Source organism: Nonomuraea monospora, from assembly GCF_039531895.1.
Classification (GTDB): domain Bacteria; phylum Actinomycetota; class Actinomycetes; order Streptosporangiales; family Streptosporangiaceae; genus Nonomuraea; species Nonomuraea monospora.
The window spans coordinates 1-56,561 of record NZ_BAAAQX010000003.1; the positions used below are offsets into that span (position 1 = coordinate 1).

Genomic DNA, 56,561 nt, shown 5'->3' on the forward strand with positions numbered 1-56,561 from the left:
CGAAGGCGAACCGATCCACCGCCTCCCGATCCGACAACCCCTCCAGACGTTGCAGCACCATCACCACCGCCACGATCATCGGCGGCACCGACCTGCGGCCGTCCTCGGCGAACAGGTCGGCGAACATCTCATCCGGGAACAGGTTCCGGCATTCACGGTGCAGCACCGCGTAGATCGAGTTCGGCGCGATGCGCCCTTCGACGAAACTCACCGTGGAGGACAGCAACCCCGGCTGCATCGGAGTCTGGCCCACTGCCATCGCTTGATCTCTCCCCACGCCCGGTGACCAACACCGATCACCCTGGCACAAGAGGACAGACCAGCGCGAGAGAGATCAAAAAACACCAGTCACCTAGGAGAGGCGTGGAGCCGCGATGCTCCGCAGCTTCTGACCTATCCGCCCTACCCTAGAGACGATGTGCCTCGGCGAGGGAGCGCGATGAGCAAGGCGACGGATAGCCCCACCTACGTACGGATAGCCGAGGACATCCGCCGCCGCATCCGTGAAGGAGATCCGCCCGCCGGCGGCATGCTGGCCTCTGAAGCAGACCTTGCGCGTACATACGGCGTATCACCTTGCAGAACGATCACTGACAACTGTCGGGCCTTGCCTGTAGCGTCACATCGCAGGCAGTCCGAACGGTTCGAAGGTGATGGATTGCATTCCGTGCGCGATCCACGAAGTGGAAGTCGAAAGGCTGGAGACTGACTTGCTCATTGATCACGGCGCTCAGCAATTTGATGCAGGTGGGGTTGATGGTGCTGGAGGGCTTGATGTGTCGCTGCTGCTCCGCCCTTGCCTACAGGGGCTGCTCGTTGATCACGAAGCAGGATATCGAAAACGGAAGAGACAAGCTGCCGCCGCAGGGCGGGACATTCGTCGTTATCTGATCTACTATCCGAGAGTGCCTCCTAGGTCCGCAAGCGGGAGAGTTGCTCGTGCTCATATCGTCGCGCCTGCTCAACCAAGTCTGTTCGATACTCCCGCCGAACGACTGGAGCGCGCTATGCAATCGGGGACGCGAACTACCTGGTATAGGCGGATGTGGCGGCTGGGTGGAATCGAGGTGACGGATGGATTCTTGCGTGGTCGCCTCGGGTGTGACACGGAAGTGGGAGCGGATAACTGGAGTGAAGAGGAGTTGGACTTTATTCCAACACGGCTTGCCGGTGGCGTAGCGTCACCCTTTGTGATCCGCTTATCTGATTTTGCAATGGTGTTCCAGGTTCGCTCTCCCGTCATCAGAGTAACGTCATTCATCGGAGCTCTCAAGTCGATACTGCGCGAGCAAATGGATCAAAATTGGGACATCGAAACTATCTCTCGAAATCGGTCTTTTCCTGAATGGCGAAGATCGGTGGCTAGAGTAACTCGGCTGCATATTCGCCTTGAACGCCCAAACCCCAATTATGAGGGACGTCCCGATGTCGAGCGCCTGATAGAGCAGATGCGACTATCCTCTGCGACATTGGAGCTTCGGTCGGAGGATGGGATTGAGACAGATACAGATCTTGCTCAACAGCTGTTGGATCATGTGGCTCGCGGGTATGGTCAGGCGTCTGCAGCGGGCACTCGCGGCGCTGGCGATCTTGCTGTGGAGACCGTATGGGAGAGTCAGTTGCACGGAGAGACCTTGATCACCGGGATCAATATTGATCCTGACACAGGTGAAGCAACCTTTGAGGAGTTGTTCGAGGAGGTTGAATCCGTGGAAGTCGGCGAGGAACCCGTGTGACCTTAGGCTGGAGTTATGATGAGCGACGCCAAGATGCGTGTTTCGCTACGAACGCCCAGGCCGGCGCGCTTCGGAAAAGTTGGAAGCATACTGTTGTCTGCGGATTTCATAATTGCGCTTCCCGCTGGTGTCGCAGGTGGCTTGCTCGTTTCGCTCAGCAAGGCCGTTGCTGCACAGGCTTCGACGTTCCTCTTCGGAGCCGCAGCGCTCTTGGGTACGTTGGCCGGAATCGTCATTGCTGCGCACACTATCCTTATCAGTCTGATGAGCCCGGAGTATGTGCTCGTCCTGGAGCGTGCTCAGGGTGGTGTCCGCGCTGTATCGAGGCCATACAAAATCGTCATATGGGCATGCGCCATCGGTGTTCTGCTTGCGCTGTTCGCGGGTCTCGCATGGCCGGCGATTCCCCAGGTCTCCGAGTTGGGCTGGCATCTCGTTCGGGGGGTTGTGTTCGGCGCGCCGACCGCTCTGGGCGTTTACGGCTTGATCGGCGCGGCTCAGCTGGCAGGCCTGAGTGCATTCCACCTTGAGCAGCGAGCGAAGCTCCTCCATACTCTCCGGGAAGCCCGGGTTGGGCTCGGTCGGGATCGCAAAGGCGCGTGAAGATCCGTCGTCTCCCGAAGGCGCGCAGCGGTACCTGAGGTGGGATCGGCGACGCACGCTGAAGGCGATTCTGGAGCAGCGGATCAGGGAGATGCTGAAGTTCGGTGAACCGGCTGGCGGGCATCGGCGCGGAATGGAACATGACGACATGACGGCCACGGCCGACGATTCACGCGCCGATGGGTCGGGCTGCTTCAGCCCATCGGCGGATGAGGCATGCACGGCATGATCCGAGGACTTGTCGCGTTGCCTGGCCGTTCGGTGAGCAGGCGTTCGCTAGGAGGTGACGCAAGCAACTTTCTGTGCTCTCCTGGCCCCTGGCTACTGCGATAGGAAGGGGACCCACTCATGAGTCGGAGCGTGAAACCGAAGTGCACGGGGTGCCTGCGGGATGATCAGATGATCTGGACGAGGTACATCCCGCCGAGCGTCAGGCAGCGTGAGATCCGCAGCGCTCAGGGGCTGTACCCGGCGGGTATGCATCGGTCCACAATCGAGGCGGGCATGGAGTTTTTCTGCAAGTGCGGGGTGTCCGGCACCACAGCCGCACCAGAGGGCTGGGGACCTGACGATCAGGGCGCCTAGCCCACGGCGACAAGGCGATCATGGTCCACAACTGGTCCACAGCCAGCGAGCGTCAACGAGAACGGGCGGGACTCCGTGAGACTGGAGGCCCGCCCGTACCTACGATGTTCGCCCTGGTCAGCGGCCGAAACCGCTGATCAAGATCGAGTGCCCCCTGTAGGATTCGAACCTACGCACCCGGCTCCGGAGGCCGGTGCTCTATCCCCTGAGCTAAGGGGGCTCAACGAGTGATAAGGCTATCAGCTCCCGACCACCACTCGGCACCAGATAAAGCCTCGCGAACACTTCCAGCGAAAACCCGGCGTGACCAGCCCGCTACACGTTAACTTTGCGCCCGTGGGCGAGGTTCTTGGGAAAGTACTGGTCGTAGACGATGACGAGGTCATCCGGCAGCTCATCGCGGTCAACCTGAACCTGGAAGGGTTCGAGGTCGTGACCGCCACAGATGGGCGGGATTGTCTCGAGCGCGTGCGCGACGTCATGCCCGATGTCATCACGCTTGACGTGATGATGCCGTTCCTGGACGGGTGGACGACCGCGCAGCGATTGCGGGCGGAGGAGGACACCAGCCATATCAAGGTCGTGCTGATCACGGCCAGGGCGCAGGACGACGACAAGATCCGAGGGTGGGGGATCGGGGTGGATGCGTATCTCACCAAGCCGTTCGATCCGGCGGAGTTGATTCAGGTCGTGCGGGATCTGGCCGCTGGGGCGCGGGGTTGAGCGCTGAGCGGGCGGCGGGTTAGCTGAAGGGCGGCTCAAGGGGGCGGCCAGGGGTGCGGGCTGGGCTCGCGGCTTCTGGTCGTCCCCTTGCTGGTTTTCTCCGGCGGTCTGGGGCGAGGGGTTTGGTTCGGTCCCGGGATTGGGGAGGCGGAGCGGGAGTTTCCGCTGGGTTGAGGTGAGGGTGCCGGCTTGAGGCGAGGGCGCTGGCTGGTGGTGGGGGCGCTGGCTGGTGGGGGTGTTGGCTGGCGGTGGGGTGTCGGCTGGAGGAGTTCGTACGGCTGCGCAGGCTGATCGGGTTTCTGGCGGGGTTGGTGGACAACCTGGTTGGATTGGCTCATATCGCTCCCGACGCAGGGCGGCGTGACGCTGCTCGACGAGGTGGGGGCGGTGGCTCGGGACGTTCATTGGATGCAGGGTGGGCGGCCGGTGACGGGAGCCAGGAACGGTCAGGAAGGGTACGAAAAGTGCGTAGCTCGATATTTCGGAATCTCGACCCGCAGCAGTTGCCTCCGGGGTTCGCCCTGGAGAACGGCAAGATGTTGCGCGTTCAGCTTCCCCACGAGGTGCTGGCGAAGCAGGGCTCCATGGTCGCCTTCCAGGGGCAGATGGACTTCGACTACGAGGGCTCGGGCGGCCTCGGGAAGATGTTCAAGAAGGCCATGACGGGTGAGGGTGCCTCGTTGATGCGGGTGCGCGGGGAGGGCCTGCTCTACCTGGCGGACAACGCCGACGACATCCACCTGTTCTATCTGGAGAACGAGGGGATCACGGTCAACGGGCGCAATCTGCTGGCCTTTCAGCCGCAGCTCGGCTGGGACATCAATCGGGTGCAGGGGGCCGGGGTGGCGGCGGGCGGGCTGTTCAACACCACGGTGACGGGCACCGGGTGGGTGGCGGTGACCACGCATGGCACGCCGGTGCTGCTGGATGCGGCGCGGATGCCGACGTTCGCCGACGGGCAGTCGGCTGTGTGCTGGAGTTCGGGGTTGCAGGTGGGGGTCAACCGGACGATGAAGGTGGGGGCGTTGATCGGGCGGGGGAGTGGGGAGGCCATGCAGTTGGCGTTCAGGGGGCAGGGGTTCGTGCTGGTGCAGGCCAGTGAGGGTGCTCCCGTGGTGCAGGCCGCCCGCTGATCAGAGGGCGCCGAGGGTGCTCCTGTGGTGCGGGAGTCTCGCTGGTCAGAGGGCGGCGAGGGAGTTGGGCGTTCAGGTGATCAAATGGAAGTAGACAGGTAATTAGCTAATTGCCATAATGCCTATGTGCTGGACGTCGACCTGGTCAAGGCGCTGGCCAATGACAAGAGGCTGCTGATCCTGCAGTGGCTGCGTGATCCTGAGCGCCACTTCCCGCCGCAACGCGACGGCGACCTCGTACGTGACGGCGTCTGCTCGCTCTTCATCGCCGAGAAGCTGAACGTGAGCCAGCCGACCTGCGGCGAGCATCTCAAGGTGCTCGCCAAGGCGGGCCTGATCCGCGGCACCAAGATCAAGCAGTGGGTGTTCTACCAGCGCGACGAGGACCGGATCGCCGCCGCGAAGGAGTTGTTGAGCAGTGACTGGTGAGGAGCCGTACGCCGCCTACGAGCGCCTGATCGCCGACATGGACGCCGCGGGAGCGCGCTACCGGGTGATCGACCACGCCCCCGAAGGCCGGACGGAGCTGGTCAGCGCGTTGCGCGGGAACGACGTGTCGCAGGCCGCCAAGTGCCTGATCGTGATGGTCAAGATCGGTAAGAAGCAGACGCGGCACGTGCTGGCCGTCGTTCCCGGTGACGCGCGGCTCGATCTGCAGGCGGTCAAGGCGCTGCTCGACGGCACGTACGTGGCCTTCGCCAGTACGGAGAAGGCCGAGGAACTGGCGGGCAGCGTGAGCGGGACGGTGCTGCCGTTCAGCTACGATCCCCGGCTTGAGCTGGTGGCGGATCCGTCCCTGCTGGAGCAGCCTGAGCTGTACTTCAATGCGGGCAGGCTCGACCGTTCCGTGGCGCTCGCCACCGACGACTACGTGAAGCTGGCGGCGCCCCGCCTGGCGCCCATCACGAGCAGCAGCAGCAACTAGGCCGCGTCACGAGCGAGCGAACCGAGGTCCCCCCGGGGGCGCGCTGCCAGCACCGCGCCATACGCCGTTCGGCATGAGCAGCATCACGCCCTGAGCAGGCCGGTCGGGATGGGCTTGGACGGCGTCGCCGGGTCGCCCGAGGGGGCGAGCTTGGGGAAGACGAGGTGAGCGCTCATCACCGCGTCCACCCCCGGTGGCACTTGGGCGGCGCGTCGATGCGCTCCCGCCGCCGGCGAGCAAGGAACCAAGCGAGTAAGGAAACCGAGGCCCCGCCGCGACCGACGGGGCCAAGGGCTCACGAGCAAGTGGGCGTAGGAGCGGTGTTGACGCCGTTCCAAGACCCCAGGAACCCGAACGTGGTGGAGGCCCCAGGCGCAAGCACCCCGTTCCACGAAGCGTTGCGCACAGTCACAGCAGCCCCGCTGGCACTGAGCGTGCCACCCCAAAGCTGCGTAACCTGCTGCCCGTTGGCGAAAGTCCAACCCACCACCCAAGCCGACCGAGACACACTCCCGGTGTTCTGAACGGTGACCTCCCCCTGGAACCCTCCCTGCCACTGCCCAGTCATCTTGTACGTAGCCGTGCACCCCCCAGGAGGCGGCGTGACGGTAGAGGTGACGGTCGGCGTAGCAGTGCCACCACCGGCCAGCGCATCGACGACCGCTGGGTACCACTTGTCGGACATCTTCTGGTCGCCGGCGGCGTTCGGGTGCACGCCGTCATAGGTGTCGGTGCTGGTGCTGAAGCCGGTCCACTGGTCCACGACGGTGACGGGCGACTGCGCGGTGGAGGTGGCGGCGGCCCAGGCGGGGATGGCGTTGTTGAAGTTCACGGTGCGCTGAGCACATTCGGCACAGCTCGACGGATTCATCGGAATGATCTTGGCGACGAGGATCTTCATGGTCGGCTTGCTGGCCCGCATCTGGTTGACCAGCGTGGTGAACGCGCTGAGGATCGTCGCCGGCGCGATGTTGCTCCACACGTCGTTGGTGCCGAGGTGCATGATCACGATGTCGGGCTGGGTGGCGGAGAGCCAGCCGGGCAGCAGGTTCTGGTTGGCGATGTTGGTGGCGAGGTAGCCGCCGTGTCCTTCGTTGTCGCCGTCGTGGGCGACCCCGCAGCCCTGCGGCGGGAGGGTGCCGACGAAGTCGATGTTGGTCTGGCCGGCGCTCTGGAGGCGGTTCCACAGCAGGGCCCGCCAGCAGCCGGGGGATCCGGTGATCGAGTCGCCGAGGGGCATGATCCTGATCGGGGCGGCGCTGGCCGTGGCCGTGGTGGCGAATAACACCGCCGCGGCCAGCGCCACCAGCGCGGCCAGCACGGAGCCGGTCTTGCTGCGCATCGTGTGCTCTCCCGTCGTAGGCCTGCGCAGATCGTAGGAGCGGCCGCTCGGAGCGGGAAAGCGTGACGATCATGGCGAGGCTCTGACCTGGGAGGACGGATGTAAGTTTCAGCCGCCGCGGACCACCGCCAGCGGGCAGGGGGCGTGGTGCAGGAGGGCCTGGCTGATCGAGCCGATGAGCATGCCCGCGAGCTGTCCGTGGCCGCGCGAGCCCACGACGAGCAGGTCGGCGCGCCGGGCGGCCTCCTTGAGCACCTCGACGGGGTGCCCGTGCACGACCTCGGCCACGACGTGCACGGTGGGGTGCCGCTCCCGGTGCCCGTTGAGCGACTCCTTCAGGGTGCGCAGGGTGTCCTGCTCGCTCTCGCGGGAGGCGGGCTCGAAGCCGCCGGCGTGCGGCCAGGCCCAGGCCCGCACGGCACGCAGCCTGGCGCCGCGCAGCTCGGCCTCGGTGAAGGCGAACTCGAGCGCGTCGGCGGCGCCGGGCGAGCCGTCCGTCCCTGCCACGACCTCGCCGCGCGGGGAGGCGGGCGGCTCGTGGATGAGGACGACGTCCGTACGCGCGTGCGCCGCGACCCCGTACGCGACGGAGCCGACCAGCAGGCCCCGCACCCCGCCGATGCCGCGGCTGCCGACGACCAGCAGCTCGGCCCCCTCAGAGGCCTTGACCAGCGCGGAGCGCGGGTCGCCGGGGAGCAGCACGCCTTCCAGCGACACCTTTGGCCACACGTGTCGCGCGCGTTCGCAGGCGGCGTTGAGCACGGTCTCGGCGCCGTCGCGCATCCACTGGGCCACCTCGGCGTAGCGGACGGCGCCCTCGCACACCCACTTCGGCACGGCGTGCGCCACGGTCAGCGGCTCCTGCCGCAGCTCGGCCTCGGCGGCGGCCCAGCCGGCGGCCTCCAGCCCGGTACGGGAGCCATCCACCCCTACGACGATCATGACAGCGCGTAACACTCGACCTCGGCGCGGCGGAACGGCACCCCCTGCGCCTCGGAGTCGCGGGCACACCTGCGCTCGGACTTGCTGAGCCGCAGCGTGCCGCAGACGGTGACGCCGGAGTACGTGCGGCAGTCGAGCGCCGGGTCGATCCGGCCGATGCGGTACATGCGCTTGACGGCCGCGCGGCACTTCGCCTTCCCCGTGTCGGCGTAGCGGCACTGGGCGATCAGAGTGTCGTACTGTTCCTGGCTGACTTCGTGCTGACTCATGCCGTCCCCGGCGGCGGCGGTGGCGCCGGACGCGGCCAGCACGACAAGTAGTCCTGCGACAGCGGCGAATCTCTTCATGTTTCCCCTGATGGGGACCGTACCGCTCACGGCGATCGCCAAACCTCCCCGCGCGGGTTTCGGGCGGGGCGGCGCGTGGGTACGATCACCGCCGACCAACGCGGGAGCCCGGTGGAGACCGGGCTGAGAGGACGGCTGACAGCCGCCGACCGCCAGAACCTGCTCCGGATAATGCCGGCGAAGGGAGTTTGCGCGATGTCGAGCGCGCGTTTTTCCAAGGTTTACAGCGGTGAGCTGCGGGTGCCGATGCGTCAGGTGCACCTGTCCAACGGCTCGTCGGTGACGCTGTACGACACTTCGGGCCCGTACACCGACCCCGCCTACGCGCCTGACCTGCGGCGCGGGCTGCCGCACCGGCGCGAGCGGTGGATCCGCGAGCGCGCGGAGCAGGGGCACCCGGTCACGCAGGTCGGGTGCGCCCGGCGCGGGCTGGTGACCAGGGAGATGGAGTTCGTGGCGGTGCGCGAGGGCGTCACCCCCGAGTTCGTACGTCAGGAGGTCGCGGCGGGCCGGGCCATCATCCCCGCGAACGTCAACCACCCCGAGACCGAGCCGATGATCATCGGCCGCGCGTTCCTGGTGAAGATCAACGCCAACCTCGGCAACTCCGCCGTCACCTCCTCCATCGAGGAGGAGGTCGAGAAGATGACCTGGGCGACCCGCTGGGGCGCCGACACGATCATGGACCTGTCCACCGGCGCCGACATCCACGAGACCCGCGAGTGGATCCTGCGCAACTCGCCGGTCCCGGTCGGCACCGTGCCCATCTACCAGGCGCTGGAGAAGGTCAAGGGCCGGCCGGAGCTGCTGTCGTGGGAGGTCTACCGCGACACGCTGATCGAGCAGTGCGAGCAGGGCGTCGACTACGTGACGGTGCACGCGGGAGTGCGGCTGGCGCACGTGCCGCTCACCGCGGGGCGCAAGACGGGGATCGTCTCGCGCGGCGGCTCGATCATGGCCGCCTGGTGCCTGGCGCACCACCGCGAGAGCTTCCTGTACGAGAACTTCGCCGAGATGTGCGAGATCCTGGCCCGCTACGACGTGTCGTACTCGCTCGGCGACGGCCTGCGCCCCGGCTCGATCGCGGACGCCAACGACGAGGCCCAGTTCGCCGAGCTGCGCACGCTGGGCGAGCTGACGGGGATCGCCAGGCAGCACGACGTCCAGGTGATGATCGAAGGGCCGGGACACGTCCCGATGCACAAGATCAAGGAGAACGTCGACCTGCAGCGCGAGCTCTGCGACGACGCCCCCTTCTACACGCTCGGCCCGCTCGTGACGGACATCGCGCCCGGCTACGATCACATCACCTCGGGCATCGGGGCCGCCATGATCGGCTGGTTCGGCACGGCGATGCTCTGCTACGTCACCCCCAAGGAGCACCTCGGCCTGCCCGACAGGGACGACGTCAAGACCGGCGTGATCACGTACAAGATCGCCGCGCACGCCGCCGACCTGGCCAAGGGCCATCCGCAGGCGCAGGCGTGGGACGACGCGCTGTCCGACGCGCGCTTCGAGTTCCGCTGGGAGGACCAGTTCGACCTGTCGCTGGACCCCGGGACGGCCCGCACGTTCCACGACGAGACGCTGCCGGCCGCGCCCGCCAAGACCGCGCACTTCTGCTCGATGTGCGGCCCGAAGTTCTGCTCGATGCGGATCAGCCACGAGATCAGGGACGCCGGGTACGCGGAGAAGGCGGCCGAGTTCCGGCGGCTCGGGGGCACGCTCTACGTGGAGTGACGCATTGTCCAATGTCCAAAGCCGCAGGTCTGGACATAGATGACGTGGTTTCCCGCTCTTGCGGTGGCAACGTGACAGTGAGCCCGGCGCGGCAGGGGCGCCGGGTCTCCCACGACCACAGGAAGAGAGGATCTCTCGTGTCGATCAGCACTCGTGTGGCGGCCGTCGCCGCGGCGTCCGTCGTCGTCGCAGGGCTCGCCGCCACCCCGGCCTCCGCGGACGTGCACCGGGGGGTGGCCGGGTGCTTCGCCTGGTCCTGGGGTGACGGGAACACCTCGGTGACCGTGTACTGGCACAACCGCTGCAGGACCAAGCACAAGATCACCATCAAGTACAGCCTGAGCTGGACCTACAAGACGTACACGGCCACCGTCGGCGGCGGCGGCAAGGGGCACAAGAAGTTCCAGACCGCCTCGATCGTGTCCATCAAGGACTCGGGCCGGGCCTAACCCGGCAGCGTCTCGCCGCCGATCGGGGCCAGGACCTCGCCCGTGTAGTACGACGACAGCCGGTTCGAGGCGAAGAACACGTACGAAGGGGCGATCTCGTCCGGATCGGCCGCCCGCCCCATCGGCACCTGCTTGCCGAAGCTCTCCACCTTCTCCTGCGGCATGGTGGCCGGGATCAGCGGCGTCCACACCGGCCCTGGGGCGACGGCGTTGACCCTGATACCGCGCTCCACCAGGTTCTGCGCCATGGAGTAGGTGAAGGCGTTGATCGCGCCCTTGGTGGCGGCGTAGTCGATGAGCGACTTGTTGCCGCGCAGGCCGTTGATCGACGAGGTGTTCACGATGGCCGCGCCCTCGCGCAGATGCGGGAGCGCGGCCTTCGTGACGCGGTAGTAGCTGTGGATGTTGACGGCGAACGTGTGCTCCCACTGCTCGTCGTCCAGCTCCTCAAGGCCGCTCACCGGCGCCTGGTAGGCCACGTTGTTCACCAGCACGTCCAGCCCGCCCAGCTCGGACACCGTCTGCTCGACGACGGCGGAGCAGTGGGCGCGGTCGGCCAGGTCGCCGGGCAGCAGCACGCAGCGCCGGCCGGTCTCCTCGACCAGCTTGCGGGTGTGCGCGGCGTCCTCGTGCTCCGTGAGGTACGCGATCGCGACGTCCGCGCCCTCCTTGGCGAACGCCACCGCGACCGCCCGCCCGATGCCGGAATCACCGCCCGTGATCAGCGCCTTCTTGCCGCTGAGCAGGTCGCGGCCGACGTAGTCGCGCATCTCGTCGCGCGGCTCCGGCGCCATCTCGCCGGTACGGCCGGGGTAGGGCTGGTTCTGGGGTGGTGGTGTCTGCGCCATGTCCAGCGGCCTGCCCCTGTTCGGGTATGGCTAACGCCAGCTACCGCACGAAACCGTGTGACCTGAGCCAGTCGCGGGCCACCAGCACGGGCACGTCGCCGTCCACGTCCACCTGGGCGTTGAGGTCCTGCATCACCTGGTTGGTCAGCTTGGCGCTGATCGGCGCGAAGATGCGGGCGATCTCCGGGTGCGCGTCGGCGACCGGGCGGCGCATCGTCACCGCCGCGTTGTACTGCGGGAAGAAGTGCCTGTCGTCGTCCAGCAGGACCAGGCCGAGCGCCCTGATCCGGCCGTCGGTCGTGCTGGTCAGGGCCAGCGCGCACTGGCCGCTGGAGATCGCGCTGTACAGGATGCCGACCGCCACCCTGCGGACGTTCCCCCTCGGGACATCCTCGCCGTAGGTCAGGCCGTAGCCCCGCAGCATGCCGAGGAAGCCGTCGTCCCTGCCGAAGGTCTCGTGGTCGACGCAGAACGTGCGCTGCGCCACCGGGATCCTCGTCACGTCGGAGATCTTCGTCAGGCCGTACCTCTCGGCCGTGGCGCGGGTGACGGCGAGCGAGTAGCTGTTGTTCAGCGGGGCGGGCGGCAGCCAGACGATGCCGTTCCTGCGCAGGTCCAGGTCGCGGACGGCCACGTACTGCCCCTGCGCGTCCGGGATCGGGTCGGTCTGGCCCAGGTAGGTGATCCAGGCCGTGCCGGTGTACTCCCACATCAGGTCGGCGTCGCCCCTGGTCAGCGAGGCGCGGGCGTTCACGCTGCCCTGCACGTTGGTCTGGTCGGTCACGTCCGCGCCGGCGGCGGTGAGGGCCAGCACCGCGATCTTGCCGAGGACGAGCTGCTCCGTGAACTCCTTCGACGTCACCCGGATCGGCGCGCCGTCGAGGCCCGGCACCGGGCGGATGCTGCCCGGCTCGACCGGCGGCACGAACGACGACGCGGGCCGCAGCCCGCACGCCGCGACCGCGATGGCGACCGCGACGAGCAGCGTCGCCGCGAGCGTCCTCACGACAGCTCCTTCGGCGAGAGGTAACGCTGCGTGGGGATTCTCACGACAGCCCCTTCGGCGAGAGGTAACGCTGCGCGAGCCCGCCCAGCCAGTCGATGAGCAGCGCCAGCACCGCGATCAGCACGCACCCCGTGATCAGGACCAGGTTCCGCTGTGTGCTCACCCCCGTGGTGATCAGGTCGCCGAGCCCACCCGCGCCGATGAACGCCGCGATGCCCGCCGTGCCCACGTTCAGCACCAGCGTGGTGCGCACCCCCGACAGGATCACCGGCACCGCCATCGGCAGCTCCACCTTGAACAGCACCCCCGCCGCCGACATGCCGATGCCCCGGCCCGCGTCCACCAGCCGCGGGTCCACCTGCTCGATGCCGACCATCGTGTTGCGCAGCGTGGGCAGCAGGCTGTAGGCGAACAACGCGACCACCGCCGTCCAGAACCCGATGCTGAACAGCACCGCCAGCAGCACCACCATGCCCACCGCCGGGGTGGCCTGCCCCAGGTTCACCAGCGACAACACGATCGGCGTGGCGCGGCGCAGCGCCCGCCGGGTGAGCAGCACGCCCAGCGGCAGCGCCACCAGCAGCACCAGCACGGTCGAGAAGAACACCAGCTGGATGTGCTCCCACGTGCGCCTGAGCAGGAACGGCAGGTTCAGCGAGCCCTGCTCGATGCTGTCGAGCGGCACGACCTGCGTGTAGACGACCATCGCCACCGCGACGGCCAGGTAGCACAGCGGCGGCAGGATCACGTGCCACGACCGGCCGATCCCCGGCTCGGGGATGGTCGCCTCCTTGGCCGCCGCGCTCTCGACCGTCACGAGAGCTCGCCCCTGCGCAGGCGGCGCTCCCGCTCGCGGGCCTTGATGGCCTGGATCGCGTTCTGCACCGTGGCCAGCGACAGCGCCCCCGCGTACGCCCGGCGCCTGCCCAGCACCGGCAGGAAGTCGGTGTCGGCGTTGAGCAGCGTCTCCAGGGCGTCCTGCAAGGTCATGCGGTGGCCGATCGAGCCGGTGATCGGGTCGCCGGCCGTGCCGACGGGGCCGTGGCGGCCCTCCAGGTCGGTCTGGGCGACCCACGTCAGCGGGCGGCGCATGCCGTCGAGGATCAGCGCGTACCCGCGGCCGTCGGCCTCGACCTCGCGCAGCAGGTCGCGCGCGTCCATGTCCTCTGTCGCGTACGGCACCTGGTCCAGCTCGATGTCGCCCACCTGGGTCAGGCGCAGCAGCCGCATCGAGGAGCCGCCGCCGAGGAACTGCTCGACGTAGTCGCTGGCCGGGTTGGTGAGGATCTCGGCGGGTCTGGCGTACTGCACGACGTGCCCGGGACGCTGCATGATCGCGATGTGGTCGCCGAGCTTGAGCGCCTCGTCCACGTCGTGGGTGACGAAGACGATCGTCTTGGCCAGCTCCTCCTGGAGGCGCAGCAGCTCGTCCTGGATGCGCTCGCGGCTGATCGGGTCGAGGGCGCCGAACGGCTCGTCCATCAGCAGGACGGGCGGGTCGGCGGCCAGCGCCCTGGCCACGCCGACGCGCTGCTGCTGGCCGCCGGACAGGCGGCGCGGATAGTTGTCGCGGAACGTTCCAGGCTCCAGGCCCACCAGCGTGAGCAGCTCGTCCACCCGCTCGGCGATGCGCGCGCGGCTCCAGCCGAGCATCTTCGGCACCTGAGCGATGTTGGCCGCCACCGTCATGTGCGGGAACAGGCCGGCCTGCTGGATGACGTACCCGATGTGCCTGCGCAGGCGGTCGGGGTCGATGTCGCGGGAGTTCTCGCCGCCGATGAGGATGTCGCCCGAGGTCGGCTCGATCAGGCGGTTGATCATGCGCATGGTGGTGGTCTTGCCGCAGCCGGACGGGCCGAGCAGGACCACGATCTCGCCCGCCGGGATGTTCAGGTCCAGCTCCCGTACGGCCGGCTCGCCGCCGCCGGGGAACGCCTTGGTGACCTTCCGCAGCTCGATCGGCACGCCGCCGCTGGCCTGCCCTGCCACGGATGACGCCCGCTCGATCGGCCCGCCGCCGGCCTGCCCGGTCACGGACGACGCCCGCTCGATCGGCTCGCCGCCGCCGGCTCGCTCAGCCATGGACGGCCCCCGTCGCCGGCGTGGTGAGCCTGCCGAGCAGGACGAAACAGCCGTCGAACAGGAGCGCCAGGATCGCCACCCCGATCGTGCCGGTCAGGGCGGCGTTGACCGCGTTCGCGCCGCCCAGCCTGGCCAGGCCCGAGAAGATCTGCTCGCCCAGACCAGGGCCTGAAACATAGGCGGCCACGGCGGCGATGCCCATCGCGAGCTGCGTGGAGACCCTGATGCCTGTCAGGATCACCGGCCAGGCCAGCGGCAGCTCCACCCTGGCGAGCGACCTGCGGCGGCTCATGCCGATGCCGCGGGCGGCGTCGACCAGCATCGGGTCCACGCCGCGCAGGCCGACCACGGTGTTGCGGATGATCGGCAGCAGCGCGTACAGGACGATCGCCGTCACGCTCGGCGCGACCCCCAGGCCCAGAGGGGGGATCAGCAGGCCGAGCATGGCCAGCGACGGGATCGTGAAGAGCACTCCGGCGGCCGCCGTGGCGAGGGCCGACGGCCTGGGGCGGCGGTAGGTGGCCACGCCGATGAACACGCCGAGGAGGGCCGCGACCAGGACGCACTGGGCGACCATGCTGGCGTGTTGCACGGTCTCGAAGGCGATGAGGTCCCATCGATCCTCGACGTACTCCCACAGGTTCATCCCCGAGAGCTTAACCGAGAGTAGCCGTGCTCAAACGCTCCGGCGTCAGGGCTGGAGGGAGGCGACGAACTGTGACATGCCGGCCAGCCAGCGGTCGGGGTCCTCGGCCTTGCGGCGGGCGTACTCGGCGACCTCGGGGTGCGGGAAAATGTGGAAACGCTCGGCGGCCAGCCCCTCGACGACCGCCGCCGCCACGTCCGCAGGGTCCAGGATCTCGCCGGACGCGCGCACCGCCTTGGCCGTCAGGTGGTCGGTGTCGATGCCGTGCTCCAGCATCGCCGTCCTGACGCCCTGCGGGCACAGGACGCTGACCTTGACGCCCTGGTGGGCGTAGTGGATGGCGACCCACTCGGCGAACGCGACCGCCGCCGCCTTCGACACCGCGTACGGGGCGTCGCCGGGGCAGCTGATCAGGCCCGCGGCCGAGCAGGTGTTGAGCAGGTAGCCGCCGCCCCTGGCCACCATGGAGGGGACGACGGCGCGGGCGGCGTACACGTGGGCCATGACGTTCACCGCGAGCAGGCTGCTCCACTCCTGGGCGGGGGCGTCGAGGCCGTGGCCGCCGATGATGCCGGCGTTGGAGCAGAACAGGTCCACGGGGCCGAACGGGGTGTCGGCGAGTGCGGCCACCTCGGTTTCGGAGGAGACGTCCACGCGTTTCGCGACGGCTCGGGGGCCGATCTCCTTGGCGACCGCGGCGGCGCCCGCCTCGTCGAGGTCGGCCACGACGACGCCGGTGGCGCCTTCTTCGGCGAATCTGAGGGCGAGAGCGCGGCCGATGCCGCCGGCGGCTCCTGTGACGACGACGACCTTGTCCCGTACCAGCATGTGCGCTCTCCGTTCTGGCCCGCCGCTCCTAGAACATGATTCTACTTTGCGCCTCGGCCGGTCACCAGATGAGAGGCTTCTCATCTGGGCCTCAGCGTGGTCTCCTCGAAGGCCGTCAGGGTCGAGCCATGAAACATCGAGGAACGGTGATTCTCCTGGCCCTCCTGGCGGCGGGGGCCGGGGCCATGTCGGTGGGGCTGGTGCGGGCGGCCGACGAGGAGCTCGACCTGGGCGGTCCCGTCGTGGTCTCGCCGTCGTCCTCGCCCAGCGGCGCGAACGCGTCCAGGGCCGTGCGGGGGGACGAGGGCGGGTCCGAGCCCGTACGGACGGATGATGGCGCGTCCGGGCCCGTGCGGACGGATGAGGCGGGCGCGTCGGAGCCGGCGCGAGCAGGGGAGGCGAGCGCTGCGAAGAGTGGGGAGCCGGTCAGGAGTGAGAAGCCGACGCCGCGCAAGGCGAAGGCGGAGCCGGTGCAGCCGCCCTCTCCCCGGCCCGGAGGTGGCGGCGGCGACGATGACGACGATGATGGTGGCGACGATGACGGCGACGACTGATAGGGAGATCGCATGCGGCTGAGCGCCCGTGCCCGGATCGTGGGCTGGATGCTCGTCGTCGTCGGAATCGCCCTGACCGTCGCCGTCTCCGTGACCTGGTCCACCCTGCTCACCCGCCTCGACCACCGGATGGACCTGGAGCTGGGCAACGAGGTAGAGAAGCTGCGGCTGTACGCGGAGAAGGCGTACGAGCCCAAGTCGGGGCAGCCGCTGGTCGACGTCGAGGATCTGCTGATCGGCTACCTCCAGCTCAACGCGCCCGACCGATGGGAGACCTTCTTCAGCATCCTCGACGGCAAGGCGCACAAGATCACCGCGATCCCGCCGCCCGTGCGCCTCGACACCGACGAGAAGCTGGTCGCCCGGATGGCCACGGCCACCCGCGTCGAACGCCACGAGATGGAGACCGGCAAGGGAACGGTCCACTACGCGGTGATCCCGGTGAGCGTGTCAGGAGACGCGCGGCGCGGGCACTTCGTCGTGGCGCACTTCTACGACCTCAACCGCGACGACATCGTCGACGCGGTGGGCGTGCTCGGGCTGTCCGCGCTGGCGGCGATGGGGCTGGCGGGGGCGGCCGGGTGGTTCGTGGCGGGGCAGGTGCTCGCGCCGGTGCGGCTCGTCCGCCAGACGGCGGAGCAGATCAGCGACTCCAGCGACCTGACCCGCCGCCTCGACGTGCCCGGCGACGACGACGTGGCGGCGCTGGCCTCCACGTTCAACCACATGCTCGACCGGCTCGAACAGGCCTTCGTCGTGCAGCGCCACTTCATGGACGACGCCGGTCACGAGCTGCGCACGCCGATCACGGTCATCCGGGGTCACCTGGAGCTGATGAGCGACGACCCCGACGACCGCGCCGAGACGCTCGCCCTGGTCACCGACGAGCTCGACCGGATGAACCGCATCGTCGACGACCTCCTCACCCTCGCCAAGGCGGAGCAGCCGGGGTTCCTCGCGCTGGACAACGTCGAGCTGGCCGACCTCACGGTCAGCGTGGTCGCCAAGGCCCGCGCGCTGGGCGTCCGGCAGTGGCGCGTCGACGACGTGGCCGAGGCGCGCCTGCCCGCCGACCGCCACCGCCTCACGCAGGCGCTCATGCAGCTCGTGGCGAACGCGGTGCGCCACACCGCCGACGGCGACCTGATCGCCGTCGGCTCCGCCGTGCGTGACGGGCGGGTCGAGCTGTGGGTACGCGACAGCGGCCCGGGCGTCGCGCCGGCCGAACGAGAGCGGATCTTCGGACGGTTCGTCCGCGGCGCCGGGCGCACCGGGGCTCATGACGGGGCGGGGCTCGGCCTGGCCATCGTCAGGTCCATCGCCCAGGCACACGGAGGCACGGTGAAGGTGACGGAGGCCCCAGGGGGAGGGGCCTGTTTCGTCATGTCTCTTCCGCTGTGGGAGCTGTGGAGGCTGAAATGAACCGGATATTGATCGCTGAAGACGAGGCCAGGATCGCCTCGTTCGTGGAGAAGGGGCTGCGCGCCAACGGCTTCGTGACCGCCGTGGTGGGCGACGGGGTGGCGGCCTACGACCTGGCGGGAGCGGGCGGGTTCGACCTGCTCATCCTGGACATCGGGCTGCCGCTGAGCGACGGGTTCACGGTCCTGCGGCGGCTGCGGGAGTCGATGGTGACCATCCCCGTGATCATCTTGACGGCGCGTGACAGCGTGAGCGACACCGTGGCGGGGCTGGAGGGCGGCGCCGACGACTACATCGCCAAGCCCTTCGCCTTCGAGGAGCTCCTGGCCAGGGTGCGGCTGCGGCTGCGCGCCGACCGCACGCCCGAGGTGACCGTGCTGCGGGTGTCCGATCTGTCGCTCGATCTGCGGACGCGGCGGGTCTACGTGGGCGACCGGGCGGTTGACCTGTCCACCAGGGAGTTCGCCCTGGCGGAGATCTTCTGCCGCCATCCCGACCAGGTGCTGACACGCGAGCAGCTGCTCAGCCACGTTTGGGGGTTCGACTTCGACCCGGGCTCCAACGTGGTGGACGTCTACGTCCGCTACCTGCGCCGCAAGATCGGCGCCGACCGGATCGAGACCGTACGCGGCACCGGCTACCGCATGAGAGTCGCCTAATCGTCAGCTCACCACCGCTTCACCCCCCACCACCAAGCTGTTCATCGGGAACACTGCGGAAGGAGCGGTTGTGATCACAGGGTTGGCGATGGACCTGGGGGCGATCGTCCTGCTCGCCTACGGCCTCTACTACCGGCGCCACCACCGGCGCGACCTGCTGTTCGCCTACGTGGCGCTCAACGTGGGCATCTTCGCGGTCGTGTCGCTGCTGCTGGTCCAGCGGGTCGACATCGCCGTCGGGTTCGGGCTGTTCGGCGTGCTGTCCATCATCCGGCTGCGGTCCAGCGAGATCACCCAGCAGGAGATCGCCTACTACTTCGTGGCGATCGTGCTGGGCCTGGTCAACGGCATCGCCGCCGCCTGGCCGCTGACGGCGCTGCTGCTGAACGGGGTGCTGCTGACGGTGATGTACGTCGCCGACCACCCCGGCCTGCTGGGGCGCACCAGGCACCAGGTGGTGACGCTGGACGTGGTGCACGCCGACCCGGAGGCGCTGCGGGTGGACCTGGAGAGCCGGTTGCGGGCGCGGGTGCTGCAGTGCGAGGTCACGCAGGTGGACTACGTACGGGACGTGACGGTGGTCGACGTCCGCTACGTGGCGCCGGACACCAGGGTCGGTGTGCGGTGAGGCGGCCTCGCGGGATCGAGGGCGGCGTGCATGGCTGAGCCGTATGCGGACGCGCTGCTCGCGGGGGTCGCCGCCGCGGCGCCGCCGGTCGGGCTTGAGAACGTGCCGGAGCTGATGAGCCGGGTCGACTGCAAGTACCTCGTCACCGCCTCCACCATGGCGCGGCTCGCGGCGGAGCTGGGCGACCGCTTCCTCGCCCTGCAGATCGGCGGGCGGCGGCAGTTCCGCTACAGCTCCACCTACTTCGACACCCCCGGCCTGCTCACCTACCACCAGCATCGCCAGGACCGGCGGCGCAGGTTCAAGCTCCGCACGCGCAACTACCTCGACGGCGGCGGCCAGTGGCTGGAGCTCAAGCTCAGCGGCGCGCGCGGCAGCACCGACAAGCACCGCATCCCCTACGACGGCGTGCCGGGCCACACGCTCACGAGCCAGGCGCTCGACTTCGTCCGCGACACGCTGCTCGGCGAGCTGCGCCTCATCGCGCCCGAGACGCTGGAGCCGGTGCTGACGACCGACTACAAGCGGGTCACCCTCATCGACTGCTCCGGCACGGCGCGGCTCACCTGCGACACGGGGCTGCTGTTCCGCGACGGGCGGCGCAGCACCGCGGCCCGCGGAGACCTGGTGCTGCTGGAGTCGAAGTCGGTCGACGGCAAGGCGCTGGTCGACAAGGTGCTGCGGGGGCTGGGGGCGCGGCCGGTGAGCGTCAGCAAGTACTGCCTCGCGGTCGCTGCCCTGCGCGATCTGCCCGCCAACCGGTGGCACCCGGTGCTGCAGCGCTACCTCACGCACCGGCCGGCGCCCCGGCGGTCGGGGGTGCGCGGGCACTGGTCAGGCGTCATGGCCTCGGATCGAGGCGCGGACGGTCGGAGCGCCTCCTCCGCCGAGCGGCGGCGGAATGTCGGAGGGGGGTGGCATAGTGATCGGCCATGGACGTCGCCAGGTGGCTGTTGATCGACGAATCCGTACGCGACGGAATCACGGAACAGATCCACCTTGCCGTGGCCGCGGGGCGGCACGACTTCGAGCGGGTGGTCCGCGGCGTGGCCGAGACCTGGATGACCGAGGTCGACGACAAGAGCCTGCTGGACGAGGCGATCAGGGATGTCACGGCCGAGGAGTTCGCGGCGCACCTCGCCGCCCAGGACGGGTGGCCCGCCGAGACGGACAGCGATCGGCTGAGCCTGGCGATGGCGGAGCTCTCGATGGCGGGCATCCTGGCCCGGGAGCACTACACGTGCTGCATGACGTGCGGGCTCGCGGAGATCAGGGCGGAGATCAGCGAGCTGTCCGGGGTGCGGGGTTACGTCTTCTACCACGAGCAGGACGCTGAGCGGGCGGTGATGGGCGGAGGCGTCTACCTCGCGTTCGGGCCCAGCGACCTCGAAGGCGAGGGGGACGCCTCGCCGGACGGCAGCATCGGAGACTTGCCGGGCGGGAACATCGGGGACTCGCCGGGCGGGAACATCGGGGAGGAGATCGTCGCGGTGCTGCGGCGGCGGGGGCTGCGGGTGGAGTGGGACGGGGACGACGGGCAGCGCATCCACGTGCACATGAACTGGCGGCGGCGGCGCTTCGGGCCGCTGGCGGAGCATCCCGAGATGGGCGGGCGGAGCGAGCCTGAGGGCGGGTTGCAGGTCAGCTTTTACGACCCTACCTGGGCCGTGCGGGACGAGCCGGTGGTCCTGTCCGCGCGGGAGAGCCGGGACTTACTGCTGTGGCTCACACCGCGTGATGGGAACTTCGCCTGCTACGAGGGGGCGTCGGAGAAGGTCCTGCAGTTCATGTGGCGGGATGGGATGCGGCTCTGGGCGGAGACGCCGGATGTGGCGGGTGGGTGTTCGTACGGGCGGTACGTGACCCTCGATGAAGGGCTGGCGATGATCGCGGTTTTCGCGGAGGAAGATCGGATCGGGCTGGGGGATTTGGGGGACTTGGAGACGGTTTCCTGGTCATAGTGGAAGATCCGAGTTCGCGGTTTCGGACGTAGGGTGCGGCGATTGACACGATTATGGCTAACCGCTATCTATGGGCTAGCCGTTAGGGGAGGGGTGTTACGGCGCTGTGCTGCTTCCTCCGTCTGCCGATGGCCTCGTGGATTACGTCGCCGGATGAGTGAGCCAAGGATCTGTGAGTAACAGCAGCGGGTATGGGCCGGAGCCGACCGGGCGCGGGCATGAAGGCGAGGGGTGGCCCGAGGGGTCGGGACGGCCGGGGAGACGGCGCCGCTCGTCCCGGGAAGGGGCGTCCGACTCGTCTCCTGACCCTCGCGATGTTGGCGGGGCGCCGCGTGCTGGATCGCCGGGCACTGGATCGCCGGGCACTGGATCGCCTGGTACTGGATCGGCGGGTGCGCCGGGTGCGGGGCTGGTGGGCCCAGGTGCGTCGGGTGCCGGACTGGCGGGTTCGGGTGGGCCGGGTGCGGGGTCGGCGGGTTCGGGTGCGCCGGGTGTGGGTTCGGGCGGACCGCGTGTGGGGTCGGCGGCTGCTGGATCAGCGGGTCGTGGTGGAGGCCGTGAGGATGCGTCGGCGGCGCAGTCGCGGGCCGGGCGGCGGAGGAGCGGGGCCGAGGGGGTCGGTGAGCCGGGCGGACGCTCCAGGTCGCGGAGGGCCGGCGATCGCGGGCGTGGTGGCCAGGGTTCCGGAGAGCCCGGTGGAGTTCGTGGCCCAGGGGTCGGCGGGGCGGCCGGGTCGAGCGAGTTCGCCGAAGGTGGTGGAGACGGCGGCGGGCGTTCGCCGGGTGACGGCGCGAGGCGTTACGGCTCGCGGCGTGGCGGCTCGGGGCATACAAACGCTGGGCGTGACGGTGGCGGGCGTGACGGCGCGGGGCGTGGCGGTGCGGCGCATGGCGGTGGCGGGCGTGACGGTGCGGGGCATGGCGGGGGCGGGCGTGGCGGTGCGGCGCATGGCGGTGCGGCGCATGGCGGTGCGGGGCGTGACGGGGGCGGGCGTGACGGTGCTGGGCGTAGGAGCGCTGGGCGGGGCGGCGCTGGGCGGGGCAGCTCGGGGGACGACGGCGCGGGGCGTGATGGCGCGGGGCATGGGAGCGCGGGGCGTGATGGCTCCGGGCATGAGAGTGCTGGGCGTGGGGGCTCCGGGCGTGGGGGTTGGAAGCGGTTCATCCCGAACTGGAAAATGGTGGTCGTCGGGGTGACGGTGCTGGTCGCGGGCCTGTTCGGCATGATCATGGTGGCGTACGCCAACACGCCGCTGCCGTCGGGCACCCAGCAGGAGGCCACCGAGCAGGGCAGCATCATCTACTACCGCGACGGCAAGACCGAGATCGCGAGGCTGGGCACCAAGCGCGAGATCGTCCCCATCTCCAAGATCCCGCGCCCCGTCCAGGACGCGTTCATCGCCGTGGAGAACCGTACGTTCCGCACTGACCCGGGCATCTCGGTGTCGGGCATCATGCGTGCGGTGTGGAGCACGGTCAGCGGCGAGCAGGTGCAGGGCGGTTCGACGATCACGCAGGAGATGGCGCGAGGGTACTACGACGGACTGAGTCAGGAGCGGACGCTCAAGCGGAAGATCATGGAGATCTTCGTGTCCATCCGCGCCGGCCAGGAGCTGTCGAAGGACGAGATCATGGCCATCTACCTCAACACGATCTACTTCGGTCGCGGCGCGAACGGCATTCAGGCCGCCGCCCAGGCGTACTTCGACAAGGACGTGGACAAGCTGACGCCCGCCGAGGGCGCGTACCTGGCGGGACGGATCCAGAGCCCCGACGCCTTCGACAAGGCGGAGGCCGCGAAGAACTTCGCGCCGACGCGGGAGCGGTTCGACTACGCCATCCGCGGCATGGCGATCGTCGACCCGGCGAAGTACGGGGAGCTGGCCAAGACGGCGAAGTTCCCCAAGCTGGCCAGGCTCGACAAGAAGGAGACGCTCAAGGGCATCAACGGCTACATGGTCGACATCGTCCAGCGGGAGCTGGAGCAGCGCGGGATCAGCAGGGAGCAACTGCGCAAAGAGGGTTACCGCGTCACGACGACGTTCGACAAGAAGCTGATGCAGGCCGCGAAGAAGACGGTCGAGAGTAACCTCGCCGCCGTCAACGACAAGAACATCCACGCCAACCTGGGCGCCGTGGACCCGCGCAACGGCCAGGTGCTCGCGTTCTACAGCGGCCACGACTACCTCAAGAGCTTCACCAACAACGCCTTCGACGCCAACAAGCAGGCCGCGTCGGCCTTCAAGCCGTACGTGCTGGCCGCCTGGCTGGAGAGGGGCTTCAGTCTCAGGAGCTACGTGTCCGGCGACGGGCCGGTGTCGCTGCCGGGCACCAAGCCGATCCGCAACTCGCACGACGTGGGCGCGGCCGTGCAGATCGACCGGGCCACCGCCGAGTCGGTGAACACGGCGTTCGCCACGATGGCGCAGGAGGTCGGGCTGGAAGCCGTCGCGAAGATCGCCGAGGGCGCCGGGATCGACAAGAAGGACCTGGAGCTGGCCATCGAGGACCACGCGTACGGCATGTCCATCGGCGCCGGCCTGGTCACGCCCGTCGAGCAGGCCACCGGGTACGGCATCTTCGCCAACGGCGGCGTCCACCACGACGCGCACGTGGTCCTGTCGGTCAAGGCGTACACAGGCAAGACCGTCATGAAGGAGGCCGCCGCCTCCAAGACGGTCATCAGCCCGGACACCGCCGCCGACACCACCTACGCGATGCAGCAGGTGGTCAAGTCCGGCACCGCCCGGGGCACCGCGCTGCCCGGCGGGCGACCGATCGCCGGCAAGACCGGCACCAACAACGAGAACAAGGAAGCCTGGTTCGTCGGCTACACCCCGCAGCTCTCCACGGCCGTCGGGATGTACAAGGAAGTGCCGCAGATCGACCCGAAGACGAAGAAGGTCCGTAAGGATCCGAACGGGTTCGTGCTGAAGAAGGAGGTGTCCCTGGGGAACATTCAGGGGGCCGGGACGCCTACCAAGATCTGGCGTGACTTCATGGCGATCTCGATGGACGGCAAGCCGGTGGAGGAGTTCCCGGCGCCTGCGTTCGGTGGTGAGCAGCACGATCTGGTGCAGAAGCCGGAGCCGAAGCCGACCGAGGATCCGTCCGAGAGCCCCGGTGATGACTTCGGTCAGGACCCGGACTGCGATCGGGATCCGGCGGCCTGCGGCGGTCCTGAGACCGGTGGGGATGATCCTTTCGGGGGCGGGGATGATGAGACGCCGGACGATGGTGGTGGTTCCGATGGCACCACGACGATCGACGATGGTGGTCAGCCGTCCACGGGTGGGTAAGCGGCCGTTTACGGGCTAGGTAGGCGGCCGACCACGGGCAAGGTAGGCGGCCGTCCATTGGCGGGGTAGGCGGCCTCGTCCTGCGTCCTGTGTGCGAGTGTCTAGGTGGTCCTCTGCTCCTGTGCGAGTGATCAGGTGGCCTTCTGCGTCCTGCACGAGTGACTAGTCGGTCGCGGGAGGGCGGCGGTATGACATCACGCGGTCGAGCAGGACGGGCGCCGTCGTGAGCGCCGCCAGGCTCGCGCCCAGCCACGGCACGCCCTGGACCCCGCCGTCGGCGGCGAGCATGACGGCGGCGAAGGCGGGAACGAGGCTGATCGTCCCCGCGCCGACGATCACCACGTCATCATGTCTGTTCATCGCCTTGTTCACAGCGATCACCTCCAGCGCCGATGGTGCGACCACGGTGGCTAGGATGACAACTCCCGTTGCTGTTTCCGCAACAGCGGCAGTCTCCCGGAGAGCGAGGAACGGCATGGTGACCACGAACCTGGCCGAGACGCTGGCGCAGGTCGGCCCGCGGCTCAGGCGCATCCGTACGCAGCGGGAGGTAAGCCTGTCGGCGCTGTCGGAGGCTACCGGCATCTCCAAGAGCACGCTGTCCAGGCTGGAGTCGGGCCAGCGGCGTCCCAGCCTGGAGCTTCTCCTGCCGATCGCGCAGGCGCACCAGGTGCCGCTCGACGAGCTGGTCGGCGCGCCGGACGTCGGCGACCCGCGCATCCGCTGCAAGCCCGTGGTCCGCAACGGCCGGACCGTGATCCCCCTGACCACGCAGCCGGGGCCGCTGCAGGCGTGGAAGTCGATCATTCCCGCCGAGCAGAACCAGCCGCGGCCGATCACGCACGAGGGTTATGAGTGGATGTACGTGCTTTCGGGGCGCGTGCGGCTGGTCGTGGCCGATCATGATCTGGTTCTGGGGCCGGGGGAGGCCGCGGAGTTCGACACGCGGCTGCCGCACTGGTTCGGGCCGGCCGGGGATGCTCCGGTGGAGGTGCTCAATCTCTTCGGGCGGCAGGGGGAGCGCATGCACGTGCGGGCCAAGCCGCGGGAACGTGCGGGGAATTGATGGGATTGGTACGACTCGCCCGTGCTGACCTGGGGAAACTCGACTCCGCGACCTCATGGTGATAGGCAGGGATCGTGCTTGAGCGCATTCATGAGATACCGGGCGTAGTGCTGAGTGCGGATGAGTATCTCGACGACTTCTGGCCGAATTTCCGCCAGCTCGATGACGTGTTCTGGAAGCTCGAACGCATCCAGAGCTTCCGGGGCGAGCCGAGCTGGGTGGCGATGGTGGAAGGCGACTGGGACCGTTCGCTCAAGCTCGTGAACGACGGGTGCGTGCCCGTGCGGGAGCGCGAGCGCCCGGCCAAGCGCATCAGGCGGCGGCGCATCAGGATCGTCGAACAGCCGATCACGCCCTACCTGCAGTGGGAGATGCACCTGCTGGCGCTGAAGGTCGCGAGCGAGGAGCAGGTGCGGGTGCTCGACGCGGGCGAGGTGGCCGAGATCGAGGTCGGACGGCGGCTGCCTGAGCTGGTCGTGCTCGGGACGGTGGCGATGTACGAGGTGACGTACGACGAGTCGGGCACGCACAGCGGGGCGCGGCGGATCGACGATCGGGAAGTGATCTCGGCGTGCCAGGGGGAGCTGGACAAGCTGTTCGAGCGGGGGGAGGAGCTGCGGCCGTACTACGAGCGGGAGATTCTGCCGTTGCCTGCTCCCCGGGTGAGCGTCTGAACGGCGGGGCGGGCTATCAGGACCTGCAGCTTCACTGGCTCGAGGAAGTGGCCCTCGGGGTTGAGCGCCAGGAGGGCGTTGGTGAGGTCGCGTTCGAAGGCGGGGCGGCGGGGGCCGAGGAGACGGTGCAGGGGGAGTGAGGTCGAGTACAGGTAGCCGATGATCTGGTCTGGTGTCCAGGTGCGCTCGAACTCGTGGGTCACCTTGGTGATGTTGTTGAAGGGTGAGCGGGCCAGGACGGCCTCGTGGGGCTCGGGCTGGGGGCTTGAGCTGGGGTGCGGGCCGAGGTAGTGGCGTTGGACGTCTTCGATGGCGTGTTGCCAGGGGGTGCTCGCCAGGGCCATGCATCCGTCGTTCGCGATGACCAGGCCGCCGTTGCTCTCCACCATGCCTGTCAGGGCGTTCAGGACTTGGGTGCGGTTCATCCAGTGGAACGCGCGGCCGATGGTGACCAGCCGGAAGCGTCCGAGGTCGGGCGGTAGGTTCTCCGCGCCGGCGTGGACCCAGCGCACGTTTCCGACTCCGGCGGTGCGGGCCTGCGCGAGCATGTCCGGCTCAGGGTCCAGGCCGATCGCCTCGGCGACGTGCCGGGCGAGGGGGACGGTGAGCTGGCCGGTGCCGCAGCCCAGGTCGAGGAGGCGGCCGGTGCCGTCGAGGGCGAAGCGGTGGATGATGTCGTCGAAGAACGCCTGCGGGTAGCCGGGCCGGAACCGGGCGTAGTACGCGCCTGTCCCGGCGAAGAGGCCGTCGGTGCTCATGACGGCATCCCTACCGCCCCGGCACGTACGCGATCAAGGGCTCAGCGGGGTGACGGCAGGACGGACAGCTCGCAGGCGTAGGAGTCGGCCGGCGCGTCCAGCAGCCAGACGATCATGGACGCCAGCGTCTCCGGCCGGATGCACAGCTCCGGGTCGTACGGGCGACCGAAGGCGCTCCTGACCTCCCCCAGCAGGTCGGTGGCCGTCGCCGCCGGATAGACCGTGGTGACCCGCACCCCGTGCGCGGCCTCCTCCTCGCGCAGTGAGTCGGCCAGTTCGCGCAGCGCCGCCTTGCTTCCGACGAACGCCGACCACCGGGGCACCCCCGTCATCCCGGGCGAGGCGTTGACGAAGACCACGTGCCCTCTGGCCCGGCGCAGCGCGGGCAGTGTGAGGCGTGCCAGCTCGGCGGCGGAGGCCACGTTCACGGCAAGCGTCCGCCGCCAGTGCTCGGGGCCGGACTCGGCGACGGTGGCGACGGGGGAGATGCCCGCGCAATGTACCAGCGCGTGCACCTCGCCCACCGTTCCGAGGGCGGCGGCCAGCGTGCCGGGCTCGGCGAGGTCGGCCTCGATGCCCGGCACGTCCAGCCGCCCGACGTCGCGCCCCACGGCGGTCACCTGGTGACCGGCCCGCACGAGCGCGCCGACCAGCGCCGTCCCGATCCCTCCGGTGGCTCCGGTCACCAGCACCCGCCCCATGACGCCTCCCTCCGCTCGCGTGCAGGAGTCGATCATGGCAGCCGCAGAGGGGCGGGCCGCCGGCGGCTCCGGTCACACCACTCGCCCCATGACGCAGGAGCCGATCACGGCGGGGGTCAGAGGGGCAGGCCGCCGGTGGCGGAGCTGGTGGAGCCGGTCGCCTGGTAGGCGGCGATGGTCCGCTCGGCGATCCGCATCTGGTGGATCTCATCAGCCCCGTCAGCGAACCGAGCCCACCGAGCATGCTGGAACATGTTCGCCAACGGCGTGTCCGTCGAATACCCCAAGGCCCCGTGCACCTGAATGGCCCGGTCCACGATCCGGTTGAGGCTGTTGGCCACGAAGTGCTTGGCCATGGACACCTCCGTACGGAAATCCTCGCCCTTGTCGATCTTGGACGCGGCGTGCAGCACCATCAGCTTGCACTGGTACAACTCCATGGCCGAGTCGGCGATCAGCCACTGGATCCCCTGCTTCTCCGCCAGCAGCGACCCATGGCTGTACCGGTTGAGTGCGCGATCGACCATCATGTCCAGCGCCGTCTCCGCCTGCGAGATCCACCGCATGCAGTGGGCGAGCCGGGCGGGGCCGAGGCGGTATTGGCCGAGGCGGTGGCCGTTGCCACGGCCGCCGAGGATGGCGCTGGAGGGGACGCGCAGGTCCTTGATGACGATCTCGCTGTGGCCGGTGGAGCCGTGCATGGTCTCCACCTCGCGCACGTCGTTCCAGCCCGGGTTGGGCAGGTCGACGAGGAAGGCGGTGTTGGCGCCGCGGGAGCCTTCGGGGACGTCCGGTTCCGTGCGGGCGATGAGGATGGCGAAGTTGGCGCGGCGGGCGTTGGAGATGAACCATTTGTGGCCGTTGATGACCCACTCGTCGCCGTCCTGGACGGCTTGCGTGCGGATGAGGGTGGGGTCAGAACCGGCGACCTCGGGCTCGGTCATGGCGAAGCAGGACATCTTCGCGCCGTCGAGGAGCGGGCGGAGGTACTTCTCCTTCTGCTCGTCGGTGGCCCAGTGCAGGAGGGTGTGCATGTTGCCCTCGTCCGGGGCCTGGCAGTTGAGCACCCAGGGCCCGATGCGGGTCTTGGCGGCCTCCGACTGCACCATCGCCAGCTCCACGTGGCCCAGGCCCATGCCGCCCCACTCCTTCGGCATGTGGGGCAGCCACAACCCCTCCGCCCTGGCCTGGGAGCGGAGCTGGAAGATCGTGCGGAGGTACTGGTCGCGGTCGCTCTCCTGCACCTCCTCCATGGCGGGCATGACGGTGCCCTGGATGAAGGAACGGATCCGCTTGCGGATCTCCTCGTGCTCGGGGGCGAGGGTGAAATCGATTGCCATATCGGGCTTCTACTCCTTAATAGGGAAATGACAGGCGAGCCAGTGGTCGTCGCCGACTTGCCGGACTTGTGGCTCCTCCTCCGCGCATCTCGCCGCCGCGCGCGGGCATCGCGTGCGGAAGCGGCAGCCGGAGGGCGGATCGACGGGTGACGGGGGTTCGCCGCTGATCAGGGTGTCGGCGGGCGGCAGGTCGAGGCCGCCGCCCGGGATGGAGGCGATCAGGGCCCTGGTGTACGGGTGCGCCGGGCGGCTGATCAGGTCGGCGCTCGGCGCCAGTTCGCACACCTTGCCCAGATACATGACCATGATGCGGTCGCTGACGTTCTTCACCACGGCCAGGTCGTGGGCGATGAAGACGAGCGTGAGCCGGTAACGGGCCTTGAGGTCCTCCAGCAGGCCGAGGATCTGCGCCTGCACCGAGACGTCCAGCGCCGACACCGGTTCGTCGCAGATCACCACCTCCGGGTCGAGGATGAGGGCCCTGGCGATGGAGATGCGCTGGCACTGCCCGCCGGAGAACTCGTGCGGCCTGCGCTCGGCCGCCGTCGCCGGGTCGAGCCCGACCGCTTCGAGCACCTCGTCCACGCGGTCGCCCGGCTGGTGCCACACGCGGGGGCCCTCGCCGACGATGTCGCGGACGCGGCGGCGCGGGTTGAGGGACGAGATGGGGTCCTGGAAGATCATCTGGAGGCGCTGGCGGGTCATCCGCAAGGGCTCGCCGCGCAGGGCCGTCAGCTCCAGGCCGTCCAGCTTGACCGAACCCGAGCGGGGCGGCGGGAGCTGGACGAGCGCGCGGGCCGCGCTGGACTTGCCGCAGCCCGACTCGCCGACGATGCCGAGCGTCTCGCCACGCGCCACGTCGAAGCTCACGCCGGCGACCGCGCTCACGGTGCGGCCGCGTCCCGCGGGGAACTCCACGACCAGATCCTCCACCCGCAGCAGCACCTCGTCACGGGGGCGGAGGTGCGCGTTCCCGCTACCTGCCACGGCTCTCAACTCCTGACTCGACGTCGGCGGGGCCGTCACCACGCGCGTCCCGGGGGTACCAGCAGGCGTACTGGTGCTGGTGCGGGCCGTCCTCGAAGAGGGGCGGCGCCTCCAGCTCGCACCGCTCCTGCGCGTACGGGCACCGCGCCCGGAACGCGCACCCCGCCGGCAGGTGCGCCAGGTCCGGCGGCCTGCCGGGGATGACGCGGAGCCGGTGGTGCACCGGGTCGGTGAGCCGGGGCGCGGCCTGGAGCAGGGACTCGGTGTACGGCATCCGCGGATGCGCGAACACCTCCCTGGCGGGCCCGCGCTCCACCACCTTGCCCGCGTACATGACGATCACCTCGTCCGCCCATTCGGCGACCACCGACAGGTCGTGGCTGACCAGCACCACCGCCATGTCGCGCTCCTCGCGCAGCCGGTGCAGCAGCCGCAGCACCTGGTCCTGGATGGTGACGTCGAGCGCGGTGGTGGGCTCGTCGGCGAACAGCACGTCGGGACGGCACGACAGCGCCATCGCGATCGTCACCCGCTGCCGCATCCCGCCGGAGAGCTGGTGCGGGTAGCGGCGCAGCATGCGTACCGGATCGGGGATGCCGACCGAGGCGAGCAGCTGGACGGCCTCGGCGCGGGCCTGTTTGCGCGACATGCGCAGGTGCACCCGCAGCGGCTCCATCACCTGCGTGCCGATGGTGCGGACGGGGTTCAGCGCGGTCATCGGGTCCTGGAAGACGGTCCCGAGCCGCGGGCCGAGCACGGAGCGCATCTCGGCCGGGCTGTAGGTGGTCAGGTCGTCGCCCGACAGGTACACGTGGCCGCCCCTGACCGAGGTGCCGGGCAGCAGCCCGAGGATGGAGCGGATCAGCATGGACTTGCCGGACCCCGACTCGCCGACGATGGCCAGGGTTCGGCCGCGGTCGAGGGTGAAGGAGACGCCGTCCACGGCCTTGACGACGCCGCGCGGCGTGACGAAGTGCGTGCGCAGCTCCTCGGCCTGCAGCAGGGTGTCGCGGATGGCGTGGGTGGCGGTCGGCATCGGGGCGGCGGCGGCCTGGCGTACCGGCTCCAGGCCGATCTCGCGCACGTCGGTCATGGCCCGCAGCCGGTCGCCGACCAGGTTGAAGGAGAGCACGGTCAGGAACATGACGATCGAGGGGGCCAGCACGACGTGCGGCGCCGTCTCCATGATCGTGCGGCCCTCGTTGATCAGGCCGCCCCAGGTGGGGGTGGGCGCCTGGACGGACAGGCCGAGGAAGGCCAGGCTGCCCTCGGCGACGACCACCACGGCCATCCCGATGAAGGCGTACGAGGCGGCGGGGACGGCCACGTTCGGCATGATCTCGCGCCACAGGATGCGCCGGTCGCGGGTGCCGAGCACGCGCGCGGCCAGCACGAACTCGCGTTCGGCGAAGGTGAGGGTGGCCCCCCGGATGAGGCGCACCCAGGAGGGCACCCCGAGCACGCCGAGGACGATCAGCACGTTGCGCAGGTTCGCGCCGGCGAAGGCCACCACGGCCAGCGCGAACACCAGCGCGGGGAACGCCTGCGCCACGTCGTTGACCGCCATGATGACCGCGTCGGCGGTCCGCCGCCGGTAGCCGGCCAGGATGCCGAGCGGCGCGCCGATGCCCAGGCCGAGCAGCACCGCGCCGATGCCGACGCCGAGCGAGACGCGGGCCCCGTACACGACACGGCTGAGCACGTCGCGGCCGAGCCCGTCCGTGCCGAACGGGTGCTCGGCGCTGGGCCCCGACTGCGGCGGCCCGGCGAGCGTCTCGTCGTACCGCGCGAACGGCAGGAAGTCGGCCAGCAACGCGGCGAGCAGCACCAGCCCGATCCAGCCGGCGGCCAGCCAGATCCCGAACCCGAACCGCCTACGCACGACGGATCCGCGGATCGACGGCGGCGTACACCAGGTCCACCGCGAAGTTGACGACCACGTAGCCGACCGAGATCAGCACGACGCCTCCCTGAACCGTCAGGTAGTCGCGGGAAAAGATGGAGTCGACGATGAGCCGCCCGATGCCGGGCAGGCCGAAGAGCGTCTCGATGATCACGGTGCCGCCGATGAGCGCGCCCAGGTTCAGGCCGATGGCGGTGATCAGGGTGATCGCGGAGGGGCGCAGCGCGTGCCGCCACAGGATGCGGCGCGGTGACAGGCCGCGGGCGCGCGCGAGCGTGATGTAGTCCTCCTGGAGGGTGGCGATCAGGTCGGTACGCAGCAGCCGCGCGTACACCGCGAACTGCCCGCAGCCCAGCGTGACCGCCGGCAGGATCACGGACGTGAGGTTCCACCCGATGTCGACGGAGATGGACGTCCAGCCGGTCGCGGGCAGCACCTGCCAGTTGACGGCGAAGACGAGGATCAGCAGCACCCCGAGCACGAACACGGGCGTGGACAGCAGCGCGAAGCTGAGCGCCGTGAGCACCTGGTCGAGGGCGCGCCCGGCGCGGCGGGCCGCGGCCACGCCGACCGGGATCGCCAGGCCGAGCGCCACGATCTGCGCCGCGACCAGCAGCTCCAGCGTCACGGGCAGCCGCTCGGCCAGCTCGGCGCCGACGGGCATCCTGCTGATGTAGGAGTTGCCGAAGTCGCCGACGCCCAGGCCGGCGAGCCAGTCGAGATAGCGCACCAGCAGCGGCTCGTCGAGCCCGAGCTCCTGGCGGAGCTGCGCGCGGGACTCCTCCGTCGCCGACAGGCCCAGGATCTGCGTGACCGGGTCACCGGGCAGCAGGTTGAGCAGGGCGAACGACAGGAAGGTCACCACGACCAGCACCACCAGGAGCCGGACCAGCCGGTGGAGGACGATCACTGGCCGCTGATCCAGAGCTGGCCGAACGGGTGGTACGGGATGGGTGAGCCGGTCAGTGGCAGCCCCTTCTCGCCGTCGGGCAGCACGTGTTCGCCGATGCCGCGCACCTTGGTCTTGGCGATGATCGCGCCGGTGTTCAGGTGGTCGACGAACACGTACGGCACCTGGTCGCGCAGCCGTTCCTGCACCGTCGCGTACGCCTGCTTGCGGGTGGCCTCGTCCGGGCTCATCCGGCCGGCGTCCAGGGCGGCGCTCAGCTTCTCGTCCTTGAGCCTGGTCATGTTGAGCGATATGGCGCCGACGGGCTTGGCGTAGGCCTGGTGCATCCAGACGTACTCGCCGTCGGGGTCCTGCGAGGAGAACTGGGTCCACACCGTGGCGGAGAAGTTGCCGGTGATGGCCCGGTTGATCAGGTCGGGCTGGTCGGCCTGCTTGATCGACACCTCGATGCCGGCCTTGCGCCACATGTCCTGGGCCAGCTCCACGCCCTGCATGGTGTTGGGGTCGGGGGTGGAGATCAGCTCGAAGCGGATCGGGCCCTTCTCCGCCTCGACCTCCTTGACCAGGGCGGTGGCCTTGGCCAGGTCGTAGGCGGGGTAGCCGCCGGGGGCGTACCAGGGGGAGTCCTTGGACCAGGGGCCGTCGGCGGGCTCGGTCATGCCGCCGCGCAGGGTCTTGATGACGGTCTCGCGGTCCATGGCGTGGGCCATCGCCCTGCGCACCCGTACGTCGTCGAGCGGGGCCACGGCGGTGTTGAGCAGGAACATGTACTCGGCCACGGCCATGCCCTGCGCCCGGTGCACCGAGTAGGCGTCCTTCATCGCGCCGAACTTGGTGAGGTCCTCGTCGCGGGAGGTGCCGATGGCGTCCACGCCGCCCGCTTCGAGCGTCTGGGCGCGGGTCTGGGTGTCGGGCAGGATCCTGAACTCGACCTCGTCCAGGTAGGGCAGGCCCGCCCGCCAGTAACGCGGGTTGCGGGTGACGACCATGCGGTTGTCCGGCACGTACTCCTTGAAGATGAACGGCCCGGTGCCGACCGGCTTGAGGCTGGCCGTCTTGGGGTCGTTGAGCGAGGCCGGCGGGATGATCATGCCGGTCTGCACGGCGAGCAGGTAGGGGAAGGCCACCCACGGCTGGTGCAGGATCACCTTGACCGTCATCGGGTCCGGCAGCTCGAACGACTTGATCGGCATCATCGCCGCGGCGGTCAGCGGGGAGCGCTTCTGCGCTTCGAGGTTGGCCTTGACGATGTCACCGGTCAGCGAGATCCCGTCGGAGAAGGAGATGCCCGACCTGACCTTGATCGTCCATTCGTCGTACTTCTTGTTGGGGGTGAGCGACTCGGCCAGGTACGGCTTCCAGGCGCCTTCCGCGTCCACGCTCACCAGGGTCTCGATGATCGTTCCAGTCATGCTGTAGCTCTGCGCCGCGAACTGGTCGGTGACCGGGTTGAACCCGTTGGCGTCCGCGCTGAGCGCGTAGACCAGGCGCCCGCCCTGCGCGGGGCCTGTCGCGGCCGGCGCGCTGGACTGGGACTGCGGTTCGACCGGTCGCTGGCCGCTGCACGCCAGCAACACCATCGCGGCAAGCGCCAGCGTGGCCGGCGTCCTCCAGCGTTTCATCCACGCCTCCTCCCGGCAGTTCCCCCGAGAGCAATTTCACCGATAGTACTATCGGTGAAATTCCGCACAAGTGCCGCGAGACAATCGTTACGGGAGGGGAGGGGCCCATGACGAGCACGCCGCTCACGAGGAGCGAGGCGAAGGATCTGACCAGGCGCAAGCTCATCCGCGCCGCGCTGGAGATCCTCGACGAGGAGGGCGAGGCGGGGCTCAGCACGGTCAAGGTGGCCAAGGCCGCCGGCATCGCGCAGTCCAGTTTCTACGTGCACTTCAAGGACATGCAGGAGCTGCTGCGGGAGCTCGCGGAGGAGGGCGGGCAGCGGCTGCGCGACTCGATGCGCGAGGCGCGGCGCAGGGCCCGCGAGCACCCGGGCGACCTCGACCTGCACCGCGAGACGTTCCGCATCCCCCTGGAGTCCATCTGCCGGCATCCCGAGCTGCTGCGGATCCAGCTCAGGGCGCGGCACGACCCCTCCTCGTCGCTACGCGACTTCGCCGTGGAGACGGCTGCGGCCTATCGCGAGCATCACGCCGCCGACCTGGCCGCTCTGGGGTACACGGCTGACAACGAACGTGATCGGCGGCGGCTGGAGATGATCGCGGACGGGATCAACGCGGCCACCAACGCGTTGGCCATGGGGCATCTGGAGGGGCGGTATCCCGATCTGGACGAGGCCGCCGACATACTGACGGCCCTGTCGCGGGGGGCGTTGCGGCTGCTCAGAGCGACGTCGGGGAGGTCGGGCGCGGCCCAGGCGGGCAGTGGTGAGGTGGGTCAGCGGTAGGCGAGGGCCTGCGTGCGGTAGAGGTCGGCGTAGTCGCCGCCCGCCCCCAGCAGCTCGTCGTGACTGCCCTGCTCGGCCACCCGGCCCTGGGACAGCACGACGATGTGGTCGGCCATGTGCACGGTCGAGAACCGGTGCGAGACCAGCACGGTGATCGCCCCGCGTTCCACCGAGTCGCGGGTCTGCTGAGCGAACAGCTCGAACAGGTCGTGCTCCGCCTGCGGGTCGAGCGCCGCCGTGGGCTCGTCCAGGAGCAGCAGCAGCGCGGCCTCGCGCATGAGGCCGCGGGCCAGGGCGATGCGCTGCCACTGGCCGTGCGAGAGCTCGGCGCCGCCGAACGTCCGCCCGAGCTGGGTGCGCAGCCCCGAGGGCAGGAGGTCCACGATGCCGTCCGCGCCCGCCCGCGACAGTGCCCGCTCGATGCGGGCGGTGTCGCCGATCCTGGGCAGGTCGCCGGCGCCGACCGACTCGGACACCGGGGTCTGGAGCTTCAGGAAGTCCTGCAAGGTGCCGGTGCACACGGCGGCCCAGGCGGCCGGGTCGTGATCGCGCAGGTCCACGCCGTCCACCAGGATCGCGCCGGACGTGGGCCGGTGCACGCCGGTGAGCAGCTTGATCAGGGTGGACTTGCCCGCGCCGTTGATGCCGACCAGGCCGAGCGAGGCGCCCGCGGGGATGGTGAGGTTGACGTGGTCGAGCACCGGTGTGTCCGTGCCGGGGTAGGCGAAGCAGACGTCCCGCAGCTCGATGCCGGTGGTCAGGCGAGCCGGGACGGGGGAGGTCGTCGCGGGCCGGTGGGCGCCGTTCGCCGCCGCGTAGCCGAGCAGCCAGTGATGGTGCTCGGCCACCCGGCCGCCGTCCGCGACCAGGGCGATGGCGGAGATCGCGCTCTGCTGCTGCGCCCGTAGCTGGCCGGCCAGCGAGATGATCAGCACCACGTCACCGAGGGTGGCCTGCCCGCGGGCCAGGAGCAGCCCTGTGAGCAGCAGCGCCCCGCTCAGCATGACGTAGTAGAACGCCCACGCGCCGATCTCACCGCCGATCCCGCGCAGCCGGGCCCTGGCCTCGAGGTCGGCCGCCTCCTCCCACAACGCGCGCGCGTGCCGGTCCAGCTCGGCCCCGTTGCCGGAGATCCAGATCTCCTTGGCGGGGTCGGGGTTCAGGCACAGGTCGTGCAGCAGGCCCTCGCGGCGCAGCGGCTCGACCGTGGCGTCGAGCGCCTCGCGCTGCAGGCGCGTGGCCCGGTTGGCCAGGGGCAGGATCGGCAGGGCCGCCAGCGCGAGGAGCGCGAGCGCGGGATGCACGCCGATGAGCAACCACAGGCTGAGCCCGATCCCGACGAGGGTGGAGACGGCGTGCGCCGCCGCCCAGCCGGTCTTCGACAGCGCCAGGGTGCCGCGGCGCAACATGGTGATGCGGTTGAGGAAGTCGGCCCGTTCCAGGTGGGTGACGGTGGGGATCCTCGCCGCGGTCTCGGTGATCTCCTGCTCCAGCGCCATCTGGATGCGGTCGCGCAGGTCGTTGCGGAGGTTGTGGGAGAAGCGCCAGCCGATGATCTGGAGCGCGTGGGAGAGCATCCCCAGCGCGACCGCGGCCAGCAGCCCGGCGAGGAGGTGGGCGTCGGCCGCGTCGACCACGTGCCGCTGGGCGTGGGCGGTGCCGGCCGCGAGCCCGGCCTGCAGCATGACCAGGGCGCCCACCGCGAAGGTCACGCGGCGGTCCGCGCGCAGGCTCAGCGCCAGGGTGTGCCGGGCCATCCGGGTGCTGTCCCGCAGCGTCATCGCGCCTCCCTGGAGTGGAACCTGGACGCCTGAAGGCGGAAGAGCCGGGCGTACTCGCCGCCGAGCCTCATCAGCTCGTCGTGCGACCCCTCCTCGGCGATCCGCCCGTCCTGGAGCAGGACGATGCGGTCGGCGGGCCGCACGGTGGAGAGCCGGTGCGAGATCAGCACGACGGACGCGCCCCCGACCGACCCGATCACCTGCTCGTGGAAGCGGGCCTCGGCCTTGACGTCCAGGTGCGCGGTGGGCTCGTCCAGGACGACGAGGCGCCGCCCGTGCGCCACGGCGTACAGCGCCCGGATCGCGGCGAGCTTCTGCCACTGCCCGCCCGACAGGTCACGCCCGTCGCCGCCGGTCCGCCACAGTTGGGTGTCGAGCCCGGACTCCAGCCGGTCGAGCACCGGCTGGGCGCCGCCCGCCCGGACCAGTTCCATGAGCGTGTCGTCCCCGGGCACGGCGGCCTCGGGGGCGGCCAGCGTGATGTTGTCGCGGGCGGTGAGCGGATAGTGCACGAAGTCCTGGAACAACGCCGTCATCGAGCGCCGCCACGCCCCGGCGTCCAGTGAGCGCAGGTCGGCCCCGTCGGCGGTGATGCGGCCCGTGGTGGGCTGGTACAGGCCTGACAGCAGCTTGACCAGTGTGGTCTTGCCCGCGCCGCTGCCTCCGACGATCGCCAGCCGCTCGCCGGGCCGGATGGTCAGGTTCAGTTGCTCCAGCACGGGCCTGGAGGTGCCGGGGTAGGTGAACGACACGTCCTCGAACCGCACGAGCGGCGGAGGGCCGTGGGAAGCGCTCTCCGTAACGGCGGGCGAAGTGCCGGCGGCGGCCATGCCCTCCAACCTCCGCAGCGCCGTCACGGCGGTCTTGCCGTAGTCGATGTCGTACGACTCCCCGCCCATCACGGAGATCGCGAAGATCCCCCAGGCGGCCACCAGGCACTGCGACAGCCCGGCGATGCTCAGCTCCCCGGCCCACGCGGCCAGCCCCGGCACCAGCAGCCCGAGCCCCGCGCTCACTATCGAGAGCAGGAAGGTGGCCTTCTGGCTGCGCAGCACCCGCCGGCGGGTGCTCCAGTGGCGGGCCTCCCACGCGCGGTGGGCGTCCAGCCGCCGCTCGCTCACCCATCCGGCGAGCCCGAACAGCCGGACCTCCTTGGCCGCGTCGGGGCCGGCGGCCAGGTCGGCCCAGAAATCGACCTTGCGCCGCTCGGGGGTGGCGGCGTCCTTGACCGCCTCCAGGTGCGTCCACTGCCGCCGGGTGATCGACCGGATCAGCACCGACAGCGCCAGCAGCACCACCGCGAGCACGGGGAAGTACGCGGCCAGCACCACCGCCATGGCCACCGCCGACGCCATCCGCGCGGTGATCTCCAACTGCCCGATACTGGCGGCGCCGGGCGAGCGCACCCGCCAGGTGATGCCCTGGTCGCCCGCGCGTACGGCCACGTCGTGGAACTCGGGGTCCTCCAGGTGGCTGATGTCGTCCGGCCGCAGGGCGATCCGGCGTACGCGGGAGCGCACCACGCCGTCGATCCGCTTGCTCGCCGACGCCTTCAGTGCCCGGGAGAGGATGTCGGCGGCCTCCTTGGCCAGCATCGCCGCCGCGAACCCGGCCACCGGCCACACCAGGGCCGCCGGCTCGAAGCCCGCCGACGACATCGCGGCCACCACGTCGTGGGCGAACAGGGCGGTCAGGGGTGCGGCGGCGACGGGCACGACCACGGTCGCGCCCAGCGCGGCCAGCGTGCGGGGGCGGCAGAAGCGTAACAACGCCAGCAGGCGTGCGCGCTCGTCGAAGGTGTCGCGGATGGCGGTCCAGCTCAGATCCCGCCAGGAGAACCTGGGATACGTGTCGGTCACGGGTCTCGCCGCCTCCAAGATCGACAGCCAGATCCTCACACGGGGCACGCGGACAGGTCAAGGAGATATTCACATGTTGTTAGATATGCGAAGGGCCGCCGGGTGGCGGCCCTTCGTTCAGCGCAGCAGCTCAGCGGCCACAGCGGACGCGGCGTCCGCGTCCAGCCGGCCGTCCAGCACGGCCGTGACGACCCGCCTGGTCAGCGTGGTCTCGAACGTGAGCGGCCGGTCCCACGCCAGCGCCTGACCCACCCCCGGATACTCCTCCACCCGGACGAACCACGGGTCCCCGTCCGCCTGGGCGAAGACGAGGGTCCAGTCCCGGCCCTCGGGCGTGGTGCCCTCCATGGCGAGCCACGGGGACAGGCTGCCGTGCACGGCCTGCTCGTCCCCCGGAAGGGTGACGCGATCGGTGGAGGTGCCGGGCGCGCGCCAGAAGAAGCCGCCGTAGCCCGCGCCCGCGCGGCCCTTGGTGGCCGAGCTGTTGACCTCCAGGGGCGCGCCGGTCAGGTTCGTCAGGGTGAACGCGAAGCCCAGCGCCCAGCCCTGGGTGAGGGGCCGCGCGGTGACGGTGCGCTCCTCGCGCGCCACCGGCCGGCCGCCGGGCCCGATCCACTCCAGGTGTTCGGTGAAGCCGCCGTCGTCCAGGCCGGTGAAGGCCACGTGCCGCTGCGTGCCGTGGTCGTCCAGCCAGGTGGGCCCCTGGTCCTTGACGTAGGTGCGGCCGCCCCAGAAGTTCACCCCGCCGAGGTCGGAGATCGCCACCCCGACGCCCAGGTGGTGCACGTGGTCCCCGGGCCTGACCTGGGTGACCTCCACGCCGCCGAGGGTGCGCACCGCGTGCAGGTACGGGCGTGGCGAGTCGGTGGCGGGCAGGTCGGGGCGCACCTCGTAGGCGGCCACCGGCTCGTCCGCCACCAGCAGCTCCACCCGCGTCCACGGCACGTCCAGCTCGGAGAAGAGCGCCAGCTCCGTCGCGCTGCGCCGGGTCAGCTCGGTGACGCCGGGCAGCAGCCGGCCGACGACCTCGCCCTCGGCGTCCCGCTGCACGACCTGGTGCCGCTCGGGGATGGGCGTCGGCTCGGGGGCGAGCCGGATCGCGTCCAGCACCTGCGTGAACCGTTCGGTGCTCGCCAGCGGCACCAGCAGTTCGGCGCCGGTGCGGACGTGGTCGATGAGGTTCTCCAGCAGCCCCGCCCTGTCGTGCACGGTCGTCGTGACCGAGCCGTCAGGCAGCTCCACCTTGAGCCGGTCGTGCGTGTACGTGAGCGTGGCCACGCCCGCGTCGCCCCGCACGACCAGGTGCGCCTCGCCGCGCGCGGTCTTGCCGGGCGGCGGCTCCACGTAGGGCGCGCACAGCGTCGCCGCCATGGTGATCGTGAACCCGTCCGCCAGCCGGACGCGCACGCAGGAGGTGTCGTCCGACTCGATGGGATGGGCGCGGTACAGCTCGGTCTCGATCTCCGCGATCGGGCTGTCGTGCAGGGCCAGCGCGGTGGCGATGGCGTGCGCGAACGGGTTCGTCAGCGCGCCGTCCATCACGTCCACGCCGTTCATGCGGCGGCGGCCCGCCCAGGGGGCGCGGGTGAAGTAGGCGGAGGGGCGGTGCCAGGCGCCCCAGCCGCCGATGCCGCGCACCTGGCCGAGCCGTCCGCTCGCGATCAGCCCGCGCAGCGCGGGGACGGCCGCGGAGCCCAGCGACTGGAAGCCGACCTGGCAGGCCAGCCCGGTCTCCGCGACGACCTCAGCGATCCTGCGCTGCTCGGCGGGGCTGGGCGCGGGCGGCTTCTCCAGCAGCACGTGCGAGCCGGCGCGCAGCGCGGCGATGGTCAGGTCGGCGTGCGTGTTGATCGGCGTGCAGACGATCGTGAACTCCGCGCCGGTCTTGGCGATCAGCGCGCCCAGGTCGGACGACTGCACGGGCGCGCAGAAGTCCACCTCGACGGGCCGCAGGTCGCAGACGCCGACCAGCTCGACCACGCCGCGGCCGGCCAGCTCGCGCAGGATGCCCAGGTGGTGCCTGCCGTGGCCCTGCGCGCCGGCCAGCACGATTTTCGCGGGAGCCATCACGACCACCTCAGCCCGAGCCCCGGGTGGCCGCCCGCGCGCAGCACCCCGCCGGACACCTCCACCGGGTACGGCTCCGCCAGCAGCCCCAGCGTGGCGAAGGAGGCGTCCTCGACGTCCTCGGCCATGACCGGCAGCGGCAGGGACAGCGCGAGCTGCCCGGACACCTCGCTCAGCAGGTGCGGGTAGACCGGCACGTCGTACGCCCTGGCCAGCTCCGCGATCCGCAGGAACGGCGTGATGCCGCCGACCCGCACCACGTTCGGCTGCACCACGTCGCACGCCCCGGCCGCCAGCAGGTCGCGGAAGCCGTAGGCGGTGTAGACGTTCTCGCCGACGGCGACCGGCACGTCGGTGGAGCGGCGCAGCTCCACGTGCGCGGCCACGTCGTCGGCGGGCAGCGGCTCCTCGATCCAGTGCAGATCGAACTCGCGCAACGCGGCGAGCGCCCGCCGGGCCCTGTGCAGGTCCCAGCGCTGGTTGGCGTCGATCATCAGCAGCCGGTCGGGGCCGATCACCTCGCGGACGGCGGCCACCCGCGCCACGTCCTCGGCCAGGTCGGGGCGGCCCACCTTGATCTTGACGCCGCGGTAGCCGGCCGCGACCCAGCGCCCGGCCTGCGCGACCAGCTCGTCGAGCGGGTAGTGCAGGTTGACGCCGCTGCCGTAGACGGGCACCTCGTCGCGCCGCCTGCCGAGCACGTCGGGCAGCGACTCGCCGCCGCAGCGCAGGTCCCACAGCGCCAGGTCGATCCCGGCCAGCGCGACCGTGGTGATCCCGCCGGGGCCGGCCTCGCGCAGGTGCCGCCACAGCCGGTCCCAGACGACCTCGGGGTGCGCGGGCAGCCCGATGAGCGCCTCGCGCAGGTCGTGGTCGAGCAGCGCCTTGACGGCGTGCGCGCCGATCTGCGGTGTCCAGGAGAACCCGGTGCCGGTGCGGCCGTCCTTCAGCGTGACGTGGGTGACGATCACGTGGTTGTACGGCACGTCCTCGCCCCACGGGCGTGGCAGCGGCGCGGAGCGCAGCTCCGTGCGCAGGTCGGCGATGGTCATGACGCGGCCAGGTCGAGACCGGTCTTGATCAGCTCGTCCAGCTCGGCGAGGTGCTCGTCGCTCACCTCGACCAGCGGCGGGCGGACGGCGCCGACGTCCAGGCCGCGCAGCCGTACACCGGCCTTGACCAGGGCGACGGGGTAGCCGGGCACCTTGCCGCGCAGGCGGACGAGCGGGGCGTAGAACTCGGTGAGCAGCCGCTCGTCACCGTTCAGGTAGGCCAGCGCGATCTCGGGCGCGAACGCGAACACGGCGCTGGAGTACAGCTCCACGCCGATGCCCCGGTAGGCGGGCATGGTCAGCTCGGCCGTCGGCAGCCCGTTGAAGAACAGGAAGTCCGGGTACTTCTCGCGCACCGCCAGCACGGTCCGCTGCATGCGGTCGATGTCGCCGAGGCCGTCCTTGAGGCCGATCACGCCGGGGATGCCGGCCAGCGCCACCACGGCGTCCGGCTCCAGCACGACCGAGCCGCGCTGGTAGACGATCACCGGCAGCACCTCGGCGATCGCCCGCACGTACGCCTCGAAGCCGTGCCCCGGCCCCTGCGCCAGGTACGGCGGCATGAGCAGCAGCCCGTCGGCGCCCGCCTCGCGGGCGGCGCGCGCCTGGTTCAGCGCCGTGCCGATCGGCCCGCCGGCGCCGGAGAACAGCGGCACCCGGCCGTCCACGACCTGCGCCGCGATCTGCGTGGCCCGCGCGTGCTCGGACTCCGACAGGGCCGAGAACTCGCCGGTGCCGCACGCCACGAAGACGCCGCCGGGCCCGTGCTCCATGCCCTGCCTGACGTGCTCGGCCAGCACCTGCTCGGCCAGCGTGCCGTCGGCGTCGAACGGGGTCACGGGAAAGAACAGCACACCGCTGAGGTTCATTCGGTTTCTTCCTTGAGTTCGGTACGCCAGCTTCGCTTGGGCTGCCAGCCGAGCAGGCGGGCCGCCTTGGCGGTGGAGAAGGCGGGGGTGGTGCCGGTGAGACCGGCGGCGAGCGCCTCGGTGCCGGGCAGGACCTGGGGGAGCAGGTCGGCCAGCGGCTTCCTGGCCAGCGCGTCGGCGGCGCCGGCGAAGAAGACCTCGCCGTTGGGCACGTCGGGCAGCGCCTCGGCGAGCACCGCGATCATCTCGGCGGCGTCGCGGGAGTCGATGTAGTTGAACAGCGACACCCCGCCCAGCTCCGGCCGGTCGAGCCGCTCGCGCACCGTGTGGCCCGACTGGGTGGGCGCGCCCGCCCACTCCTCCGGCGGGATCACGAAGCACGGCCGGACGGCGGCCATCTTGGTGCCGCCCGCCCTGGCGTACGCCTTCATCGTCTCCTCGGCCGCCACCTTGGACAGGTTGTAGGCGTTCCAGGGGCGCACCGGGTGCTCCTCGTCGATGGGCAGGTACGCGGGCGTCCAGCCGCCCGGCACGCCGTACCCCATGACGGTGGGGCTGCTGGCCACGACCACGCCGGGCACGCCCAGGGCCACCGACGCGGAGCACACGTTGTACGCGAGCTGCGTGTTGACCTTGAAGATGACCGATTCAGGAACGCTGAACGGGGTCGCGATCGCGGCCAGATGGATCACCGACTCGGGCCGGAACCTGGCCAGGACCTCGAACGTCTCACCGGTGTCGGTGAGGTCGGCCGGCAAGGTGACGGCGGCCTCCGGTGGGGTGCCTGGGGCGCGGTCGACGCCGATGACCTCGTGCCCGGCCGCCGCGAGCGTGCTGACCACGCTGCGGCCGAGGCGTCCTGCGCTTCCGGTGACGAGGACTCTGCTCACCGTGTGGGACTCCTTCAAGACTGCAAACAGTTGCACTAAACCTTCATGTCCGGAAGGGTGAGGCGTCAAGAGGTGATTTCGTCACCGCCCGTCTAGCTGGGGGTTCCTAGGGACTTCTGAGTCATGGGCGTGCGGCAAGCGCTTTCATCGTACTCATGGGTTCTGCAAGCGGTTGCGTTAGGGTGGGCGACTGTGACAGTGACGATTCGTGATGTGGCCAGGGCCTCCGGAGTGCATGTCTCGACGGTGTCCCGGACGTTCTCCGCGCCGCACATGGTGAACTCCGCCACCCGCTCCAGGGTGCTCACCGTGGCCGAGGAGCTCGGTTACCGGCCCAACCGGGCGGCCAGGGCGCTCACGACCGGGCGTACCCACAATCTGGGCCTGATCGTGGCCGACATCGCCAACCCGTTCTTCCCGCCGTTGATCAAGGCGGCGCACTCGGCGGCCCGCCAGCGCGACTATCACCTGTTCGTGGCCGACACCGACGAGGAGCCGGCGGCCGAGGAGGAGCTGATCCAGGCCTTCTCCAAGCAGGTGGACGGCGTGGTGCTGTGCAGCCCGCGCTCGTCGAACAAGGCGCTGGAGCGGCTGGCGGAGCGGGTGCCGTTCGTGGTGATCAACCGGCGGCTGCGGGGCGCGGCGACCGTCCTGATGGACGTCGGGCACGGCGCCAGGCTGGCCGTCGAGCACCTGGCGGGGCTGGGGCACCAGAAGGTGGCGCTGGTGTCGGGGCCCGCCGGGTCGTGGACGAGCGCCGAGATCCGTACGGCCGCCGAGCAGGTGCCGGGTGTCGAGCTGGTCGTCATCGGCCCGAACGCGCCCACCGAGCGGGGCGGGTTCGCCGCGGCGGCCCGGGTGCGCGACTCGGGGGTGACGGGCGTGCTGGCCTACAACGACCTGGTGGCCATCGGGCTCATCGAGGGGCTCGGCGATCTCGGGCTGAGCGTGCCGGAGGACATGAGCGTGGTCGGGATAGACGACATCGTGCCTGGCCGGCTGAACCGGCCGAAGCTCACCACCGTGGCCATGCCGACGGCCGCGGCGGGGCGGCTGGCGGTCGATCTGCTCATCCAGGAGGTCAGTGCGACCACCTCGCTGGAGACGCGGCTGGTGATCAGGGACTCCACCGCAGCTCCACGGTAGTTTCGTGATAGCTCTGCGTCTGCAAACGGTTGTACTAAACCGGATCGTAATTCATCAGACTTATTGACGGCACACGCGCGCTAGCTGGGAAAACGTCGTGACGATATATCGGTAACGGCTATGTAACGCCTGCAAAGGGTTGACGTAACTTTCCCGCCAGCTATAGGAAAGCGCTATCCATTCACTTCTCGCCGGAAGGTCCGTGATGACTGAAGTTTCGGTGGCGGTGAAACCCAAGCGCGCGGTGCCCCAGCCCGCCCGCGGCGGCCACCGCTCCACGAAACGGTCCCGCCGGGAGGCACGGGCCGCCTACCTCTTCCTGGCCCCATGGTTCGTCGGCCTGCTCGTCATCACGATCGGCCCGATCTTCGCCTCCCTGTACCTGTCGTTCACCGACTACAGCCTCCTGGAGGAGGCCAAGTGGGTCGGGTTCGACAACTACGTCAAGATGTTCACCGAGGACGAGCGGTTCATGAACTCGCTCTGGGTGACCACGGTGTACGTGATCGTCTCCGTCCCGATGCAGCTCGCCTTCGCCCTGGGGCTGGCCCTGGTGCTCGACCGCGGACTGCGCGGCCTGTCGTTCTACCGCTCGGTCTTCTACCTGCCCTCGCTGCTCGGTGGCAGCGTCGCGATCGCGATCCTGTGGCGGAAGGTCTTCGGCGCGGACGGCCTGGTCAACGCGGTGCTCGCGATGTTCGGCATCGAGGGGCCCGGCTGGGTGGGGCACCCCGACTACGCGCTGGGCACGCTGATCCTCCTGCACGTGTGGACGTTCGGCGCACCGATGATCATCTTCCTGGCCGGACTCCGGCAGATCCCCAGCAGCTACTACGAGGCCGCCTCCGTGGACGGCGCGGGCAAGTGGCGGCAGTTCAAGTCGATCACGATCCCGCTGCTCACCCCGATCATCTTCTTCAACCTCGTGCTGGAGCTCATCAAGTCGTTCCAGTCGTTCACGCAGGCGTTCATCGTCAGCGGCGGCAAGGGCGGCCCCGCCGACTCCACGCTGTTCTACACGCTCTACCTCTACCTTGAGGGGTTCAAGAACTACGACATGGGCTACGCCGCCGCGATGGCGTGGGTCCTGCTGATCATCATCGCCGGGCTCACCGGGGTGAACTTCCTCGCTTCCAAGTATTGGGTCTTCTATGGCGACACCAAGTAGGCCGGTCCCGGTCCTGTTCCGCCCGTTCAGGGGCGGACGGGTGGCCAAGCACATCCTGCTGATCGGCTTCGGCCTGGTCATGCTCTACCCGCTGCTCTGGATGATCTCCAGCTCGCTCAAGCCGGAGGAGCTGATCTTCCGCGAGCCCGGCCTGCTGCCCAGCCAGGTCACCCTGGAGAACTACACCGAGGGCTGGTACGCGCTCAAGCACCCCTTCGGCTACTACCTGTGGAACTCCGCGGTGGTCACCGCCATCTCGGTGGTGGCGAACCTGGTGGCCTGCTCGCTGGCCGCCTACGCCTTCGCCCGGCTGAACTTCCCGCTGAAGAAGTTCTGGTTCGCGATCATGCTCGGCACCATCATGCTGCCGCACCACGTGACGATCGTGCCGCAGTACATCATGTTCTCCGAGCTCGGCCTGATCAACACGATCTGGCCGCTGGTGACGCCGAAGATCCTGGCCACCGACGCGTTCTTCATCTTCCTCATGGTGCAGTTCATCCGCACCCTGCCGCGCGAGCTGGACGAGGCGGCGGAGATCGACGGCGCGGGCTACTGGCGCATCTACATCAGGGTCGTCATGCCGCTGTGCATGCCGGCGCTGGCCACCACCGCGATCTTCACGTTCATCTGGACCTGGAACGACTTCCTCAGTCAGCTCCTGTATCTCAACAACCCCGACAACTTCACCGTACCGGTAGCGTTGCGCACGTTCCTGGACGCCAGCAGCGATTCGTCGTGGGGCCCGATGTTCGCCATGTCGATCATCGCGCTCGGCCCCATCTTCGGGTTCTTCCTGGCCGGCCAGAAATACCTGATCCGTGGTGTCGCCACCACGGGCCTGAAGTAGATCCTCCACCCCCCAACAGTGAACACCCATAGGAGGTAGAGCCGTGAGCTCTGGCAAGAAGATGTGGTCGGCGGCACTGCTCGCCACCGCTGTGCTGGCGGTCACCGCGGCCTGCGGCAGCGGCAGCGGCGGCGGAGAGACCGCCGACGGCAAGATCAAGCTGCGCTTCTCCTACTGGGGCAGTGACGCGCGGCAGAAGATGACCGAAGAGGCGATCAAGAAGTTCGAGGCCAAGAACCCGACGATCGACGTCGAGGGCGAGTTCTCGGACTGGGCCAGCTACTACGAGACGCTGTCCACCAAGGTCGCGGGCAGCGACGCGCCCGACGTCATGAGCCTGGAGATCCGCGGCCTGCGCGAGTACGCCGACCGCGGCACGCTGGCCGACGTGACCGGCAAGGTCAACACCGGCGACATCGACGCCAAGGTGCTGGCCACCGGCGCCATCGACGGCAAGCAGTACGCCATCCCCACCGGCGTCAACGCCTTCTCCCTGATCGTCAACAAGGCGCTGGTCGAGCAGTCCAAGGCCGAGCTCCCCGACGACAAGGCCTGGTCGTGGGAGGACTACGTCACGCTGGCCAACAAGGTCACCGCCGGCAGCGGCGGCAAGGTCATCGGCACGCAGCTCAGCTGGAACCCCGCCTACCTGCAGATCTACGCCACGCAGAAGGGCGAGCAGTTCTACAACGGCAACAAGCTCGGCGTGACCCCCGAGACCATCAAGGAATGGTGGGGGATCATGCAGAGCCTGATCAAGGGCAAGGGCGCGCCGGACGCCGCCAAGAGCGCCGAGATTGGCGCCACCAGCATCGACCAGTCGTTGCTCGGCACCAACACCGGCTCCATGGGCATGTGGTGGAGCAACCAGCTCGGCGCGGCCACCAAGGCGTCGGGCCAGCAGCTCGACCTGCTGCGGATGCCGAAGATCAAGGGCGCCACGGTGGGCGGCATGTTCACGCAGCCGGCCATGTTCTACAGCGCCTCCTCCAAGACCGAGCACTCCGCCGAGGCCGCGAAGTTCATCGACTACATGATCAACGACCCTGAGGCGGGCGCGATCATCCTCAGCGACCGCGGCCTGCCGGCCAGCTCCAAGGTGCTGGCCGCCGTCCGCGACAAGCTCCCCGAGGCCGACCAGAAGACGCTCACCTTCCTGGAGGAGAACAAGAGCGAGCTGTCCGACCCGCCGGCCGCCCCGCCGAAGGGCTCCAGCGCCACGGAGGACATCATCACCCGCTACTCCGAGGAGGTCATGTTCGGCCGCATGACGCCCGACGAGGCGGCGCAGAAGCTGATCACCGAGGTCAACGCCTCCATCGCGGGCTGACCCAGGTTCTGAGGAGAGGCATGAGGTACGCGTTCGTCGGGCTCGGGCACCGCGCGCAGATGTACGTCGACGCGCTGCTCGGGGAGTGGCGCGACGCCGGCACCATCGTCGCCCTGTGCGACACCAACCGGACCCGCATGGACTACTACGTCGAGCGGATCGGCCGGCAGGTGCCGTGCTTCGCCCCCGAGGAGTTCGGCAAGGTGCTCGAGCTCGCCGACGCGGTCATCGTCACCACCGTCGACGCCGCCCACGCGCGGTACGTGTGCGCGGCGCTCGACGCGGGCCGCGACGTCATCGTGGAGAAGCCGCTCACGACCGACGCCGACGGCTGCGCGGCCATCGCCGCCGCCGCGGAGCGCAGCACCGGCAAGCTGATCGTCACATTCAACTACCGGTACTCGCCCCGCAACTCCGCCGTCCGCCGCGTCCTCCAGGACGGCGCCATCGGCGAGGTCACCTCGGTGCACTTCGAGTGGATGCTCGACACCATCCACGGCGCCGACTACTTCCGCCGCTGGCACCGCGACAGGGCCAGCTCCGGCGGGCTGCTCGTGCACAAGTCCACCCACCACTTCGACCTGGTCAACTGGTGGCTGGACGCGGCGCCCGAGCTCGTCTTCGCCCAGACCGACCTGCGCTTCTACGGCGCGGACAACGCCGCGAAGCGGGGCCTGACCGGCCGCCCCGGACGCGCGCACGGCGCGCCGGGGCTCGGCACGGACCCGTTCCTGCTCGACATCGCCAGGGACGAGCGGCTCAAGCGGCTCTACCTGGACGCCGAGCACGAGGACGGCTACCTCCGCGACCAGGACGTGTTCGGCGAGGGCATCACCATCGACGACAACATGTCGGTCATGGTGCGCTACGCCAACCGGGCCGTCCTGACGTACTCGCTGCACGCCCACGCCCCCTGGGAGGGGTACCGGGTGGCGTTCAACGGCACCGCGGGGCGGCTGGAGCTGGACGTGGTGGAGCGCGAGTGGACGCCCCCGCACGCCGCCGTCGATCCCAGCGCGGCCTCCAAGGAGCACGCGTCGGGCTCGTCGGAGCGGCTCCTGCTGCGCCGGCACTGGAGCGAGCCGGAGGAGGTGCCGATCGAGTCGGGGGCGGGCGGGCACGGCGGCGGCGACCGCCTGCTGCTGAACGACGTCTTCCGCGGCCCCGGCGACGACCCGCTGGCCCGGCAGGCCGGTTACCGCGACGGCATCCGCAGCGTGCTGACCGGCCACGCGGCCAACGTCTCCGCCCGTACCGGGGCTCCCGTGCGCCTGACCGACGACGGCACGCGTGTTCTCTGAGCTGGCCGGGATCGCCGCCGCGCAGCTCGGGCTCTACCCGGTCCTGCCCGGGCCCGAGCTGCGCGCCGCGGCCAGGGACGCCATCGGGGTGCTCGGCCTCGCCGCCGCCGACGTCCGCGTCGAGCGCACCTGGACCGACGGCGACCTGCACGGCGAGGAGCTGTCGTGGTCGGTGGGGTTCGGACCGCGCACGCGGGCGTACCTGCTCAAACCGCACGACGCGGACGGGCCGCTGCCCGGCGTGGTGGCGCTGCACTGCCACGCCGGGATGAAGCACGTCGGCAAGGAGAAGATCGCCGACGGCCCCGAGGGGCCGTCGGCCGAGGTGCGGCGGCTGCGCGACGGCATCTACGGCGGCCGGGCCTTCGCCAACGCGCTGGCCCGGCGCGGCTTCGTGGTGCTCGCGCACGACGTGTTCGTGTGGGGCAGCCGCCGCTTCCCCCTGGAGACCGCTGAGGGGCCGCCCGGCGAGGCGCTGCGTGGGGACGCCCCGGACGCGCCCCTCAGCCAGACGGGCGCGTCCCTCAGTCAGGCGGGCGCGTCCCTCAGCGAGGCCGACCGTTATGACCTGGCGGCCAGGGCGCACGAGCACGTCGTGGCCAAGCACTGCGCCGTGCTCGGCACCTCGTTCGCGGGCGTCGTCGCGGGCGAGGACCTGGCTGCGGCGGCCTACCTGCGCTCACGCCCCGACGTCGGCGCCGTCGGCTGCGCCGGCCTGTCGGGCGGCGGCCTGCGGGCGGCGCTGCTCGGCGCGTTCGACGCCGACGTGCGCGCGGTCGTCGTCGCCGCGATGGCCTCCTCCTACCGCGACATGCTGAACGGGCACGTCGAGCGGCACACCTGGATGCTCTGGCCGCCCGGCCTGCCGAGGCTGGGCGACTACCCCGACCTGATGGCCGCCCGCGCCCCCGAGCCGCTCATGGTGCAGTACGCGATGCGCGACGAGCTGTTCCCCGAGGCCGGGATGCGCCGCGCCCACGCCCTCATCACGGAGCGGTACCGCGACGCCCCCGGCGCCTACGAGGCCGTCTTCGCCGACGTGCCGCACAGCTTCGACGTGCCCATGCAGGAACGCGCCTTCGACTGGCTCGCCGCGCACCTCGGCCGTCCCTAGCCGCCCTGCTTCCAGGTGGCGATCAGCTTGTCGTAGTCGAGCGTCTCCGGCTTGCCCCGCTCGTCGGCCAGCTTCGGCGCCGGGGCGCCCGGCTGGTCCAGCCAGTACTGGGCGGGGCGTTCCTGGTTCAGCTTGGGCGCGCACTGCCCGCCGTAGCCCTGCTTCTCGCGGGAGAGCCGCTCCAGCCGGGACAGGATCTCGTCCTGCTGCCTGGCCAGGTTGTCCATCGACTGCTGCGGCGTGGTCTCGCCGGTCACCGCGGTGGCCACGTTCTGCCACCAGAGCTGGGCCAGCTTCGGGTAGTCGGGCACGTTCGTGCCGGTCGGCGTCCACTGCTTGCGGGCGGGGGAGTTGTAGAACTCGATCAGGCCGCCGTACTTCTTGGCGTTGTCCGAGAAGTACTGGCTCTTGATGTCGGAGTCGCGGATGAACGTCAGGCCGACGATCGACTTCTTCAGCGACACCGTCTTCGACGTCACGAACTGCGCGTACAGCCACGCCGCCGCCCGGCGGTCCTGCGGCGTGCTCTTCAGCAGCGTCCACGAGCCGGCGTCCTGGTAGCCCAGCTTGTTGCCGGTCTTCCAGTACGAGCCGTGCGGGCTCGGCGCGATCCGCCACTTGGGCGTGCCGTCGCTGTTGACGACCGGCAGGCCCTCCTTGGTCATGTCGGCCGTGAACGAGGTGTACCAGAAGATCTGCTGGGCGATGTTGCCCTGCGCGGGCACCGGGCCCGCCTCGCTGAAGTTCATGCCCGCCGCCTCGCGGGGCGCGTACTTCTTCAGCCAGTCCACGTACTTCGTCAGCGCGTACACCGAGGCGGGGCCGTTGGTGTCGCCGCCGCGGGTGACCGACGAGCCGACCGGGCGGCAGTTCTCCACCCTGATGCCCCAGTCGTCCACCGGCAGGCCGTTGGGGATGCCGGGGTCGCCGTTGCCGGCCATCGACAGCCAGGCGTCGGTGAAGCGCCAGCCCAGCGACGGGTCCTTGCGGCCGTAGTCCATGTGGCCGTAGACCTTCTTGCCGTCGATGGTGCCGTTGCCGTTGACCTTGCTGGTGAAGAAGTCGGCGATGTCCTCGTAGGCCGCCCAGTTGACCGGGACGCCGAGGTCGTAGCCGTACGCGGCCTTGAACTGCTTCTTGATCTCCGGGTCGGTGAACCAGTCGTAGCGGAACCAGTAGAGGTTGGCGAACTGCTGGTCAGGGAGCTGGTAGATCTTCTTGTCGGGGCCGGTCGTGAAGCTGATGCCGATGAAGTCGTCGAGGTCGAGCGTGGGCGAGGTGACGTTCCTGCCCTCGCCGGCCATGTAGTCCGACAGCGGCACCACGTAGTCGCCGCGCGAGTGCGTGCCGATCAGGTCGGAGTCGTTGACGTAGGCGTCGTAGATGTTCTGGTTGCCCTGGATCTGCGTCTGGAGCTTCTCGACGACGTCGCCCTCCTGGATCAGGTCGTGCTTGATCCTGATCCCGGTGATCTCGGCGAACGCCTTGGCGAGTTGCTGCGACTCGTACTCGTGCGTGGTGATCGTCTCGGAGACCACGTTGATCTGCATGCCCCGGTACGGCGCCGCGGCCTTGATGAACCAGTCCATCTCGGCGAGCTGCTGGTCCTTGCTCAGCGTGCTCGGCGTGAACTGCTCCGACACCCACCTCTGGGCCGCGGCCTTGCCGTCGGCCTCCTTGAAGTCGCTCGCGGGTTTCTGCGCGCTCTGCGTGCAGCCGGCCGCTATGAGGGCGACGGCGGCCACGCCCACGGCCGCGGACCTGCGTGTCCGATGCCTCATGGTCAGCTCCTTCTTCTGTTAGCCCCAAATGCCGATCACGACCGCCACCAGCAGCGCGCAGCCGAGCGCGAGCCACATGGACAGGTCGGTGATCGCGATCCAGCCGGCCAGCACGACTGCGGCGCTGATCAGGCCGATGTAGAGCCGGTCGCCGCGGTCGGTCTCGATGCGCAGGAAGCCCCGCCTGGCCACGGGAGGGGAGACGTGCGCCCAGACCGCCATGACGATCAGCAGGAGGGCCAGCCCGGCGAACACCAGGGCGGTGGGGACGGTCCAGACCATCCATTCGAGCATCGCTAGACCCTCCCCAGCGCGAATCCCTTAGCGATGTAGTTGCGGACGAACCAGATGACGATGGCGCCGGGCACGATGGTGAGCACGCCCGCCGTGGCCAGCAGGCCCCAGTCGACGCCCGCCGCGCTCACCGTCCGCGTCATGGTGGCCGCGATCGGCTTGGCGTCCACCGAGGTGATCGTCCTGGCGATGAGCAGCTCGACCCAGCTGAACATGAAGCAGAAGAACAGCGTCACGCCGATCGCCGAGCGGATCATCGGCAGGAAGATGCGGATGAAGAAACGCGGCAGCGAATAACCGTCGATGGCCGCGGTCTCGTCTATTTCCCGGGGAATGCCGGACATGAATCCTTCGAGGATCCACACCGCGAGCGGAACGTTGAACAGCATGTGCGCGATCGCCACGCCGAGATGCGTGTCGAACAGGCCGACGCTCTGGTAAATCTGGAAGAACGGCAGCAGGAATACCGCGGCCGGCGCCATGCGATTGGTCAGCAGCCAGAAGAACAGATGCTTGTCGCCGGCGAAACGGAACCGCGAGAACGCGTACGCGGCGGGCAGCGCCACGGTGAGCGACATCACCGCGTTCATCGAGGTGTAGATGATGGAGTTCAGATAGCTCGAATACCAGGCGGAGTCGGTGAAGAAAGTGACGTAGTTGTCGAACGTCACGCGTTGGGGAATGAGCGAGAAACTGCCGAGGATGTCCTCGTTCGGCCGGATCGACATGCCGAACATCCACAGCAGCGGCAGCATGAGCGTGGCCACGTACAGCCAGAAGACCGCGCGCCCCCAGGGTAGCCTCCTGGTCATGCCGCTCACCTCCCCGACCTGGTGAGCACGGTGAAGAAGACGTAGCAGACGACCTGCACGATCAGGAAGTAGAGCAGCGAGAACGCCGCCGCGGGCCCCACGTCGAACTGGCCGACCGCGATCTTCGACAGCAGGATGCTGAGGAACGAGGTCGCGTTGCCCGGCCCGCCGCCCGTCACCACGAACGGCTCGGTGTAGATCATCAGGCTGTCCATGAACCTGAGCAGGATCGCGATCGTCAGCACGCCCCGCAGCCGGGGGAGCTGGATGTGCCGGAAGGTGGCCCAGGCTGAGGCGCCGTCGATCTGCGCGGCCTGGAAGTACGGCTCGGGGATCGAGCGCAGCCCCGCGTACGCCAGCAGCGCCACCAGCGGCGTCCAGTGCCACACGTCCATGAGCAGGACCGTGATCCAGGCGTCCGTGGAGTCCAGCGTGTAGTTGAAGTTGACGCCCAGCACGTTGTTGATCGTCCAGCCGCCCAGCCCGATGTCGCCGCGGGCGAAGATCTGCCAGATGGTGCCCACCACGTTCCACGGGATGAGCAGCGGCAGCGCGACCAGCACCAGCGCCACCGACACCCACACGCCCCTGCGCGGCATCACCACCGCCAGCGCCACGCCCAGCGGGATCTCCAGCAGCAGCACCTGCAGCGAGAACAGCAGCGTGCGCACCAGCGCCGCGCGCACCTCGGGGTCGCGGGCGATCGCGCGGAACCACTCCAGCCCGACGAAGACCCGGTCGGTGGGGCTGAAGACGTCCTGCACCGAGTAGTTCACCACGGTCATCAGCGGGATCACGGCGGTGAACGCCACCGACACCACGACCGGCACGACCAGTAACCAGGCCCGGTTGTTCCTGCGCTTGGGCGGCGCCTGCGGCTGCTCCTCCTCCACGGGCGTCTCAGGAGCGACGACCTCGCCGCTCACCTGGCTGCCTACGACGGTCACGCCTGGCCCCTTCCGTTCAGCGGCGCGAGGGAGCCGCACCTGACCTCGTCGCGGAACAGGAACGTGCGGTCGGCGGGGAAGTGCAGGAACTCGACCGCGTCCGGCCGGTAGGCGGAGCCCGCCTCGGCCTTGGCGATCACCTGGTGCTCGCCGACCAGCGTGTGGACCAGGTCGTAGGCGCCCATCCGGTCGATCGCGGTCACCCGCGCGGGCACGCCGGGCGAGGTGGCCGCCCGGGTGATCCGGACGAACTCGGGCCGCACCCCGATGCGCACGGGGCCGGGCGGCAGCGGCTCCCCGGCCCTGCCGACGTCCTCCTGGCCGACGCGCACGACGTCCCCGGCGATCTCGGCGGGCAGCATGTTCATGCCGGGCGAGCCGATGAAGTGGCCGACGAACTCGTGCGACGGAGACAGGAACAGCTCCGACGGCTCGCCCGCCTGCACGATCGCGCCGTCGTTGAGCACCACCACCTCGTCGGCGAACGTCAGCGCCTCCGTCTGGTCGTGGGTGACGTAGATCAGCGTGTGGCCGGTGTCGCGGTGGATCTCCTTGAGCTTGCTGCGCAGCGTCCACTTCAGCGCCGGGTCCACCACGGTCAGCGGCTCGTCCAGCAGGACGGCGGCGACCTGGGAGCGGACCAGGCCGCGGCCCAGGCTGACGATCTGCTGCCGTCCCGCGTCCAGCCTGCGGGACCTGCGGGTCAGCACCTGGTCGAGGCCGAGGAGCCGGGACACCTGCCTGACCCGCCGGTCCACCTCCGCCTTGGGCACCTTCCTGTTCCTGAGCGGGAAGGCGAGGTTGTCGTAGACCGACATCTCCTCGTACAGGACGGGGAACTGGAAGACCTGCGCGATGTCGCGGCCCCTGGTGGGCACGCCGGTGACGTCGCGGTCGTCGAAGAAGATCCGGCCCTCGGTGGGGGTGATCAGGCCGGAGATGATGTTCAGCAGGGTCGTCTTGCCGCAACCGCTCGGGCCCAGCAGCGCGTACGCGCGCGAGCTGCGCCAGGTCCACGTCATCGGCTTGACCGCCCACGTCCTGCCGCCGTCGTAGCTGTGGCCCACGCCCTCCAGCCGGATGTCAGCCATGCAGGTCCACCTCCGCGGCGCTGGTGGCCAGCAGCCGTCCGCCGGCCTCGTCGAAGACGAAGACGTGCGCGGGGTCCACGTACGCGACCGTGGGCTCGCCGGGGGTGAAGAGCTGCGTGCCGGGCAGGTGGGCGACCAGGTGACGGCCGCCCTGGAGGAGCAGGTGCAGGAACGTCGCGCTGCCCGTCACCTCCGCGAGCCTGATCTCGGCCGGCAGCTCCAGCGCGCCGGGGCCGTCCCGCTCGATCGTCACCTGGTGCGGGCGCACCCCCAGCATGACCGTGTGGCCGGAGGCGTGGGCGCGCGGCGCGGGGAAGGACGTGCCGAGCAGCTCGATCCGGCCGTCACGGACGACGCCGGGCAGCAGGTTGAGCGGGGGGTCGCTGAGCGTGGCGGCCACCGCGAGGGTGGGCGGGTGCGCGTACATGTCGGCGACGTCGCCGACGTGCTGCACCCGGCCCTCGCCCAGGACCACGGTCGGCGCGGCGAACGTGAGCGCCTCGCCGGGGTCGGCGGTGGAGTAGAGCACCACGCCTGCGGAGCCGGCGAACATGGTCTTCAGGTCGGCGCGCAACTGCTCGCGCAGCTTGAAGTCGAGGTTGGCGAGGGGCTCGTCGAGCAGCAGCACGTCCACGGGACGGGCCAGCGCGCGGGCGATGGCCGTGCGCTGCTGCTGCCCGCCCGACAGCTCGGACGGCCGGCGGTCCAGCAGGCCCGCGATGCCCATCAGCTCGGCCACCTCGCGCACCCGGCGGTCCAGGCCGGCGCGGCGGAAGCGGGGGTCGAGGCGGAGCGGGGAGGCGATGTTCTCGTAGACGGTCAGCGAGGGATAATTGATGAATTGCTGATAGACGAAAGCGACCGAACGTTTTCGCACGGAGATTTTCGTGACATCTTCTCCGTTGACCAGCACCCGGCCCGAATCGGGGCTCAGCAAACCGGCGACGACGCGCATCAACGTCGTCTTTCCCGCCGTCATCGGGCCGATGAGGGTGGTCATTCCGTC

55 protein-coding genes, 1 tRNA gene and 1 riboswitch (1 of these 57 running past the window's edge) are annotated in these 56,561 nt (G+C 69.7%); of the genes, 24 read left to right on the top strand and 32 right to left on the bottom strand.

The window, feature by feature from the left end:
- Positions 1-259: transposase (locus ABD331_RS60890; protein WP_486348504.1), on the bottom strand; the 259-nt coding region annotated here is incomplete at its 3' end.
- Positions 260-653: 394 nt separating this feature from the next.
- Between ABD331_RS60890 and ABD331_RS06510 the strand changes: the two genes are divergently transcribed.
- Both ABD331_RS06510 and ABD331_RS06515 read left to right on the top strand, forming a co-directional pair.
- Entirely contained in the window at positions 654-1,736 is a 1,083-nt protein-coding gene (locus ABD331_RS06510; protein WP_344471548.1) for a DUF4747 family protein, read from the top strand.
- A gap of 18 nt (positions 1,737-1,754) precedes the next feature.
- Complete coding sequence (locus ABD331_RS06515) at positions 1,755-2,339, top strand: hypothetical protein (RefSeq protein ID WP_344471551.1); 585 nt, start codon at positions 1,755-1,757, stop codon at positions 2,337-2,339.
- A gap of 733 nt (positions 2,340-3,072) precedes the next feature.
- On the opposite strand, the gene ABD331_RS06520 is transcribed toward ABD331_RS06515, so the two are convergent.
- Positions 3,073-3,144: transfer RNA gene (locus ABD331_RS06520), tRNA-Arg, on the bottom strand.
- A gap of 116 nt (positions 3,145-3,260) precedes the next feature.
- Here ABD331_RS06520 and ABD331_RS06525 point away from each other — a divergent pair.
- From ABD331_RS06525 to ABD331_RS06540, 4 genes are all read left to right on the top strand, one after another.
- On the top strand, positions 3,261-3,647 hold the full coding sequence (locus ABD331_RS06525; RefSeq protein WP_344471553.1) for a response regulator transcription factor: 387 nt from the start codon (positions 3,261-3,263) through the stop codon (positions 3,645-3,647).
- Between the two features lie 464 nt (positions 3,648-4,111).
- Positions 4,112-4,780 carry an AIM24 family protein gene (locus ABD331_RS06530; protein ID WP_344471555.1) on the top strand — a complete coding sequence of 223 codons (669 nt, stop codon included), beginning with the start codon at positions 4,112-4,114 and terminating at the stop codon, positions 4,778-4,780.
- A 126-nt stretch (positions 4,781-4,906) separates the two neighbouring features.
- The gene (locus ABD331_RS06535) at positions 4,907-5,209 is read left to right on the top strand and encodes an ArsR/SmtB family transcription factor (protein WP_344471557.1); all 303 of its coding nucleotides are present in this window, start codon (positions 4,907-4,909) and stop codon (positions 5,207-5,209) included.
- Positions 5,199-5,705 (top strand): YbaK/prolyl-tRNA synthetase associated domain-containing protein, encoded by a 507-nt coding sequence (locus ABD331_RS06540; protein ID WP_344471559.1) that lies wholly within the window; start codon positions 5,199-5,201, stop codon positions 5,703-5,705. The genes ABD331_RS06535 and ABD331_RS06540 overlap by 11 nt, the downstream gene beginning before the upstream one ends.
- 295 nt (positions 5,706-6,000) lie before the next feature.
- On the opposite strand, the gene ABD331_RS06545 is transcribed toward ABD331_RS06540, so the two are convergent.
- The 3 genes from ABD331_RS06545 to ABD331_RS06555 form a co-directional block, all read right to left on the bottom strand.
- Complete coding sequence (locus tag ABD331_RS06545; protein ID WP_344471561.1) at positions 6,001-7,047, bottom strand: cellulose binding domain-containing protein; 1,047 nt, start codon at positions 7,045-7,047, stop codon at positions 6,001-6,003.
- A 108-nt stretch (positions 7,048-7,155) separates the two neighbouring features.
- The gene (locus ABD331_RS06550) at positions 7,156-7,974 is read right to left on the bottom strand and encodes a universal stress protein (protein WP_344471563.1); all 819 of its coding nucleotides are present in this window, start codon (positions 7,972-7,974) and stop codon (positions 7,156-7,158) included.
- Between the two features lie 11 nt (positions 7,975-7,985).
- Entirely contained in the window at positions 7,986-8,336 is a 351-nt protein-coding gene (locus ABD331_RS06555) for a hypothetical protein (protein WP_344471565.1), read from the bottom strand.
- A gap of 90 nt (positions 8,337-8,426) precedes the next feature.
- A riboswitch (TPP riboswitch) is annotated at positions 8,427-8,539 on the top strand.
- On the opposite strand from ABD331_RS06555, the gene thiC reads away from it, so the two are divergent.
- Positions 8,532-10,076, top strand: a complete 1,545-nt coding sequence (gene thiC / locus ABD331_RS06560; protein WP_344471567.1) for a phosphomethylpyrimidine synthase ThiC — start codon at positions 8,532-8,534, stop codon at positions 10,074-10,076. Its footprint overlaps the riboswitch before it by 8 nt.
- Before the next feature lie 137 nt (positions 10,077-10,213).
- Positions 10,214-10,525, top strand: coding sequence for a hypothetical protein (locus ABD331_RS06565; protein WP_344471569.1), 312 nt, complete (start codon positions 10,214-10,216; stop codon positions 10,523-10,525).
- Here ABD331_RS06565 and ABD331_RS06570 read toward each other — a convergent pair.
- Genes ABD331_RS06570 through ABD331_RS06595 form a run of 6 tightly spaced genes read right to left on the bottom strand, consistent with a single transcriptional unit; the run spans position 10,522 to position 15,935 of the window.
- Entirely contained in the window at positions 10,522-11,373 is an 852-nt protein-coding gene (locus ABD331_RS06570; protein WP_344471571.1) for an SDR family oxidoreductase, read from the bottom strand. The genes ABD331_RS06565 and ABD331_RS06570 overlap by 4 nt on opposite strands.
- Positions 11,374-11,413: 40 nt before the next feature.
- Positions 11,414-12,379: a glycine betaine ABC transporter substrate-binding protein gene (locus ABD331_RS06575; protein ID WP_344471573.1), complete on the bottom strand. Its 966-nt coding sequence runs from the start codon at positions 12,377-12,379 to the stop codon at positions 11,414-11,416.
- Between the two features lie 40 nt (positions 12,380-12,419).
- Complete coding sequence (locus ABD331_RS06580) at positions 12,420-13,196, bottom strand: ABC transporter permease (RefSeq protein ID WP_344471575.1); 777 nt, start codon at positions 13,194-13,196, stop codon at positions 12,420-12,422.
- Positions 13,193-14,461, bottom strand: coding sequence for a betaine/proline/choline family ABC transporter ATP-binding protein (locus tag ABD331_RS06585; RefSeq protein WP_344471577.1), 1,269 nt, complete (start codon positions 14,459-14,461; stop codon positions 13,193-13,195). The genes ABD331_RS06580 and ABD331_RS06585 overlap by 4 nt, the downstream gene beginning before the upstream one ends.
- Positions 14,454-15,107 carry an ABC transporter permease gene (locus ABD331_RS06590; RefSeq protein WP_344471579.1) on the bottom strand — a complete coding sequence of 218 codons (654 nt, stop codon included), beginning with the start codon at positions 15,105-15,107 and terminating at the stop codon, positions 14,454-14,456. Before ABD331_RS06590 ends, ABD331_RS06585 begins: the two co-directional genes overlap by 8 nt.
- A gap of 45 nt (positions 15,108-15,152) precedes the next feature.
- A complete protein-coding gene (locus ABD331_RS06595) occupies positions 15,153-15,935 on the bottom strand; it encodes an SDR family oxidoreductase (RefSeq protein ID WP_344471581.1) in 783 nt (260 codons plus the stop codon).
- Between the two features lie 128 nt (positions 15,936-16,063).
- Here ABD331_RS06595 and ABD331_RS06600 point away from each other — a divergent pair, with 128 nt between their 5' ends.
- From ABD331_RS06600 to ABD331_RS06625, 6 genes are all read left to right on the top strand, one after another.
- Complete coding sequence (locus ABD331_RS06600) at positions 16,064-16,489, top strand: hypothetical protein (RefSeq protein ID WP_344471583.1); 426 nt, start codon at positions 16,064-16,066, stop codon at positions 16,487-16,489.
- A gap of 12 nt (positions 16,490-16,501) precedes the next feature.
- Complete coding sequence (locus ABD331_RS06605) at positions 16,502-17,911, top strand: sensor histidine kinase (RefSeq protein WP_344471585.1); 1,410 nt, start codon at positions 16,502-16,504, stop codon at positions 17,909-17,911.
- Positions 17,908-18,570, top strand: a complete 663-nt coding sequence (locus tag ABD331_RS06610; protein WP_344471587.1) for a response regulator transcription factor — start codon at positions 17,908-17,910, stop codon at positions 18,568-18,570. Before ABD331_RS06605 ends, ABD331_RS06610 begins: the two co-directional genes overlap by 4 nt.
- A gap of 88 nt (positions 18,571-18,658) precedes the next feature.
- Positions 18,659-19,198: a DUF4956 domain-containing protein gene (locus ABD331_RS06615; protein WP_344472486.1), complete on the top strand. Its 540-nt coding sequence runs from the start codon at positions 18,659-18,661 to the stop codon at positions 19,196-19,198.
- A gap of 30 nt (positions 19,199-19,228) precedes the next feature.
- Entirely contained in the window at positions 19,229-20,155 is a 927-nt protein-coding gene (locus tag ABD331_RS06620) for a polyphosphate polymerase domain-containing protein (protein ID WP_344471589.1), read from the top strand.
- On the top strand, positions 20,131-21,159 hold the full coding sequence (locus ABD331_RS06625) for a DUF6891 domain-containing protein (protein WP_344471591.1): 1,029 nt from the start codon (positions 20,131-20,133) through the stop codon (positions 21,157-21,159). Before ABD331_RS06620 ends, ABD331_RS06625 begins: the two co-directional genes overlap by 25 nt.
- A 535-nt stretch (positions 21,160-21,694) precedes the next feature.
- Here ABD331_RS06625 and ABD331_RS06630 read toward each other — a convergent pair.
- Positions 21,695-22,243: a hypothetical protein gene (locus ABD331_RS06630; RefSeq protein ID WP_344471593.1), complete on the bottom strand. Its 549-nt coding sequence runs from the start codon at positions 22,241-22,243 to the stop codon at positions 21,695-21,697.
- A 93-nt stretch (positions 22,244-22,336) separates the two neighbouring features.
- On the opposite strand from ABD331_RS06630, the gene ABD331_RS06635 reads away from it, so the two are divergent.
- Positions 22,337-24,457, top strand: a complete 2,121-nt coding sequence (locus tag ABD331_RS06635; RefSeq protein WP_344471595.1) for a transglycosylase domain-containing protein — start codon at positions 22,337-22,339, stop codon at positions 24,455-24,457.
- Between the two features lie 162 nt (positions 24,458-24,619).
- Here ABD331_RS06635 and ABD331_RS06640 read toward each other — a convergent pair whose 3' ends face one another.
- Positions 24,620-24,862, bottom strand: coding sequence for a hypothetical protein (locus ABD331_RS06640; protein WP_344471597.1), 243 nt, complete (start codon positions 24,860-24,862; stop codon positions 24,620-24,622).
- Between the two features lie 70 nt (positions 24,863-24,932).
- Between ABD331_RS06640 and ABD331_RS06645 the strand changes: the two genes are divergently transcribed.
- Both ABD331_RS06645 and ABD331_RS06650 read left to right on the top strand, forming a co-directional pair.
- Entirely contained in the window at positions 24,933-25,523 is a 591-nt protein-coding gene (locus tag ABD331_RS06645) for a helix-turn-helix domain-containing protein (RefSeq protein WP_344471599.1), read from the top strand.
- A 107-nt stretch (positions 25,524-25,630) separates the two neighbouring features.
- Entirely contained in the window at positions 25,631-26,197 is a 567-nt protein-coding gene (locus ABD331_RS06650) for a DUF6879 family protein (protein ID WP_344471602.1), read from the top strand.
- Here the strand turns inward: ABD331_RS06650 and ABD331_RS06655 are convergent.
- The 7 genes from ABD331_RS06655 to ABD331_RS06685 all read right to left on the bottom strand — a co-directional run bounded on the left by ABD331_RS06655 (position 26,149) and on the right by ABD331_RS06685 (position 34,418).
- Entirely contained in the window at positions 26,149-26,955 is an 807-nt protein-coding gene (locus ABD331_RS06655; protein ID WP_344471604.1) for a class I SAM-dependent methyltransferase, read from the bottom strand. The two genes, ABD331_RS06650 and ABD331_RS06655, sit on opposite strands and share 49 nt — an antisense overlap.
- Positions 26,956-26,996: 41 nt before the next feature.
- The gene (locus ABD331_RS06660; RefSeq protein ID WP_344471606.1) at positions 26,997-27,656 is read right to left on the bottom strand and encodes an SDR family NAD(P)-dependent oxidoreductase; all 660 of its coding nucleotides are present in this window, start codon (positions 27,654-27,656) and stop codon (positions 26,997-26,999) included.
- Positions 27,657-27,772: 116 nt separating this feature from the next.
- Positions 27,773-28,996, bottom strand: coding sequence for an acyl-CoA dehydrogenase family protein (locus tag ABD331_RS06665; RefSeq protein WP_344471608.1), 1,224 nt, complete (start codon positions 28,994-28,996; stop codon positions 27,773-27,775).
- A gap of 9 nt (positions 28,997-29,005) precedes the next feature.
- On the bottom strand, positions 29,006-29,983 hold the full coding sequence (locus ABD331_RS06670; RefSeq protein WP_344471610.1) for an ABC transporter ATP-binding protein: 978 nt from the start codon (positions 29,981-29,983) through the stop codon (positions 29,006-29,008).
- On the bottom strand, positions 29,973-31,865 hold the full coding sequence (locus ABD331_RS06675; protein WP_344471612.1) for a dipeptide/oligopeptide/nickel ABC transporter permease/ATP-binding protein: 1,893 nt from the start codon (positions 31,863-31,865) through the stop codon (positions 29,973-29,975). The genes ABD331_RS06670 and ABD331_RS06675 overlap by 11 nt, the downstream gene beginning before the upstream one ends.
- Complete coding sequence (locus ABD331_RS06680; RefSeq protein ID WP_344471613.1) at positions 31,858-32,796, bottom strand: ABC transporter permease; 939 nt, start codon at positions 32,794-32,796, stop codon at positions 31,858-31,860. The genes ABD331_RS06675 and ABD331_RS06680 overlap by 8 nt, the downstream gene beginning before the upstream one ends.
- Positions 32,793-34,418, bottom strand: coding sequence for an ABC transporter substrate-binding protein (locus ABD331_RS06685; RefSeq protein ID WP_344471614.1), 1,626 nt, complete (start codon positions 34,416-34,418; stop codon positions 32,793-32,795). Before ABD331_RS06685 ends, ABD331_RS06680 begins: the two co-directional genes overlap by 4 nt.
- A 107-nt stretch (positions 34,419-34,525) precedes the next feature.
- Between ABD331_RS06685 and ABD331_RS06690 the strand changes: the two genes are divergently transcribed.
- Positions 34,526-35,203 carry a TetR family transcriptional regulator gene (locus tag ABD331_RS06690; protein WP_344471615.1) on the top strand — a complete coding sequence of 226 codons (678 nt, stop codon included), beginning with the start codon at positions 34,526-34,528 and terminating at the stop codon, positions 35,201-35,203.
- On the opposite strand, the gene ABD331_RS06695 is transcribed toward ABD331_RS06690, so the two are convergent.
- The 6 genes from ABD331_RS06695 to ABD331_RS06720 all read right to left on the bottom strand — a co-directional run bounded on the left by ABD331_RS06695 (position 35,194) and on the right by ABD331_RS06720 (position 43,721).
- Positions 35,194-36,984, bottom strand: coding sequence for an ATP-binding cassette domain-containing protein (locus tag ABD331_RS06695; protein WP_344471616.1), 1,791 nt, complete (start codon positions 36,982-36,984; stop codon positions 35,194-35,196). The two genes, ABD331_RS06690 and ABD331_RS06695, sit on opposite strands and share 10 nt — an antisense overlap.
- Positions 36,981-38,843 carry an ABC transporter ATP-binding protein gene (locus ABD331_RS06700; RefSeq protein ID WP_344471617.1) on the bottom strand — a complete coding sequence of 621 codons (1,863 nt, stop codon included), beginning with the start codon at positions 38,841-38,843 and terminating at the stop codon, positions 36,981-36,983. Before ABD331_RS06700 ends, ABD331_RS06695 begins: the two co-directional genes overlap by 4 nt.
- A 117-nt stretch (positions 38,844-38,960) precedes the next feature.
- Positions 38,961-40,910, bottom strand: a complete 1,950-nt coding sequence (locus ABD331_RS06705; protein WP_344471618.1) for a DUF6807 family protein — start codon at positions 40,908-40,910, stop codon at positions 38,961-38,963.
- Complete coding sequence (locus tag ABD331_RS06710) at positions 40,910-41,962, bottom strand: mandelate racemase/muconate lactonizing enzyme family protein (RefSeq protein WP_344471619.1); 1,053 nt, start codon at positions 41,960-41,962, stop codon at positions 40,910-40,912. Before ABD331_RS06710 ends, ABD331_RS06705 begins: the two co-directional genes overlap by 1 nt.
- Positions 41,959-42,831 (bottom strand): 5-dehydro-4-deoxyglucarate dehydratase, encoded by an 873-nt coding sequence (locus tag ABD331_RS06715; RefSeq protein WP_344471620.1) that lies wholly within the window; start codon positions 42,829-42,831, stop codon positions 41,959-41,961. The genes ABD331_RS06710 and ABD331_RS06715 overlap by 4 nt, the downstream gene beginning before the upstream one ends.
- Positions 42,828-43,721: an NAD-dependent epimerase/dehydratase family protein gene (locus tag ABD331_RS06720; RefSeq protein ID WP_344471622.1), complete on the bottom strand. Its 894-nt coding sequence runs from the start codon at positions 43,719-43,721 to the stop codon at positions 42,828-42,830. The genes ABD331_RS06715 and ABD331_RS06720 overlap by 4 nt, the downstream gene beginning before the upstream one ends.
- Before the next feature lie 192 nt (positions 43,722-43,913).
- On the opposite strand from ABD331_RS06720, the gene ABD331_RS06725 reads away from it, so the two are divergent.
- The 6 genes from ABD331_RS06725 to ABD331_RS06750 all read left to right on the top strand — a co-directional run bounded on the left by ABD331_RS06725 (position 43,914) and on the right by ABD331_RS06750 (position 50,630).
- On the top strand, positions 43,914-44,867 hold the full coding sequence (locus ABD331_RS06725) for a LacI family DNA-binding transcriptional regulator (RefSeq protein WP_344471624.1): 954 nt from the start codon (positions 43,914-43,916) through the stop codon (positions 44,865-44,867).
- 205 nt (positions 44,868-45,072) lie between these two features.
- Entirely contained in the window at positions 45,073-46,035 is a 963-nt protein-coding gene (locus tag ABD331_RS06730) for a carbohydrate ABC transporter permease (RefSeq protein ID WP_344471626.1), read from the top strand.
- Positions 46,019-46,885, top strand: coding sequence for a carbohydrate ABC transporter permease (locus tag ABD331_RS06735; protein ID WP_344471628.1), 867 nt, complete (start codon positions 46,019-46,021; stop codon positions 46,883-46,885). The genes ABD331_RS06730 and ABD331_RS06735 overlap by 17 nt, the downstream gene beginning before the upstream one ends.
- Before the next feature lie 43 nt (positions 46,886-46,928).
- Positions 46,929-48,215, top strand: a complete 1,287-nt coding sequence (locus tag ABD331_RS06740) for an extracellular solute-binding protein (protein WP_344471630.1) — start codon at positions 46,929-46,931, stop codon at positions 48,213-48,215.
- A 20-nt stretch (positions 48,216-48,235) separates the two neighbouring features.
- Positions 48,236-49,516 (top strand): Gfo/Idh/MocA family protein, encoded by a 1,281-nt coding sequence (locus ABD331_RS06745; protein WP_344471631.1) that lies wholly within the window; start codon positions 48,236-48,238, stop codon positions 49,514-49,516.
- The gene (locus ABD331_RS06750; protein ID WP_344471632.1) at positions 49,506-50,630 is read left to right on the top strand and encodes a dienelactone hydrolase family protein; all 1,125 of its coding nucleotides are present in this window, start codon (positions 49,506-49,508) and stop codon (positions 50,628-50,630) included. Before ABD331_RS06745 ends, ABD331_RS06750 begins: the two co-directional genes overlap by 11 nt.
- Here ABD331_RS06750 and ABD331_RS06755 read toward each other — a convergent pair.
- The 6 genes in view from ABD331_RS06755 to ABD331_RS06780 are tightly spaced (at most 18 nt apart) and all read right to left on the bottom strand, a layout consistent with a single transcriptional unit that may run on beyond the window.
- A complete protein-coding gene (locus ABD331_RS06755) occupies positions 50,627-52,411 on the bottom strand; it encodes an ABC transporter substrate-binding protein (protein WP_344471634.1) in 1,785 nt (594 codons plus the stop codon). The genes ABD331_RS06750 and ABD331_RS06755 overlap by 4 nt on opposite strands.
- A gap of 18 nt (positions 52,412-52,429) precedes the next feature.
- Positions 52,430-52,705, bottom strand: a complete 276-nt coding sequence (locus tag ABD331_RS06760; RefSeq protein WP_344471636.1) for a DUF2160 domain-containing protein — start codon at positions 52,703-52,705, stop codon at positions 52,430-52,432.
- A 2-nt stretch (positions 52,706-52,707) separates the two neighbouring features.
- On the bottom strand, positions 52,708-53,517 hold the full coding sequence (locus tag ABD331_RS06765) for a carbohydrate ABC transporter permease (RefSeq protein ID WP_344472488.1): 810 nt from the start codon (positions 53,515-53,517) through the stop codon (positions 52,708-52,710).
- A 5-nt stretch (positions 53,518-53,522) separates the two neighbouring features.
- Entirely contained in the window at positions 53,523-54,464 is a 942-nt protein-coding gene (locus tag ABD331_RS06770; RefSeq protein ID WP_344471638.1) for a carbohydrate ABC transporter permease, read from the bottom strand.
- Positions 54,461-55,555, bottom strand: coding sequence for an ABC transporter ATP-binding protein (locus ABD331_RS06775; protein ID WP_344471640.1), 1,095 nt, complete (start codon positions 55,553-55,555; stop codon positions 54,461-54,463). The genes ABD331_RS06770 and ABD331_RS06775 overlap by 4 nt, the downstream gene beginning before the upstream one ends.
- On the bottom strand, positions 55,548-56,561 hold the 3' portion of the coding sequence (locus ABD331_RS06780) for an ABC transporter ATP-binding protein (RefSeq protein WP_344471642.1). 78 nt of this gene lie beyond the right edge of the window; only the last 1,014 of its 1,092 coding nucleotides appear in the window; the start codon falls outside the window, past its right edge; its stop codon occupies positions 55,548-55,550. The genes ABD331_RS06775 and ABD331_RS06780 overlap by 8 nt, the downstream gene beginning before the upstream one ends.

Bases quoted from the DNA above. Each gene is read 5' to 3' on its own strand.
- ABD331_RS06730 (WP_344471626.1), top strand. From the start codon at position 45,073: ATGACTGAAGTTTCGGTGGCGGTGAAACCCAAGCGCGCGGTGCCCCAG.
- ABD331_RS06615 (WP_344472486.1), top strand. From the start codon at position 18,659: ATGGACCTGGGGGCGATCGTCCTGCTCGCCTACGGCCTCTACTACCGG.
- ABD331_RS06685 (WP_344471614.1), bottom strand. From the start codon at position 34,418: ATGAAACGCTGGAGGACGCCGGCCACGCTGGCGCTTGCCGCGATGGTG.
- ABD331_RS06635 (WP_344471595.1), top strand. From the start codon at position 22,337: ATGGTGGTCGTCGGGGTGACGGTGCTGGTCGCGGGCCTGTTCGGCATG.
- ABD331_RS06625 (WP_344471591.1), top strand. From the start codon at position 20,131: ATGGACGTCGCCAGGTGGCTGTTGATCGACGAATCCGTACGCGACGGA.
- ABD331_RS06545 (WP_344471561.1), bottom strand. From the start codon at position 7,047: ATGCGCAGCAAGACCGGCTCCGTGCTGGCCGCGCTGGTGGCGCTGGCC.
- ABD331_RS06695 (WP_344471616.1), bottom strand. From the start codon at position 36,984: ATGACGCTGCGGGACAGCACCCGGATGGCCCGGCACACCCTGGCGCTG.
- ABD331_RS06660 (WP_344471606.1), bottom strand. From the start codon at position 27,656: ATGGGGCGGGTGCTGGTGACCGGAGCCACCGGAGGGATCGGGACGGCG.
- ABD331_RS06705 (WP_344471618.1), bottom strand. From the start codon at position 40,910: ATGGCTCCCGCGAAAATCGTGCTGGCCGGCGCGCAGGGCCACGGCAGG.
- ABD331_RS06645 (WP_344471599.1), top strand. From the start codon at position 24,933: ATGGTGACCACGAACCTGGCCGAGACGCTGGCGCAGGTCGGCCCGCGG.
- ABD331_RS06735 (WP_344471628.1), top strand. From the start codon at position 46,019: ATGGCGACACCAAGTAGGCCGGTCCCGGTCCTGTTCCGCCCGTTCAGG.
- ABD331_RS06710 (WP_344471619.1), bottom strand. From the start codon at position 41,962: ATGACCATCGCCGACCTGCGCACGGAGCTGCGCTCCGCGCCGCTGCCA.
- ABD331_RS06610 (WP_344471587.1), top strand. From the start codon at position 17,908: ATGAACCGGATATTGATCGCTGAAGACGAGGCCAGGATCGCCTCGTTC.
- ABD331_RS06655 (WP_344471604.1), bottom strand. From the start codon at position 26,955: ATGAGCACCGACGGCCTCTTCGCCGGGACAGGCGCGTACTACGCCCGG.
- ABD331_RS06515 (WP_344471551.1), top strand. From the start codon at position 1,755: ATGAGCGACGCCAAGATGCGTGTTTCGCTACGAACGCCCAGGCCGGCG.
- ABD331_RS06605 (WP_344471585.1), top strand. From the start codon at position 16,502: ATGCGGCTGAGCGCCCGTGCCCGGATCGTGGGCTGGATGCTCGTCGTC.
- ABD331_RS06765 (WP_344472488.1), bottom strand. From the start codon at position 53,517: ATGACCAGGAGGCTACCCTGGGGGCGCGCGGTCTTCTGGCTGTACGTG.
- ABD331_RS06595 (WP_344471581.1), bottom strand. From the start codon at position 15,935: ATGCTGGTACGGGACAAGGTCGTCGTCGTCACAGGAGCCGCCGGCGGC.
- ABD331_RS06745 (WP_344471631.1), top strand. From the start codon at position 48,236: ATGAGGTACGCGTTCGTCGGGCTCGGGCACCGCGCGCAGATGTACGTC.
- ABD331_RS06590 (WP_344471579.1), bottom strand. From the start codon at position 15,107: ATGAACCTGTGGGAGTACGTCGAGGATCGATGGGACCTCATCGCCTTC.
- ABD331_RS06665 (WP_344471608.1), bottom strand. From the start codon at position 28,996: ATGGCAATCGATTTCACCCTCGCCCCCGAGCACGAGGAGATCCGCAAG.
- ABD331_RS06600 (WP_344471583.1), top strand. From the start codon at position 16,064: ATGAAACATCGAGGAACGGTGATTCTCCTGGCCCTCCTGGCGGCGGGG.
- ABD331_RS06570 (WP_344471571.1), bottom strand. From the start codon at position 11,373: ATGGCGCAGACACCACCACCCCAGAACCAGCCCTACCCCGGCCGTACC.
- ABD331_RS06715 (WP_344471620.1), bottom strand. From the start codon at position 42,831: ATGAACCTCAGCGGTGTGCTGTTCTTTCCCGTGACCCCGTTCGACGCC.
- ABD331_RS06585 (WP_344471577.1), bottom strand. From the start codon at position 14,461: ATGGCTGAGCGAGCCGGCGGCGGCGAGCCGATCGAGCGGGCGTCGTCC.
- ABD331_RS06510 (WP_344471548.1), top strand. From the start codon at position 654: ATGGATTGCATTCCGTGCGCGATCCACGAAGTGGAAGTCGAAAGGCTG.
- ABD331_RS06755 (WP_344471634.1), bottom strand. From the start codon at position 52,411: ATGAGGCATCGGACACGCAGGTCCGCGGCCGTGGGCGTGGCCGCCGTC.
- ABD331_RS06775 (WP_344471640.1), bottom strand. From the start codon at position 55,555: ATGGCTGACATCCGGCTGGAGGGCGTGGGCCACAGCTACGACGGCGGC.
- ABD331_RS06760 (WP_344471636.1), bottom strand. From the start codon at position 52,705: ATGCTCGAATGGATGGTCTGGACCGTCCCCACCGCCCTGGTGTTCGCC.
- ABD331_RS06690 (WP_344471615.1), top strand. From the start codon at position 34,526: ATGACGAGCACGCCGCTCACGAGGAGCGAGGCGAAGGATCTGACCAGG.
- ABD331_RS06630 (WP_344471593.1), bottom strand. From the start codon at position 22,243: ATGCCCCGCGCCATCACGCCCCGCGCCGTCGTCCCCCGAGCTGCCCCG.
- ABD331_RS06620 (WP_344471589.1), top strand. From the start codon at position 19,229: ATGGCTGAGCCGTATGCGGACGCGCTGCTCGCGGGGGTCGCCGCCGCG.
- ABD331_RS06555 (WP_344471565.1), bottom strand. From the start codon at position 8,336: ATGAAGAGATTCGCCGCTGTCGCAGGACTACTTGTCGTGCTGGCCGCG.
- thiC (WP_344471567.1), top strand. From the start codon at position 8,532: ATGTCGAGCGCGCGTTTTTCCAAGGTTTACAGCGGTGAGCTGCGGGTG.